The following is a 55,525-nucleotide window of genomic DNA, read 5'->3' on the forward strand; positions in this document are numbered from 1 at the left end:
GCCCCGATACTGGATGTATCGGGGCGATCCCGACAACGCGGCGAGCGTGCGTGCCAGGCGTCGCCGGGCAGACGGGACTTTCGAAACACGCCCTAGTCCGGTCGGTCTTAGTCGAGCGGTCCGCCGGCGACGTACAGCACCTGGCCGGAGACGAAGCCGGCGGCCTCGTTCGTGAAGAAGGCGATCGCGTTGGCGATGTCGTCGGGCTCGCCGACGCGCGCGACCGGGATCTGGGTGGCGGCCGCGGCCTTGAACTCCTCGAAGCCCATGCCGACGCGGGCGGCGGTCGCGGCGGTCATGTCGGTGGCGATGAAGCCGGGGGCGACGGCGTTGGCGGTGATGCCGAACTTGCCGAGCTCGATGGCGAGGGTCTTGGTGAAGCCCTGCAGACCGGCCTTGGCGGCGGAGTAGTTGGCCTGGCCGCGGTTGCCGAGCGCCGAGGAGGAGGACAGGTTGACGACCCGGCCGAAGCCGGCGTCGACCATGTGCTTCTGGACGGCCTTGGTCATCAGGAACGAGCCACGCAGATGCACGTTGAGGACGGTGTCCCAGTCGCCGGTGCTCATCTTGAACAGCAGGTTGTCCCGGAGCACGCCCGCGTTGTTGACGAGGATCGTCGGCGCGCCGAGCTCCGCGACGACACGGGCGATCGCGGCCTCGACCTGGGCCTCGTCGGAGACGTCGGCGCCGACGGCGAGGGCCTTGCCGCCCGCCGCGGTGATCTTCTCGACGGTGTCCTTGCAAGCGGCCTCGTCCAGGTCGACGACGGCTACCGCGCGGCCCTCGGCGGCCAGTCGCACGGCGGTGGCGGCTCCGATGCCGCGCGCCGCGCCCGTGACCACGGCGACCCGCTGCTCATTGGTGGACATTGCTGGTTCTCCTCGCCCTTGAGAATGCCTGACCTGAGAATGCCTGACCCGAAGACAGTCCGACCCGAAGACAGTCCGGTCTGAGGAAGTCCGGCCTGAGGAAGTCCGCTGCGCCCGAGTGGTGAGCAACCGCTTAGTACCTTCGGCAGACGTGACGCTAGAAGCCCTGGCACGCGGTGTCAACGCCACACGACGCCGGTGTGATCCATTACCTCACCAGCAGCTGGAGCAACCGCTCGGTCTCGGCCGCCGGATCGGTGGTCAGCCCGGTGTGCACGGGGCCCGGCTGGACGACCGTCGAGCGGGGCGCGATGAGCCAGCGGAAGCGCCGTCCGGCGTCGTCGTGCGCCGCCTGCCCGGCCGCCGCGCCGCCCGTGCACACGCCCTCGACCGCCCGCAGGGCGGCCCGCACCCCGGCCACGTCCGCCTCCGGGTCCAGCGCGAGGAGCTTCGCCTCGTCGAGATGGGTGCGGGCGCCGACGTAGCCCTGGCCGCGGCAGTACACGAGCACGCCCGCGTTGATGCACTCGCCGCGTTCGACGCGCGGGACGACGCGCAGCAGGGCGTACTCGAAGACGTCCCGGTCGCCGCCCTGGCCCGGCCGGATGATGTGGCGGTCGTCGCTCACTGGATCCCCTTGATGCGGTCGTGGATGACGGCCGCGCGCGCGAGGAGCGGGGCCGCGTAGGCGCGGCGGAGCGCGTCCGGCGTGTCGAAGCCGGGCTCGTCCGCCAGCCAGACGTCGGGGATCTCGGCGGTGACCTCGGCGAGCAGGTCGGTGGTGACCAGCGGCGCGAGCTCGGCCGCCGCGGCCGCGACGTCCGGTGCGAAGGGGGCGAGCGCGTGGTCGCCTGCGTCGTAGGGGCGGGCCGCGGAGGCCTCGGCGGTGGGCCAGTTGTGCTGCCAGATCATGGTGGCCCCGTGGTCGATGAGCCACAGGTCGCCGCGGTGCACCAAAAGGTTGGGGTTGCGCCAGGAGCGGTCGACGTTGTTCACCAGCGCGTCGAACCAGACGATCCGGCCGGCCTCCTCGGGGCTCACGGGGAAGGCGAGCGGGTCGAAGCCGAGGGCTCCGGAGAGGAAGTCCATGCCGAGGTTGGTTCCGCCGCTGGACTTCAGCAACCCCTGCACCTGCTGGTCGGGTTCGCCGAGCCCCAGCAGGACGTCCAGCTCCACGGTCACCAGCCGGGGCACCCGCAGGCCCAGTCTGCGGGCCAGCTCGCCGCAGACGACCTCGGCGACCAGCGTCTTGCGGCCCTGTCCGGCGCCGGTGAACTTCAGGACGTAGATCCCGCGGTCGTCGGCCTCGACGAGCCCCGGCAGCGAACCGCCCTCACGCAGGGGCGTGATGTAGCGGGTCGCAACGACTTTCTTCATCATTTTCCCAGGCTATGCGAGCAACCGGCCTGATGATCAACGGCCACTGTCAGGCGGACTCACCGTGGGAAGCCGGCACCGCGATCAGCCCTCGGGAGACTCCGAGGAGTGTAATCGAGCGTGATCGCCGGCACGGTACTGCTGTCAGTGGGCGCCGGCGAACGCGCCGTGCGCCCAGTCGGCGAAGCTGGTCCAGGCTATTTCCGGGTGGGCCGCATGCAGCGCGGGGATGTCGACGCGGTAACCAGGTCCGTTGAGGAAGGTCCACATGGCGCGCATGTCCGGACTGCCGATGGCCTCCAGCGGTACGTACTCGTGCCGGACGTCGCGTCCCACGGCGGCGCTCAGCGCGGCCGCCATCTGCGCGGGGGTGGGTGCGTCGCCGGCCAGCTCGATGCGCTGCCCGACGTAACGGTCGGGGTGGAGCAGCACCTCGGCCGCGAACGCGCCATGGTCCGGGCGGGCGAGCTGCTGCAACGGCCGGTCGGACGGGAGCGGCAGGTCGAGCACCCCGCCGCGGATGCGCTCCGCGCCGCCGAGCGCGTTGTCGAAGAAGTACGTCGGTCCCAGGACCGTATAGGGCACATCGCCCGCAGCCAGCTCGGCTTCGATGCGGGCCTTGCTGTCGAAATGCGGTACGCCAGTTTCCTGGACGGCTCCGGCCACCGAGCTGAACACGATGTGCGGTACGCGCGTCTCGCGGGCGGCGGCCAGGATCGCCTTCCCCTGGTCCACCTCGGCGTCCACGCCGGACTCGAAGGGAGTGGTGAAGGCGAACAACCCCGCCACCCCGTCCATCGCCGCGGCCAGGGATCCGCGATCGCTCAGGGATCCGGCCACGACCTCCACGCCCCGATCCGCCAGGGTGAGCGCCGCTTTCCGCTCGGGATCACGGACCATCGCCCGGACCGTGGCCCCGCGGCCCAGCAGCGCTTCGGTCACGGCCGCGCCTTGTCCGCCCATTGCGGCAAGCACGAGGATCGGTTTGTCAGCCATCGAAGAACTCTTTCTCTCGGTCGAGAACGCCTCAGCAAGCTCGCGGACAGAACGCCTAGTCCGTCACATCAAGGCGGACGACCGCGCCGATCTCGACGAGCTGGTCGGGAAGCGCCAGGTCGGACACACCCATGACGGTGCTGGTCGGCCGGTGGTCACCGCAGTACGCGGCGTGCAGGCGGGCGACGGTGTCGAAGTTCTCGCGAAGATTCCTGACGAGGACGGTGGTCTCCACGATCTGGCCGCGGGTGGCGCCGAATTCCCCCAGCACCCGATCGAGGTTGCCGAAGGTGGTCTTCACCTGGAGCTCGAAGTCGCCCGCACCGACGAAAGCGCCGGTGCTGTCGTGCGACAACTGTCCGGAGATGTAGAGCGTGTCGCCGGCCTGCACGGCCTGGCTGAACCCGAAAAGGGATTCCCACGGCATTCCGAAGTTGAATCTCTTCGACTGAACGGTCACGGTTCTCTCCCTGCGGTCGCCCGAGCCGTCCGTGCTCGGGCGGGAACCAACAACGACAACGGCTAGGACAAGTGTCGCGCCCAGGGTGTGACAGCGCCTTCCGACCGGGCGGGGACGGCGGCGGCCATCGGTTCGCCCTGCGACCGACAGCTCGGCGACAGCTCTGGCTTACGCCGTGCTCATGTCGAACGGGTCAAGATCTCGACACTGTCCGGACTTGGCGAGGGCGCTGAACAAGCGACGTCCACGGCTCGTACCTCTTGACAGATCCACGCACCCCCTTTGGAAGGGAACCCCCCAGCATGACCAGCGCATCGATCAAGTCCGCGTCGGGGCCTGCCCGCCGTACCGTCGTGACAGCCGCCGGAGCCGCGGGGCTCTCCGTCGCGCTGACCGCGTGCGGCGGCTCCGACGACGACTCGTCGAGCTCGTCCTCGTCGGCCGGCACGTCGGGTTCCAGCGGTTCCACCGGCAGCACCGAGGCCGCGAGCACCGGCGGGACGGGCGGCGGGGACAACGCCGCGGCGGGCGCCGCCCTGACCACGACCGCCGACATACCCGAGGGCGGCGGCAAGGTCTTCGAATCCGAGAAGGTGGTCGTCACCCAGCCGACGGCGGGCACGTACAAGGCGTTCTCCGCGGTGTGCACGCACGCGGGCTGTGCGGTGAAGAGCATCGCCGACGGCGTGATCAACTGCCCGTGCCACAACAGCAACTTCTCGATCACGGACGGCAGCGTGAAGAGCGGTCCCGCGCAGAAGGCGCTGCCGGAGGTGGCGATCACCGTCAGCGGGGACTCGATCACTCTGGCCTGACGGCCGCCGGCCGCAGACAGTCCAGCACCTCGTCCGTGGTCGCGACCGTAGCGACCAATGCGAGGGTGTGACGGATCATCGCGGGGGTGTAGTCGGCAGGCACCCCCGCGATGGCGTCCGACGGCACGACGACCGTGTAACCGCGGTTGACGGCGTCGAAGACGGTGTTCGGGATCGCGACGTTGGCCGAGACCCCGCTCACCACCAGGGTGCGGCAGCCCAGGTTGCGCAGCAGGGCGTCGACCTCGGTGCCCTGGACGGGCGACAGCCCGTGCAGCCGCCGTACGACGAGGTCCTGCTCGGCGGCCTCGATGGGGGGCGCGAGACGGGTCGCGGCGGTACCGCTGAGCTGCTGGACGGGGAAGCGTTCGGCAGCACGGAACAGACGGGCGTTGCGGCTCGCGCCCCGGCCGTCGGGGCGGCGTTCGGCGATGGCGTGCACGACCTGGACACCGCGTCCGTGCGCGGCGTCGACCAGCCGGCCCACGTTGGCGAGGGCACCCGACTCCCGGGCGACGGCGGCGAGTTGGGGCAGTGCGGCGCCGGGGCCGACGACACCGCGCTGACACTCCACCGTGAGCAGCACGGTGGAGTCGGGGTCGAGGAGGTCCCGGAGCTCTTCGGACGACGGCACGACTCCCCCTGGTGTCGGGACACTTGCTTTTCTGACACAGTGTCAGAAAAGTCGTACTGGTAAGCAGTATCAGGGGAAGCAGTACACGGGAAGCAGTGACAAGAGAAAATCAATGAGGGGGCCGGATGACCGTGACACAGCGCAGGGGCCGGAAGATCATGATGACGTCGGGCGAACTGGACGCGTTCCTCGCCGACCAGCGCACCTGTCGGGTCGCGACGGTGTCCGCCGACGGCGCCCCGCACGTCAGCGCCCTGTGGTTCCTCTGGGACGGCACCGCGCTCTGGCTCTACTCGGTCGTGCGCAGCAAGCGCTGGGCGGACCTGCGCCGCGATCCTCGGATCGCGATCGTGGTCGACACGGGCGAGGAGTACGACGCGCTGCGCGGCGTCGAGCTGTCCGGCACCGTGGAGTTCGTGGGCGAGGCCCCGCGCGTCGGCGAACTGTGCGCCGAACTCGACGCCGTGGAGACGCTGTTCGCCCGCAAGAACTTCGGCCTGGACGCGATGCCGCACGACGGCCGGCACGCGTGGGTGCGACTGACCCCGGCCAAGATCGTGTCCTGGGACTTCAGCAAACTGGGCGGCGCCTAGCCGCCCGTCCGGGGGCGGCTCGGGCTCAGGTCAGCGACCGGCCCGCCGCCTGGAGCGCCCCGACCGCGGCCCGGATCGACGGGCGGCGGTCGGCGTCCGCCCGCCAGACCACGTACACATGCCGGCGCACGCGCTGGCGCAGCGGGACCAGCACGACTCCCTCGGGCACCGGGTGACGTCCGAGCAGGGGCGCGATGCAGACGCCCAACCCGGAGGCCACCAGCCCGAGTTGGGTGTGCGTCTCGCCCGCCCGGTGGCCGATGATCGGCTCGATTCCCCGCGAGCGCAGCGTGAACATCAGCCACTCGTGGCAGAACTCGCCCTCGCCCCAGGTGATCCACTCGTCCTCGGCGAACTCCCCGAGGTCCACCTCGTCCCGGCCCGCGAGGGGATGCGCGGCCGGCATGGCGACATCGGCGGGATCGTCGAGCACGGACGCCCTGACCAGGCCGTCCGGCAGCGGCATCGGCTTGTTGTACCAGTCCAGGCCGACGGCGAGGTCGAGGTCGCCCCGCACGACGTCGGCGATGCCGCGCTCAGGTTCCCTCTCGCACGAGCGCAGCCGCAGCGCGGGGTGCGCCTTGCGCAGCGCGGCCAGGGCGACGGGAAACAGCCCCCGCGCCGCCGTCGGGAACGCGGACAGCCGCAACTCCCCCGCCACCTGCCCGCGTTGGGCCTCCAGATCGACCTGGGCGAGCTCGACCTGGGACAGGATCCGGGAGGCGTGGTCGGCGAGCAGCCGGCCCGCGTCCGTCAGCCGTACGCCCCGCCCCTGCTTGGCGAGCAGTTGCTGCCCGACCTCCCGCTCCAGCTTGGCCAGTTGCTGCGAGACGGCCGAGGTGGTGATGTGCAGGCCCAGCGCGGCGGCGCTGACCGATCCGTGCCGGGCGAGGGCGTCGAGGGTGCGCAGGCGCTCCAGGTTCAACATGTAAGCGATGCTACGAGATGCCCGTCGAGAATCGTCGTCTGCGCTACACGTACCCGCGCCCGGGCGACGCCCGCACCGCGGCGGCGACCGCGTCCGCCAGCACCGCGATCTCCTCCTGCGTCAACGTCGACACGGTGATCCGGATCCCGGGCGGAGCCTGGATCCGGAACCGCGCCCCCGGTGCGACCGCCCACCCCGCGTGCAGCAGGGCGGCGACCGCCCCCGTCTCGTCCGGCACGGGGACCCACACGTTCATCCCGCTGCGCCCGTACGCCTCCACGCCTCGTCCGGCGAGCGCCGCGATCAGCCCGTCCCGCCGGCTGCCGTACGCCGCCGCCACCGCCCGTGTGTCCACCGCGCCGTCGGCCCACAGCCGCAGGACGGCCCGCTGGGTGATCCGGCTGACCCAGCCGGGCCCGAGCCGCTGCCGGCCGCGGACCCGCTCCAGGGTGACGTCGTCCCCGGCGAGGACGGCGAACCGCAGGTCGGGCCCGTAGGCCTTGGCGGCCGAGCGCACGAAGGCCCAGTGCCGGGTGACGCCGGCGAGGGGGTGCAGGGGGAGGTCGACGATCCGGTGACCGTGGTCGTCCTCGACGAGCAGCGTCCGCGGATGTTCCCGCAGGACGGCGCGCAGCGCACGCGCGCGTGCGGCGGTCAGCGCGGCGCCGGTCGGGTTCTGCGCCCGGTCGGTGACGACGAGGGCGCTCGCCCCGGCCGCCAGGGCACGGCGTACGTCCTCGGGCAGCGGTCCGTCGTCGTCGAGGCGGACCGGGACCGGGCGCAGCCCGAGGGCGGGCACGAGGTCGAGCAGAGAGCCCCAGCCGGGATCCTCGACGGCCACGGTGTCCCCCGGCCGCAGATGGGCGGCGAGGACGCGTTCGATCGCGTCCAGCGAGCCGGAGGCGACGGCCACCGGCCCGGCAGGCACGCCGTCCGCGTCCAGGTCGGCCCGGGCCAGGCGGGCCAGCTCGGGTTCGACCGGGGCGTGCCCGTACAGGACCGGCTCCCGGTCGCCCTGCGCGGCGGCCCATGCGAACGCCGGCCCCAACGGGGGCAGCAGGGCCGTGTCCGGGTTGCCGGCGGCCGCGTCCCGCACCCCCGCGGGCACCTCGACGCGGATGAACTCGCGCCCGGTCGTGGCGGGCTTCGACCGCACCCGGCTGCCCCGGCGGCCGTCGGTCTCGATCACCCCGCGCTCGCGCAGGGTGCGATAGGCGGCCGCGACGGTGTTCGGGTTCACCCCCAGCGTTCCGGCCAACTCCCGCATGGGCGGTAGCAGTTGGCCGGGCCGCAGCTCACCGGCGCTCACCGCCGCCTCCACGCTCGCGGAAATGTCTGCTGCGCGCCGACCCTCGATCGGATACTCTCCTAGCACAAAGACCATTATGCACTAGAGCAATGGAGAACGCCATGCAGGGGACCCAGGAGCCGACGACACGGGCCGCCGCCTACACCCCGACCGACCGCACGATCCCCACCCGGGCCCCGCAGCGGGCGTCCTACGACAAGGACCTGGTGCACGCGATTCTCGACGAGGGCTGCATCTGCCACCTCGGCTTCGTCCGCGACGGCGCGCCCGTCGTGCTGCCGACGCTGTACGCGCGGGTCGGGGAGACGCTCTATCTGCACGGCTCGACGGGCTCGCGCCCGCTGCGCATGACGGGACAGGCGGACCCGGGGCTCCCGGTGTGCGTGACGGTGACGCATGTCGACGGTCTGGTGCTGGCCCGCTCCGCCTTCCACCACTCGATCAACTACCGCTCGGTCGTGGCGCACGGCATCGCCTACGACGTGACCGACCCGCAGGAGAAGCGCAGCGCGCTCGACGCCCTCGTCGACAGCGCCGTCCCGGGCCGGTCCGCCGACTCGCGCCCCGCCAACAAGAAGGAACTGGCGGCGACCGCCGTGATCCGCCTCGACCTGAACGAGGTCTCGGCCAAGAGCCGCACCGGCGGGGTGAACGACGAGCCGGCGGACCTCGCCCTCCCGCACTGGGCCGGCGTCCTCCCGCTGCGCAAGGGCTACGGCGTCCCGCTGCCGGAGGCCGACCTCGCCCCCGGCACCGCGCTCCCCGACTACCTCTCGGCGACGGCCTGAGGGCCCGCCTCAGGCGGCCGTTCCGCGCGCCGACGGCTCTCTTTCGGGGTGGCCGGCGGCCACCGGCTCCGGCGAGCCCTTGGCGGGAGCGGACGACTGCGCGATGAACGCGCCGAGCAACACCACCGCCCCGCCGACGAGTTGCGGCGCCGAGAGACGCTCGCCGAGCAGCACCCACGCCAGGACGGTCGCGACGACCGCCTCCAGACACGCCACCACCCCGGCGACCTGCGGGGAGAGCCGGCGCACGGACACCACGCCGGTGACGTAGGCGACGACCGTCGCGATCAGCACGATCCAGGCCAGCAGCAGCCAGGCGGGCACCTCGGCGCCGTTCATGCCGGCGGTGTGCGCGAGCACGGACCACTCCATGCCCCACGGACGGGCGACGACGGTCAGCACGAGGGCGCCCACGAGGAGGCCGTAGGCGATCACGCCCAGCGGGTCGGGGGCGTCGTCGCCCAGGCCGCTGCCCTGGTCGGACAGGACGAAGTAGCCGACCTGGCAGCAGGCCGCCGCGAGCGCGAGCAGCAGCCCGAAGGCGTCGAAGCCCAGCCCCGACCAGATCTCCACGACACAGGCCAGTCCGCCCACCGCGAGGGCCACACCGAGCGCGGCGGCACGCGTCACGGGCCGGCCCTGCACGAACCGCACCCAGCCCAGCACCAGAGCGGGCGCGAGGTACTCCACGAGCAGCGCGACGCCGACGGGGATCCGGGAGATGGAGGCGAAGTAGAACGCCTGCACTCCGGCCACGCCGAGCAGCCCGAACCCGGCGAGCAGCGCGGGGCGGGTGCGCAGCAGCGCGCGATGACGCCAGGCGAGCGGCAGCATCACCAGGGCCGCGCCGGTCACCCGCAGCCACACCCCGTGCAGCGGGTCCAGGCCCGCCTCGATCAGCGGCTTGGCCGCGACCCCGGATCCGCCGAAGGCGACGGCCGATCCGACCGCCAGACCGAGCCCGATGCCCTTTCCACGGTCGCCCTGACTGCTCACAGACGTATGCACCGGCACATGATGACAGGCGATGACATGAGCGTCACCCTCGTTGACACCTGTCTCACCGGCCGGACGGCACGGGAGCGGACGGCACGGGACCGGAGCGGGCCTGTCGGGATCGGACGGGACCGGACCGGACGGGACCGGGCAGAGCGGGGCGGGTCAGCGGTCGAGGCCCCCGCCCTCGATCGGACCGCCGTCGCTCAGACCGTCCTGACCCAGTCCGTCCTGACCCAGACCGTCCTCGCCCAGTCCGTCCGCGATGAGAGCGTCCGCGATGAGACCGTCTTCGATCCGGGCGCGCAGTTCGTACACGTCGACGCCGGCCCGGGTGAGCACCTCGACGGCCCGCGCCTGCGGGTCCTCGACGATCGCCAGGAGCAGATCGACGCCACGGGCGGGCGCGCCGTCGCGCAGAAGGGCCCGCACGCACGCGTGCTCGAGCGCGATCGCGGCCAGCGGCGAGAAGCCCTCGACGACGGTCACGACGGGCAGGGCGCCGGAGTCCTCGACTCCGCTCTGCCAGCGCAGGCCGTAGCCGATGCTGCGCTGGACCAGGTAGCCGAGCAGCCGGGCGAGCTGGGGACCGCCGGTGAAGGCGGCGCGGACCTGGGGGTCCTGTTCCAGGAGCGAGTGCAGCAGGTGGGCGGTGTCGATCTGGCGGTCCCCGTCTCTGACCGCCCGGCGGCGGGCGGCGGCGAGCGCCGCCGCGGGCTCGGCACCGAGCCTGGGATCGTCGTCCATGCCGTGCGCCGCCTGGTCGCGCGGCGACTGCCGGGGAATACGGGGTTGCACATCCCCTACCCCATCAGTCCCGACCGGATCCGGTCATCCCCGGCAGGAAGCATCTTGGCGTCCCACGCAATGCGGACCCTGGGCTCCGCAATCTCCTCCTCACGGATGAGATCAGACCGTTTCCCGTGCAAAGGCGCGCGCCGCGTTGCACTGCGCCCCTCGTGCAACCGTCGAGCCCCGCCCGCACGTCCCCCACGGACATGGAGAGCGCGTGCTGGCTGGTGACCCTGCCGGCGATCGACGGCCGACAGTACGTCTACCGGGTCTACGCCCCCGCGGACGCGCTGCCCGCCGACCTCTTCTGGCAGGCCTGGCACTCTCACGACGAGGGGCCGTTCCCGCGCGCGTGGGACGTATTCGACGCGGCGGTGATCCGCCGGCTGGCCTGACGCCCCGACCGACGACTCGGCCCACGACTTGGCTGACGGTTCATCAGTATTGAATGTTCGCGGCCTTGGGGCTACTTTCCGCGACGACGCAGCCGAGTCGCCCGACATGAAGAGCCCGACACGAAGAGGTGGTCGCATGGCCGAGATCAGCGCCGAGGCACGCATCCAGGCACCGGCCGAGCAGGTGTGGGCCCAGCTCACCGACTGGCCGAAGTACGGGGAGTGGAACGCGACCCACACCAACTTCCCCAAGGGCGGCCCCGAGACCCTCGAACTGGGCGCGACCTTCCAGGAGAACATGAAGCTCATGGGCTTCCCCGCGGAGGTCGAGTGGACCGTCGCGGAACTGGAGCCGGCCCGGGTGCTCGCGATCCGCGGGAAGGGTCCGATGGCGGTGTCCGTGGCCACCCGCTACACCCTGACCCCCGACGGCGACGGCACGACGGTCCGCATCGACGGCGAGTTCACGGGCGCGGCCGTGTCGCTGATGGCGGGCAAGCTCAAGGACTCGGGGACGGCGGCCCTGAACGAGTCGCTGCGCAAGCTGGGCGCACTGGTGGTCTGAGACAGGACTCCGAGGCAGGACAGAGCTACGCGCGCGTGAACGCGAAGGCGCCCCGCGGACGATCCACGGGGCGCCTTCCTCCTCAGTCCTGGGGAGTCCGTCGTCAGTCCTCGTCGGCGAGGATCAGGTACAGCTTCTTGCGGGCGTCGTTGATGACCGCGAGCGCCTTCTCGCGCTGCTCCTTGCTGCCGGTCTTCCAGACCTGCCCGAAGGCCTCCATCAGACCGACGCCGGCCTGGCGGATCTCGGTGAGAGCCTCCCAGTCGACCCCGCGCGTGGCCTCTTCCCAGGGGGCCTCGGGCCCCTCCTCGGCCGCCGTGCGGCCCTCGCCGGTGAGCGAGAACAGCTTCTTGCCGCCGTCGCTCTCACTGCTGATCAGGCCCTCGTCCTCCAGGAGCTGGAGGGTCGGGTACACCGAGCCCGGGCTGGGCTTCCACGCCCCGCCGCTGCGTTCGGCGATCTCCTGGATCATCTCGTAGCCGTGCATCGGCCGGTCCTTGAGCAGGGCCAGGATCGAGGCCCGTACGTCACCTCGCCGCGCCCTCCCCCTGGGCCCGCCGCGCCCTCGCCCGCCCCAGGGGCCGGGACCGAAGCCGGGTCCCCCGAAGCCGGGACCGAAGCCCGGGCCACCGGGACCGCCCGGGCCGAAGGGCCCGAAGGCCGCACGCCGTCCGTCGAAGCCGCCGCGGCCGCGCCGGGGGCCGTCCTGTCCATGTCCACGCTCGAATCCGTGGGTACGCATCGCAAACCACTCCTTCATTCCATCGTTGATCTGTCGCGATGCGTCAACGATATATCGGAACAGGTCGCTTGGCAAGGCCCTCGCGTTCTAGGGTGCGGACATGACATCGCGCACCGCCTCAGCCGCCACCTCAGACGCCTACCTCTCCGAACTGTTCTCGCTGGACGGCCGGGTCGCCGTGGTGACCGGCGGCAGTTCCGGCATCGGCCGGGCCATCGCCGGGGCGCTGGCGCGGGCCGGCGCGAGCACGGTGATCGTGGCCCGCAAGGAGGCCGAGCTGGCCGCCACGGTCGAGGAGCTGACGGTGGACGGCTGCCGGGCGGGCCGGGTGAGCGCCGACCTGAGCACCCGGGACGGGGTGCGCGCGGCGGCCGAGCAGGCGGTCGAGGTGTTCGGCGAGCCGGACATCCTCGTCAACTGCGCCGGGATCAACCTGCGGCCCCCGATGGACGAGCTCGACGAGGACGTCTGGGACGCCACGATGGCGCTCAACCTGGACGCGCCCTACCTGCTGGGCCGGCGGTTCGGGCCCGGCATGGCCGAACGGGGCTTCGGGCGGATCATCCACATCACCTCGCAGCAGGCACACCGCGCGTTCGTGCGGAGCGGCGCCTACGGGGTCTCCAAGGGGGCGCTGGAGTCGCTGGCCCGCTCGCAGGCGGAGGCGTGGTCGCCGTACGGGGTCACCTGCAACACGCTGGTGCCCGGCTTCGTCATGACGCCGCTCAACGCGCGGTTGTCGTCCGACCCCGAGAAGGTGGCGGCGCTGGCCGCGCGCACGATGGTCGGGCGCAACGGCCTGGCCGAGGACTTCGCCGGCGCGGCCGTGTTCCTGGCGAGCCGCGCCTCCGGCTATGTCACCGGCCAGGCCCTGTTCGTCGACGGCGGGTTCTCCGTCCACTGAGCCGAGCCCGCGAGGACGGTGGCGCGGTCGCCGCGCGCTACGCCGCCTGCGGGGCGAACTGGACGATGTCGTCCACGCCGGGCTGGACCACGCCGTAGGTGCCCTCGGGGACCTTGTTCCAGGCGCCGGGCAGATCGCCCAGGGGCTCGGAGACGATGAGGCGGGTGTCGTCGGAGACCTCGCGCAGGAACTCCATGTCGGGGTGGAGCGCCCGGAGCGTCTCCACGCGGGTGCTGTAGAACAGCGAGCGGGACTCTCCCTGGCTGGAGTAGCGGAACGCCCACAGCCGTCGTCCGTCGGTCACCGCGATGGTCATCTGGAGCGGGAACTCCACGCCGTGCTCGTGGCCGACGCGTTCCACCAGGCCCGCCATCCGCGCGACGGCGCCCGGCGGGTCCTCCTCCAGGCCCAGGGTGAGCGCCAGGAAGAACATCATCTCGGAGTCCGTCGACCCCTCGATGTCGGGGAAGAGCACCGGGTCGACGGCGAGCGCGAGGTCCCGGTGGATCAGATGGAAGTCGGCGATCGCACCGTTGTGCATCCACATCCAGCGACCGTGCCGGAACGGGTGGGAGTTCGTCTGCTGCACCGCCGTGCCCGTCGAGGCCCGGATGTGGGCGAAGAACATCGGCGAGCGGACATGACCGGCGATCTCCCGCAGATTGCGGTTGCTCCAGGCCGGGCCGATCTCCCGGACGACCGCGGGGCTCCCGTCGTCGGCGTCGTCCGCGTACCAGCCGATGCCGAAGCCGTCGCCGTTCGTCGTCTCGACGCCCATCCGGGAGTGCAGGCTCTGGTCGATCAGCGAGTGGGCCGGTCGGTAGAGAATCGTTTCGAGCAGGACTGGAGTGCCCGAGTAGGCAAGCCATCGGCACATCGTCTATCGCCTTCCTGAAGACACCGGGCGGGGCGGGCGGGGCGGGCGGGCCGGACGGGCCGGGCCGGTCATCGCGCGGACCTGTCCGGCTTCACCACGCACAGCGCCCAGATGACGAACGCGGAGAACGCGATCATCACGACGGACCAGACCGGGTAGTACGGCAGGGAGAGGAAGTTGGCGACGATGATCAGCCCGGCGACGGCCACGCCCGAGACCCGCGCCCACATCGCCCCCTGGAACAGCCCCAGGCTGATGAGCACGGCGACCACGCCCAGGGCGAGGTGGACCCAGCCCCAGCCGGTGACGTCGAACGCGAAGACGTAGTTGCGGGTCGTGACGAAGATGTCGTCCTCGGCGATCCCCATCACGCCGCGGAAGATGCCGAGCACGCCGGCGAGCATGAGCGTGACGGCGGCGAAGATCATCAGGCCCTGGGCCCACTGCTGTTTGGCCGTGTGCCGCCCGGCCGACGGCGTGGTGTGTGACGCGGTCATCCCGTTGCCTCGATTCGGTGTCGTCGTTCGACGCGTGCGCGGACGTGCGGGGCTCAGCGGCCGGAGCCGGAGCCGCTCAGCACCAGCTGCTTCGCCTTGGTGAACTCCTCGTCCGTGATGTCGCCGCGGGCGCGGATCTCGGAGAGCCGGGCGAGTTCGTCGACGCTGCTGGAGCCGCCGTCGCCGCCCTTGGCGGTCTCGCGGACGTAGCTGTCGAAGGCCTTCTGCTGGTCACGCGCCTGCTTGATCTCCCGGCGCCCCATCCCCTTGCCCCGCGCGATGACGTAAACGAACACGCCCAGGAACGGCAGGACGATGCAGAACACCAGCCAGCCCGCCTTGGCCCAGCCGCTGAGGTCGTCGTCCCGGAAGATGTCGACGATGCAGCGGAACAGCAGGACGAACCACATGATCCACAGGAAGAACACCAGCATGGTCCAGAAGGCGCTCAGCAGCGGATAGTCGTACGCGAGGTACGTGTCCCCATTCATCTGTCTCCTCCGTCCCGGGCCTGCGCCCGAAAACCCGAAGTGCCTGCCGCTCCCACCCTGCACAGGGCGAGCGCCGGGCGTCCTCACCCCGGACGGGTGAGACCGCCCCGGGCAGAGGCCGGCGTCACTCCGGCAGTTGGCGCATCTCCAGGACCCGCAGGCCCAGGGACTGACAGCGGGCCAGCAGCCCGTACAGGTGCGCCTCGTCGACGACGTATCCGAACAGCACGGTCTGCCCGGACATGACCACATGCTCCAGTTCCGGGAATGCCCTGGTCAGCGCCTCCGACAGATGTCCGTCGACGCGGATCTCGTAGCGCATGTGCTGCTCCCCCGGGATGGCCTGGGACGGCGGACCGCGCTCTGTCCCCCGATCCTCCGCCCACGACGGGCGCCCGTCCTCACCCCACACAGGTGATGTCCGCCCGCACCCCAAAGAGGCGCGGGCCGGGCGAAGTCGGCAGCGCCCCGAAGGGGCGCGGGGAACTGCGCAACCAGCCACGATGGCGCTGCAGCGCAAAGACGGCGCTCCGCGGCCCATCTCGGCGCTTCCAGCGAAGCGCTCAGTGCGTCACGAGGAGCTTGAACACGATGATCAGCAGGCCGAGCACCAGGTTCACCGAGGCCGTCAGGGCAACCAGGCGCCATGAGGCCCCGGCGCGCCGGGCCGCGGCCGCGGACCAGCCCACCTGGCCCGCGACGGCGACCGTCAGCGCGAACCAGAGCGTGCCCTCCAGATCGAGGCCGAGCAGCGGGCTGACGGCCACGGCGAGTGCCGGGGGCACCGCCGCGTTGACGATCGGCCACTCCTCCCGGCACACCCGCAGCACGACCGGACGGCCCAGGCCCTGCTGCGCCAGCCGTGCCCCGAACAGCTGGGCGTGCACATGCCCGACCCAGAACACGACGCCGGTCAGCAACAGCAGCAGCATCAGCTCCAGGCGCGGGAACGACTCCAGCGAGCCGACGCCGACGACCACCGAGGCGGCCAGCATGGACCCGTAGACGCCGCCGGTGTAGTCGGTCGCGGCCCGGCGCTCGGCGACCTGCGCCGGGACCGCCGAACCGGGTCCCGTCCCCGCCATCGTGGCCTCCCTCGACGAGTCGGATGAGTCGAACGAACCGGAAGCGCCGGTGGCGCCGGTGGCGACAGAAGCGCCTCCGGCGCCGGGCGGCTCAGCGGTGCGATCCCGTCGCGTCGGCCGGCGCGCCGGTGCCGGGCCGCCTCGGGCGTTCGGCCTTCCGGGACGGCAGCTGCGAGGTGACCAGGAAACTGGCCAGCGTGATCCCGCCGGCGGCGAGGATCGCCGCCTTCAGACCGTCGAGCTGCGCCGAGGCGTACGAGTCCACGAGGACGTCGACCTCGGAGGGCGGCAGACCGGCGTCCTCGGCCGCCGTGCGCACCTGTTCGGTCGGGACGAAGCTGATCCCGGCCTCGAGCGCGACGCCGGTCTGCCGGCGGGTCTCCTCCGACAGCCGGGGATCGTCCGCCACCTGGGTGGTGAAGGCCTGGGCCAGCGCGCCGACGAGCAGCGATCCGATGAGCGCGGTGCCCAGCGCGGAGCCCAGGTTCTGGGCCGTGAACTGCAGCCCGCCGACCTCGCTGCGCTCGTCCTCGCCGACGCTGGACTGGACGACGTTGCCCAACTGCGAGGCGAGCAGGCCCATGCCCACCCCGAGCAGGGCCATCGCGCCGGCGAACTGCGCGTCGTCGATGTCGGGGTCGATCGTGGCCAGCAACCAGACGACGGCCCCGACCAGGGTCGCCAGGGCGAGCCGTACGATCCGGCGCGGCCCGGCGACCCGGCCCAGCCGGGCGGCGCCCATGGAGGCGGCCAGCATGGTGACCGACACCGGGAGCAGCCGCAGGCCCGTCTCGAAGGCGTCGAAGCCCTGCACGACCTGGAGGTACAGCGGGATGGTGAAGAACAGCCCCAACAGGATGAGGTTCTGGCTGAGCAGGCACATCAGGCCGGATCGCAGCGCGGGCCGGTGCAGCAGCGCCAGATGCACCAGGGGTTCGGCGCGCCGGGCCTCGCGGCGCCGCTCCCAGTGCACGAAGACGGCCAGCACGGCCACTCCGGCGCCGATGACGAACAGCGTGGGCGAGAACCCGAAGACGGTGAAGGGCGGGTTGCGGGGCTGCACCCAGCCCCAGGTCCCGCTCTGCAGCACCCCGAGCACGCCGAGCGCCAGGCCGGCCGCCGAGAGCGCGGCGCCCACGCCGTCGAGGTGGTGGCGCGGACCGGTCCGCGGGGACTCCGGGATCACCCGGCGGAAGCACAGCACGATCAGCACCACCACAACCTCGCCCGCGAACACGAGCCGCCAGGTCAGATACGTCGTGACCCAGCCGCCCAGCAGCGGGCCGACCGCGATCCCCGCGCCGGCCAGGCCTCCGATGACCCCGTAGGCGACGGCCCGGTCCCGCCCCCGGTAGGACTCCGCGACCAGCGCCGCCATGGCCGGCAGGACCATCGCGGCGCCCAGTCCCTCGATGACCGACCAGCCGAGCGCGAGGACCCACAGGGTGGGAGCGGCGGCGGTGAGGGCCGATCCCGTGGCGTAGACGACGAGGCCGAGCAGGAACAGCCGGCGGCGTCCGAAGATGTCCCCGAACCGACCGCCGATGATCATAAAGGCGGCCATGACCAGGGCGTACAGCGTGATGACCGCCTGAATGGCGGTCACCTCGGTATCGAAGTCCTCGACCAGTTGACTGATCGAGACATTCATGACGGACGTGTCCAGCACCATCAGGAACTGGGCGGTGCCCAGGACGCTCAATGCGCGCCAGCGATTCACATCGTCCACCTCGCCGAGTCGGCCCGGGACGCCAGAGGGGGTGGCGTCCGGCAGAGACCGGACGCCACCCCCATCGCAGCTCAAAGGCCCGTCCGGTACCTCACCCGCCACGGGCGAGATTGCTACCGCGCGGCCGTGTCCACGGACCGGCGGAGCTGTGGACAGGTCATGGCAACCTCAGCTCGCGTGCCCGGCGCACCGCGCCGGGAGTCGGCCACAATCAGGCCTGGGGAGAATCTGGGGAGTTTCGACTGGCAGGCTGATCGCCCTGCCTCCCAAGCAGTCCGTCGATGACGGTGCGCCCTTTACTGCCCGCCTCCGGCATGAAGTGGGCATAGTAACCAAGCGTGACGGTTGGCGAAGAATGCCCGAGCCATCGCGCCAGAGTCACCACGGACTCCCCTGACTCCAACATGATCGAGGCGTAGGTGTGTCGCAGCACGTGAAACCCATCCCTCGGTACCGCCTGCCACTGCCAACGTTTCGCCCCTTTTGGGTGCGGTGAAATGACGTCGGCCTTGGCCAGCGCAGGCTTCCACGTGTTGGTGTGAACGACTGGACTCGGCGGCGGACGTGAAGCACGCCTCTCGCGTAGTCGATGTCGTCCGGGCTCAATCCGAACATCTCGCCCTGACGGAGCCCGCAGCCCAGACCGACTACGACGGCGATGCGGCTTCGTGGGTTGATGAGGTCACGATTGCAGCGCCGTCTCCAACCGCCAAGCCTCACGGCGATCCTGCGGTGTCTTGGGCCACCGAACGGACTTCGCGTGCACGGGGTTCCTGGCGAGCCGCTTGTCATCAACGGCCTCCTCCAGAATGGAGGACAGTTCGGACAGGATGCCCTCTCCGTTCGTTGTTGTCCTGGGTCTTCGGAATACCCACCCTGCCAGGCACCCAGTGGTGTTCGATGTAGTCGGCCAGCGCGATGGATCCGTCGCACGGGTCCACGAAGTCGCTGCGTTCCTCGTCCGTGGCCGTTCGACGAAGCCACGCCTTGGCATCCTCCAGGGTGTCGAAGGAACGGTCCCGGACACCCGGTATGCCAGCGACCTTGTATCGCTTTCCTTTGCCGTAACGTGTGGTTCTTTCCCTTTACCCGAAAGGGTCGGGCTTGGGCCTCATTCCGCAGAAATGGCTCGCGCTTTCGAGGGTTGAACAAGGGCGGCCTCGCCTACCTTGCTGCCACTGATCTGGAAGCAATCCTCACCCTCGTATCTACGTCTCTGAGCCTACCCACGCCACCCCAAGTACCTCGGCCAGCACACGCGACCCCGCCGACGAACCGAAATGACGCGGCTCGCACAAGGCTGGAAGAACTGCGACAACGGCACCCCAAGCGCCTTTGAGTCAGCCATTCGGTGGGCCGCTGGACTGCGTCGGAGATCGGCTGCGCAACGCCGGACGGGGCTCCCTTGGTCTTGCCACGGGCGCGCCGGACTCAGCTACTTGAGCAGGGGATTTGTCACGCCGACGCGAGCACCCACTTCCGATGAGATGGCGGGATGGAGACAGCGTTGCAGCCTCGGTCGAGATACACCCGGTAGAACGTCATAGCCCCGACCGCGGCGTCCTCAACCGCGCATGACGGGGAGTCGGGGGCAGACACGCGCTGAGTCTCACCGGCTCTTGCCCGGTGCCGTTGGTACGACTGCGGTGCAGGACGGCAACGTTCCAGCGTGTCAGCCTGTGGAGTGTCCCAGAGTTCGGCGTCGTAGGAGATGCGCGGGTGCAATCGCCGGGAAGCGAGGAGGGCTCGATCACTGCGGCTGCTTAACCTCGATCTTGCATGACGGTCCGTCGGTTCTTCCGTCGGGCCGTTTCGCTGTTGTGGGTTGGCTGTGGGAATGCTGGTGGCCCGGCTGCCGCGTCGGGAGGGCGCCGGGTTCCACTGCTCCGGTCGGAGTTGCGCAGTTCGGAGGCACTCGAAGGTGCTGGTCAGCCTGGGTTCGGCAGGTCTTGGATCCGGTCGGCTGCTGCGCTGATCACGTCGGTCCAGGGCCAGTGCGCCGCAAGGCGGAGGTAGCGGCGGCGGCCGGTGGTAATGACTTGTGCGGCAGCTGAGAACATGCGGAAGCAAAGCTTTTTCGGTTCCAGGTCCAGGGCGAGCTGGACGATCTTCGGCCAGACCTGGTTCTGGCCGAAGCCATGCAGGGGAAGGTTGCGCAGGCCGGCGGCGCGGGCGTCCCGGATTCGGTCCTCGCAGCGGGCGCGCAGGCGGTGGCGCAGTTCGAGCCCGGCGATCGCCGCGCCGGGAGCGTTGGTGGCAAAGCAGGTCAGTCGCATGCCGTCGGTGAAGCGGAGTTGGGCTCCGCGCTGCGGGGCTCCTCGACCCGACCAGCCCGCCACTCGGCGTTCACTCCGGCCATTCTTCCTCTCAGAGGGCGGTTCGTAAGGTGATGTCCGATTCCGGCTCACGGGGGAGCAAGACCGGTGGTGGTGCGGCACGGTCCGCGCGCCACGGGGCACCTCGTACGTGACCCACTGATCCGTTCCTCGCCCTTCGCCGTCAATGGGCGCGGCGACGGATGACCGCTAGAAAGCATTGATCGCCCGAGCCCTGCGGAGAGTCCGCTCGCCAGCGGTCAGGGATTGGCAGAATGTGTGCCGTGTGGCCCCGGGCCGGTGCTGGTGGCAGCTGTCCCGAACTCCTGACCTGTGGCCGGTCATTGACGGTAGTGCGGTCGGCAGGGCGTCCAGGTCATTTGCGCAGATCGATCCTGGACGCCCTGTCTGCGTGCCCAGACGTACCGTCAGCGTCTGGGATGCCTCGGCTAGGCGGTCACGCAGCCGTCCCGGGTGCAGGCAGCGAGGGCCTTCGACACGTAGGTGGTGCCGCCGTCGTCGGACGCCCAGTAGGTGATCCGGACGTTCGTCGCGCCGCCTTCCACGGTGGAGAGGTCGATGGTCTGCGGTCCGAACGCCCGGTCGCCGCCGGAGGCGCAGTACTTGCTCGACGTGGCCCGGTGGCTCGACCCGTCGGCACCGGTGGCGACCAGTTCGACGTAACGGCAGCCGCTGGCGACGTGGTTGTTGCCCTCGAAGGTGACGGAGCGGTTCACCCAGGTCAGCGCCCCTGTGGCCACGCTGCTGCCGTACAACAGACGGAACTCGGTGACCGGGTCACGCAAGGAGTTCTCGCAGCTGTCCCTGGTGCATTGGACGACGCCCTTTGTCGCATAGGTGGAGCCGCCGTCCTCCGACACCCAGTAGGTGATCCGGACGTTGGTTGCGCCGCCCTCGACGCTGGAGAGGTCGATGGTCTGCGGTCCGAACGCCCGGTCGCCGCCGGAGGCGCAGTACTTGCTCGACGTGGCCCGGTGGCTCGACCCGTCGGCACCGGTGGCGACCAGTTCGACGTAACGGCAGCCGCTGGCGACGTGGTTGTTGCCCTCGAAGGTGACGGAGCGGTTCACCCAGGTCAGCGCCCCTGTGGCCACGCTGCTGCCGTACGACAGACGGAACTCGGTGACCGGGTCACGCAAGGAGTTGACGCAGCGGTCGCCGCTGTCCAGGGCCCGGGTGCACTGGACCACACCCTTCGTGGCGTAGGTGGTGCCGCCGTTGTCAGACACCCAGTACGTGATCTGCATGCTGGTCGCGCCGCCGGTCACGTCGGAGAAGTCGAGAGTCCCCTCGAAAGCGCGTGTACCGTCGTTAGCCTCCATGCCCACGCACAGCGGGCTCGACGTGCCCCTCCTCGTGGTTCCGTCGGCCGCCGAGGCGATCAGTTCGACGTATCGGCAGCCGCTGGCGACGAAGTTCCTGCCGCTGTAGATCACTGAGCGGTTGAGCCAGCGTACGTCCCCGGTGGCCACGCTCTTGCCGTAGGACAGGCTGAACTCGGGGAGCGCCTGCGTCGTGCCGTCCCAGTTGTCCGGGATCTGCGGCTTGAGGTCGGGGGACACCTGGTCGAAGACGCCCCAGTAGTACTGGCTCCATTCGGTGTCCGGTGTGCCGTTGTTCACATGGGTGAAGGCCTCCGCGCCGACCCAGCCCTGGAACTTCCCGGAGTCGTCGATGATTTGGAGCATCGGCCGCGGATGCGAGTTGTTCTCGTAGCAGTCGGCGCCTTGCGCGAGGAGCATGCACCAGTACTCCTCGGTGTTGCGCCGGCCGCCGCCGATCTCCGCGATATAGCGGGCGCGATCCTTGTCGGGGTTGGCGTCCGCTTTGGGGTTCTCGTCGCCCCTGCCGCAGCTAGTGCCGTGCTGGACGAATCCCAGGCACTCGGCGCCGTCGCATTTCTGCCAGGGGTTGGTCGGGTTGTCGCCCTGGGCCCCGCTGAACGTCCAGTTACCGCCCGACCACTCACGACCGAGCTGCTTGTCGTTGACCCTGACGAACGTGCCCCGGTATCTCGTGTTCCGGTATTCCCCTCCGGTGAGGAGTTCGTTCATGCTCACCCGCGAGCTCGAGTCGAGCGAGCTGGTGCTGCCGTACCCGACGCCGAAGGTGGCGTCGTAGTCGGAGAAGTCTTCGGACTGGGGGGCCTGCGCGTCCGGCTCGGCGTCGGTGCCCGTGTTGGTGTAGTACGTCGGGCTGGTGATGCGGGCCACGCCACTCGTCGACCCGAGCGCGGCCTCGAGGTTCCAGTGCTCGACGAGCGGCTTGTCGAGTGCGTGGCCGACCAGGTCCGTCTCCCAGGTCACCTTGAGCTTCCCGGCCTCGTAGCTGAACACGCCCCGGTATCCGCCCGTCGGATCGCCGTCGAAGCCGGCGACCGTCCTGACGTAGCAGTGGGGGACGGGGCCGTCACAGTTCGCCTTCACGGTGTTCACCCGCTTGGGCTTGCCGCTCTCCGTCCAGTACCAGTAGTTCGTCTCGACCGTGCCGTTCGTGTTGAAGACGTAGTAGCCGAGCCGGACCCAGTTGCCCGGATCCGTGTTGTCCTTGAGGCCTCCCACGGAGACGACCCAGTTCGGCTTGCCGCCGGGCAGTTGCGGGGGAGCCGCCTGCGCGGTGCCCGCCGTCACCAGCATCGAGGCGAGCACGGCGAGGACGCCGAGTATCGTGGCGACGCCTCTGCGTACACGATGTCTGCAGGGATGGTTCTCCATGATCTCCCGTTCTCTGCCCTCCCCGGCACGATCACCAGGGGTGGCATGTTCCGATCACCTTGAAGATCGAATCCTAGTGACAGCCACCAAAACCCGCGCAGATTTTCGTCTAGGGGGACGTCGCAAACAGGGACCTGAGAGGGGCGGTTCGTAAGGGGATGTCCGTTTCCGGCCGAGGTGGGAGCAAGGCCGCTGGTGGAGGTTCTGTCGGCTCTTGCTTCCTGGCGAAGTTGCCGGTGTCGGCCTCGGTGAGGATCCCGAGTTTGACCAGGCGTTTCAGCTTGGCGCGGGTGCCTTCGACGTCCTTCGGCAGCAGCTCGTGGCCGAGGGCTTCACATGCGTCCTTGGCCCGTAGCGGCCCGGTCGCGTGGGTTGAAGGCGGCATGGATGCGGGGGTAGTCCGGGTGCTCGGGCAGGCCCGGCGTGGTGGCCGGAAGCCGGTCGACAAGGCCGGTGACGGTCCTTGCGGGTGATCGCGAGGTGCCCCAGATGGGTCTCAGCCTCCCGCAACCCTGCATGCAGGTCGTCGATCTGTGCGCGAAGGTCGTCGGCCAGGACCGGGCGGCCACAGAGCCCTGACCTGGACTTACGCGCTCACCCTGGATGAACTGGACGCCCGTGGACGGTCTCTACGACATGTGCCATGTGGGACCGCACACGCAGGCGACTCCCCATAGGCGTCGCCCTTCCAACTGCCCTCCCTCCCGCGCACACGAAGCCACGGGACAGGAAAGATCCGGACCATACGCGGACCAACCGAGCCGCAAATCCCCACTCCCACACCATCACTGCAGTTCAGGGGCTTGCAAGCGCTGTACCACCAGCAGACCAAGAACCTGTCGGGTGGGTCCCTGTCCAAACTGCAGTAGTCACTCAGCGTGGCTACAGCAGCCCCTCAGGTGGACCCGTTTCCGAAGTCCCCCGGGCGGTGCCCAGGACGATCAGAGCCCGCCAGCGGGTCACGGTGTCCACCCCTCCATGGCAGCGGAGATGTCCGGTCGCCGCCTCACCCACCACGGGCGAGCCGCGGCGGCCGGACCCACTCGGTCACAGGTCATGGGTGAGACATCACAGCAGCTTCAGCTCGCGGGCCCGGCGCACGGCGTCGCCCCGGCGGTTGACCCCGAGCTTGCGGTAGGCGCTCTTGAGATGGGTCTTGACCGTGTTGACGGAGACGTAGAGATCGGCGGCGATCTCCTCCGTCGACATCATCAGGGCCAGCCTGCGCAGCACGTCGCGTTCGCGTCCGCTGAGCTCCTCCACGACGGGCGCGGGCGGGCCGTCGGACGGCGGTGCGCCGGGGGTCGGCCGGTCCGCGGCCGGTCCCCGCGGTGCGGCGGCGCCGAGGAAGGGGCGGATCCACGGTCCGGCCTCGATGAAGGGGCGGCGCAGCCCGTCGCGCCGGGCCTCGCGCAGTGCCCGGGCGACGAGCCGGCAGGAGGCGGCCGTGTCCCCCGCCTCGTGCGCCGCCTGTGCCCGCAGCAGCGTGGCCCGGACGGTCACGGCAGGCCCGCAGCGGCCCTCGGCGCGCACGGCGTCGAGCAGGTCGATCGCCGCCCCGGGCCGGCCCGCGGCAAGCTCGGCCCGCGCCGCGCCCACCGCCCAGGCGGGCTGCTCGTCGGACAGCTCCCGCAGCACCTCGACGGCCGTCTGCGGTCGTCCTTCGGCCAGATGCGCGGCGGACACGACGAGCGCCGTCTGTTCCTCCGCCCAGGGAGAGACCACGGCGGCCGGAACGGCCCGTTCCGCCGCCGCGAGCGCGGCCCGGGTGTCGCCGTGGGCCAGTCGCAGCCGGGCGGTGGCGATGGCCCGGCCCGCCTCCAGGACCGGGTCCCGCCAGGCGGGGTGCGACTCCACGGCCTCGTCGGCCTCGTCCAGGAGGGTCTGGGCCCGCCCGAGGTCGTTGCGGTCGACGGCGACGGCGGCCAGGACCAGCCGTCCCATGCCGGAGGCGGACGGCTGGGTCAGTCCGTACCGTTCCGTCTCGGTCAGCGCGGCCCGCGCCTTGCGTTCCGCCCTGCCGGGCCAGCCGTTGAGGTAGTCGATCAGCGCCAGCCGGCCCAGCGAGTCCTCGCGGGCGAGCGCCGTCGAGGCCCCTTCCGGCGCGCCGGTCACCCTCGTCAGCGCGGCGGAGGCGTCCTCGAACCGTCCGGCCCACAGCCGCGCCGAGCCCAGATGGGCCAGCAGGAGGGCGATGAGTTCGGGATGCCGGTCCAGCAGGTGGGCGGGGACCTGGTCGCGCAGCGACTCGGCCGTCGCCGCGGCCGTCTCGGCCCGGCCCGGCGCCCCGGTGAGCCGGGCGGCCAGCGCTTCGAGCAGGGCGCAGCTCAACCGGGCCGCGACCAGGCCGGACGCCTCGCCGTCGGGGCTCCACTCGGCCGCCCGGGTCCGTCCCGCCGTCAGGCCCGGTTCGGCCGTCAGGCCCTGTTCCGCGTGCCGCAGATGGGCCAGCCCGTGGTCGAGGTCGCGCCGGGACAGCTCGCGGGCGGCACGGACCAGATCGGTGGCCGGGCCCGTGGCCTCCGGTCCCATCCGGGAGAACAGCTCGGCGAGTTCGTCGGAGCGCAGGCCGGTGAAGAGCCGGCCGATGGCGAGGTCGTCGACCAGGGCGCCCGCGGTGAACTCCCAGTCGCCCGCGGCCGCGCCATGGCCCAGCGTCTCGGCAAGGGATCCCGAGCCGCGCAGCCAGTGCGCAGCCCGCTGGTGCAGTGCGGGCTCCAGGCCCGGCGAACGCACCCGCAGATGGGCCCGGAGGATCTCCCCGAACAGCGGGTGCAGACGGTACCGGTCCTGCCCGAGGTGTTCGACGAACGCGTTCTCGCGGCACAGTCCGACGAGGATGGGCTCGGCGTCGGCCCGCCCGGTCAGCGCGTTCACCAGCTCGGGACAGAACCGGTCGAGGACGCTGACCCGCAGCAGCAGGTCCTGCGTCTCGGGGGGCTGCCGCCGGAGCACCTCGGCCAGCAGGAAGTCGGCGACCGTGCTGCGGTCGGCCTCGAACTCCTTGAGATACCTCTCCGGGTCCGGGTTCTCCCGCGCGGCGAGGGCGCACAGCCGCAGGCCGGCGGCCCAGCCCCGGGTGCGTTCCACCAGCCCCTCGGTCGCGTGCGCCGGCAGCCGCAGTCCGTGCAGCTCCAGCAGCTCGGTCGCCTCCTTGGGGGTGAAGGCGAGCTCCGCGCCCCGGATCTCCGTCAGTTCGCCGGCCGCCCGGTAGCGGTGCAGCGGCAACAGCGGCTCGGTGCGGGTGACGAGGATCAGGCGCAGGCCGTCGCCCGCGTGGTGCACGACGAACTCCAGCTGCTCGGCGATCTCCGGGTCGGTCACCCGGTCGTACTCGTCCAGCACCACGATCACCGGCCGGTCGCGGGCGCTCAGCTCGGCGGCGAGCCGGGCCGGCAGCGTGGGCGGTACCCGGGACGCGTCCGCCGGGCAGCCGATCTCGTCGGACAGGGAGACGCCGGCGGAGCGCAGGGCCTGGAGCAGATACGCCCAGAGCATGCCCGGCCCCTGGCCCGCCGCGTCGGTGGTCAGCCAGGCGACGGGCCGCTCGCGCGCGGCGGCCCAGTCGGCGACGAGCAGCGTCTTCCCGGCGCCCGCGGCTCCGTTGACCATGGTCAGCGGAGTCCGCAGCGCCTGGTCGAGGTGCCTCACCAGACGCTCGCGGCGCAGGAACGTCACCGGCCGGGCCGGCACGACGAACCGCGTACGCAGAAACGGATCCCCTTGTGGGTCCCCTGGACCAGCCATGGCGCTCACCGCCCTGGTCGTCAGATCATGCGCGGCGCACGTCTCCAGGATCCCAGCGATCCGCTCCGGGCGCGCTGCGAGCGCGCCGCGAGGACGCTGCCAGCCCTCAGCGGCCTGCAAAGCAGGCCAGGACTCCCGGATTGGCCTTGGCCGCCGGCTCCGCCCGCCCTCTAGCGTCACGGGCATGCAGATTCGTATCGTCGACGCCTTCACCGACCGTCCCTTCGCCGGCAATCCGGCCGGGGTCCTGCTCCTGGACGCCTTCCCGGACGACGACCGGCTCCAGAACGTGGCCCTGGAGGTCAACCACGCCGAGACGGCCTTCGCCCATCCGCTCCCGCCGGGCGGCGAGGCGGACTGGGCGCTGCGCTGGTTCACGCCGGTCGCCGAGGTCGACATGTGCGGCCACGCCACGCTCGCCACGGCCCACGTCCTGCACACGACCGGCGCCCACCCGGGCCCGGTGCGCTTCGCGACCCGCAGCGGTGTCCTGGTCGCCACGCCCGCCGCCGACGGCTCGATCACCCTGGACTTCCCGACGGCCCCGCTGACAAAGGTCGAGATCCCGGCCGGCGTGGCCGAGGCGCTGGGCGCAGAGCCGCTCGCCTGCTTCGACACCGGTCCCCAGGTCGGGGACCTGCTGGTGGAGCTCGCCGACGAGAACGCCGTCCACGCCCTGCGGCCGGACCACAAGGCCCTGGCCGCCTACTCCAGCCGCGGCGTCATCGCCACCGCCCGCGCCGACGACCCGGACCTGGGCCACGACTTCGTCTCCCGCTGCTTCTTCCCGAACTTCGGCATCGACGAGGACCCGGTGACCGGCAGCGCCCACACCGCCCTGGCCCCCTACTGGTCCGAGCGGCTCGGCCGCACCGCGCTGACCGGCCTGCAGGCCTCTCCCCGCGGCGGCCGCGTCCGCACCGAACTGCGCGGCGACCGCACCCTGCTGAGCGGCCACGCGGTCACCGTCATCGAGGGCGAACTGCTCGCGTAGGAGGAAGCGGTACGGGGTGGCTACGGAAGGGGCAGCCACCCCACCTTCCCCGCCAGCAGCGCGTATCCGACGAAGGCCCCGATGTCGAGCAGGGAGTGCGCCACCACCAGCGGGCCCACCCGGCCCCAGCGCCGGTAGAGGTAGACGAACACCACGCCCATCACCATGTTGCCGATGAAGCCGCCGATGCCCTGGTACAGGTGGTACGAGCCGCGCAGCACGGAACTGGCGGCGAGCGCGGCGCCCGGCGACCAGCCCAACTGGCCCAGCCTGCGCAGCAGATAGCCGACGACGATGACCTCTTCGAGGATCGCGTTCTGCATCGCGGACATGATCAGCACCGGGAACTTCCACCACACCTCCGGCAGCGCCTCGGGCACCACCGTGAGGTTGAAGCCGAGGCCGCGCGCCGCCAGGTAGAAGGCGATGCCCGTGCTGCCGATCACCGCCGCGATCGCCGCCCCGCGGCCGAGGTCCGGCCAGGGGCGGGTGCGGTCGAAGCCGAGGGTCCGCAGCGTCTTCCCCTCGCGCAGCAGGAAGTGCGCGACGAGGGCGACGGGGACGAGCGCCGTGGCGATGCCGAAGAGCTGCCAAGCCAGATCGAGCCATGGACGGCCCGGCGCGGCCGAGGCGTTGAGGGTCGCCGCCTGATCCTTCAAACCTCCTGGTTTGGTCACCGATCCGACAAAACTGATCAGGGAGGACACACCGCTCGCACCGAGCGAAATCCCCAGCACGAGCAGCGTCTCGTCCCTCAGGATCCGCCGAGAGGGCCGATCCCGCGGACCCGAATCAGCCACCGACCCCGCCTCCACCTGCACACTTGCCTCCAGTTGCATAAAACCGCCGCATACCCACCCCGGTCTCGCTAGGGTCTCGAAAGAAGTTACGAAGATCGTGCGTGACAGACCGTCGGGGGGACGGGCGCCGTACGGGGCGTACCTCCCCTTCGCAGGCCGCACGGCGGAAATCCGCCATGGGAGTCGACCGGGAGGGGCACCACCGTCATGGGACGTCACAGCTTGCCCGATGAACGCCGGGCGGGCGGCAGCGACCCCCGTCCTCGCAGACGCCGTCGCACGGTCGCCCTCACGACCGCCCTGATCCTCACGGTCGGCGGGGGCGCCACCGCGGCCGTGCAGAGCGGTCTGCTCTCCTTCGGCTCGTCCTGCCGCGACCACCCGGTGCGGCTGACCGTGGCCGCGTCCCCCGATCTGGCCCCGGCGCTCACGGTCGCGGCGAAGCAGGCCCAGGACACCGGCCTGACCTCCGACGGACAGTGCCTCGCGATCACCGTCACGGCCCACGAGTCCGCCAAGTTCGCCGAGACCCTGGCGGCGGGCAAGGACGCGGGGGCGCAGGTGTGGGTGGCGGACTCCGACCTGTGGGTGCAGCGGATCACCGCCGACCGCAAGGCGACCCAGGTGACCTCGGTGGGCAACGTGGCCTCCACCCCCGTCGCGGTGGCGATGGTCCCGACGGCGGCGAAGGCGCTGGGCTGGCCGAAGAAAACGTACGCGTGGCCGGAGCTGGCCGCCGCCACCCTCCAGGGCAGCCCGCTGCGGCTGGGCGCAGCCGACCCGGCGCGCAGCGCGACCGGTCTGCTCGCCCTGACCCAGGTCGGCGCCGCCACGGCCGGCTCGCAGGCCGGCGCCACCCGGACCGCGGCCCTGATGAAGACGCTGTCCCAGCGCACCTCGGACACCGACGCCCAGGTCCTGGACACCCTGCCGCGCGACACCTCGGGCGCCGAGCAGGACAACCCGAAGCGCAACCAGGCGGTCGTGATCACCGAGCAGGCCTCGTTCACGCACAACGCCTCCGCTGACGCGGGCACCGGCCTCGACCTGTTCTACCCGAAGGACGGCTCGCCCCGGCTCGACTACCCGTTCACGCTGGTCGACAAGACCCGGCTGACCACCGACGAGAGCCGGGCCGCGATCCGGTTCATGAGCTATCTGCGCCGCCCCGAGCAGCAGAAGATCCTCCAGAGCCACGGCTTCCGCACGTCCGACTACGACGTCCCGCAGACGGTCGTGACGGCGGCCGGCGGCAGCAGCCCGCAGCCGTTCTCCGAGCCGGCCGTCCGGCCCGCCGCCGACACGGCGGTCGAGGAGACCCTGGGCGCGTGGACGATCACGGTGCAGAGCGCCCGCCTCACCACGGTCGTCGACACGTCCTCGTCGATGTCGGAGCCGGTCCCCGGCACGGGACGCTCACGGATGGACGTCACCAAGGCCTCGCTGCTCCAGGCCCTCGCCACGTTCACACCGCAGGACGAGATCGGGCTCTGGGAGTTCTCCACCAAGCTGGACGGGGACAAGGACTACCGCGTCCTGGTGCCCACCGAGCCGCTGGGCGCGGCCGCGAGCGACGGCGGTACGCAGCGCGACCGGCTGTCGTCCGCCTTCGGCGGCCTCGCCCCGGTCCCGAACGGCGCGACCGGCCTGTACGACACCACTCTCGCCGCGTACCGGCAGGCCACCTCCTCCTACGTCCAGGGCAAGTTCAACGCGCTGGTCGTCCTCACCGACGGCGTCAACCAGGACCCGGGCAGCATCTCGCGGACCACCCTCCTCGCCGAACTCCAGAAACTCGCGAGCCCCCGGCGTCCCGTCCCGCTCATCATGATCGCGGTCGGCCCGGACGCGGACCGCACGGAGGCCGACCAGATAGCCAAGGCCACAGGCGGCTCAGCCCAATCGGTCACCGACCCCTCCCAAATCCACACAGTAATCCTCAAAGCCATAGTCGCAGCAGCAACCCAAACCCCTTGAACCCCAGCCCCGTGGAGCCCCCAAGGGCCGCAAGGAACCGCCCCCCCCAGGGGCGCGAGGAACTGCGCGCCCAACCCCCACCGAGCCGCACCCAACACCCAACCCCACACCCACCCAAGGGGCGCAAGGAACTGCGCGACCAGCCCCCACCCACGGGCAGCCGACACTCAACCGACCGCCCCCAGGGGCGCGAGGAACCGCGCGCCCAACCCCCACCGGGCCGCACCCAACACCCAACCGCACACCCCCAAGGGGCGCGAGGAACTGCGCGACCAGCCCCCACCGACGGGCAGCCGACACTCAACCGACCGCCCCAAGGGGCGCGGGGAACTGCGCAACCACGCAAACACCCCTCACCGCATCGCAACCCGCTCAGGCAACCCCACCGGCCACGCATGCACCGGCTCCCCCAGATGCATCAGCTCCGCATACCTCCGCGTCGTAGCCGCCAACGCCGCATCCCGCGACAGCCCCGCCTCCACCGCCCGGTGAAACGTGGCGACCTGCCAGGTCGCCCCGTTGGCCCGCCGCCGGCACCGCTCCTCGATGACCCCGAGATACAGATCGCGATCGGCGGGCTCCACCCCCCACCCGTCGAGCCCCGCCTCGGCCAGCGGCAACAACTCGTCGCGGACGAGACTCACCGCGTCCACCTCGACCACACCCCCGAGCCGCCCCCGGCGCGGCCACTGCAGCCGCGCATCGATCCCGTACCGGCACGCCGCGTCGAAATTCGCGGCGGCCGCCTCGAACGGCAGCCGGGACCACACCGGCCGGGCCTCCGCGGCCAGCGACCGGACGACGCCGTAGTAGAACGCCGCGTTGGCGATCACGTCGGTCACGGTCGGCCCGGCCGGCAGCACGCGGTTCTCCACGCGCAGATGGGGAACGCCGTCGGCGATGCCGTAGACGGGCCGGTTCCAGCGGTAGACCGTGCCGTTGTGCAGGACCAGCTCGGCAAGCGAGGGCACCCCGCCCGCGTCCAGCACCTCCAGCGGCTCCTCCGCGTCGCAGATCGGCAGCAGCGGCGGGAAGAAGCGCAGGTTCTCCTCGAACAGCTCGTACGCCGAACTGATCCAGCGCTCCCCGAACCAGGTCCGCGGCCGCACGCCCTGCGCCTGGAGCTCCGGCGGCCGGGTGTCGGTGGCCTGCTGGAACAGCGGGGGCCGCGACTCCCGCCACAGCTCATGTCCGAACAGGAAGGGCGAGTTGGCGCCGACGGCGATCTGCGCGGCGGTGACGGCCTGCGCCGCGTTCCACACCCCGGCGAACCGGTCGGGCGTCACCTGCAGATGCAGCTGCACGGAGGTGCAGGCCGCCTCGGGCACGATCGACTTCGAGGTGCACGACAGTCGCTCCACCCCGTCGATCTCCAGGACGAAGTCCTCTCCGCGGGCGGCCACGATCTGGTCGTTCAGCAGGGTGTAGCGGTCGACGTCGGAAAGGTTGGACGTCACCAGGTCGTCCCGGTCGAGAGTCGGCAGAATACCGATCATCACGATTCCGGCATCGACCTCTCCCGCCTTTCGATGGGCATATGCCAGTGACGTACGGAGTTCCTCCGCGAGCCGATCGAAAACCCGACCGCCCAATCGGTGTGGGGCTATGTTGACTTCCAGGTTGAACATGGCGAGTTCTGTTTGGAAATCCCGGCTCGCGATTCTTTCCAGAACTTGACCGTTCAGCATTTTCGGCAGACCGTCCGCGCCCGCGAGATTCAGCTCGATCTCGAGCCCCATGAGGTTCTTGGGGCGGTCGAAGCGCTTCTGGGCCAAGAGCCGCTCGAGCCCCGTCAGACACCGCCGGAGCTTGTCCCGGTAGTGCTGACGATCGGACAGGTCGAACGCGCCTGCCACGACCTTCTCCCCCATCGAAGCGTCCCTCCTCGCATGGGCGGACCGGCGATCTCGGCCGCCGGACGTCCGGGTCAGGTCCGGGTCAGGGGGAATGATGCCCAGCCCGGCCGATCGATAACGTCCCCCGTCGGGCACGGCACCCGCTACGCTGACCGAAAGCCGTCGGAGGCTACCGGTGGCACATTCACCGGGCATGCGGCCGGGCGCCTTTTCCGGAACTCGGCAACTCGTGAAAAACTCCGACGAGAATGGGCCGACCGCTACGCGCGCATAACCCGAGGTCACCGCTGCGCGGCCCACGCTGAATCGGGATGATTCACACGTATCGCCGACCGGATGAACCCTTGCCGAGTGTCCCGCGATCGACTAGACGAAACACAGTCTGAACACGTGTCGTATAAACTCCGCGAACAAGGCAGAGAAGGTTGGCGCCCACCGTCGAAGGAGCCTGTCGTCGAGATGACGGCAGGCCGCTCGCGCACCCCGGGCATCCTCAGACCGGCCGCTACCTCTCCGACCCCCGAGAGTTGGCTGACAGCGCCGTCCGCCCACGCCCTCGCGCCACCGTGCCTGTCGAATGAGAGGCGACCCACCATGCCTTTGCTGGTCCCCCCGGCTCCCGCGCCCGCACTTCGCTCCGTCCTCACGGCACTCGGTTCCCCCACCGCGGTCCGCGAGGCTCGTACGCCGTCCCTGCGCACCGCCCAGGGAGACGCCACCCCCGAACTCCCGCTGCCCCTGCACGTCCTGGACGGAATCACCCCGGAAGGCGCGGCCCAGACCCGGCTGGCCGGCTGGCGCTTCCTGATCCGCTGCGGCGACCGCGCCGTGGCCGCAGCCGAGACCCGGCTCACCCCGGACGGCTGGGCGTTCTCGCACTTCTTCGAAGGCCCCTACATCGCCTCCACCGAACGCGCCCTGCGCCAGGCCGAGTCGGCCGCCCAGCCGTACCAGGCGCGCCTGCTGTCGGTGCCCGGCCTGTACATGCTCACGCTCTGGCTGCACGGCGACAGCGCCTCGGACGGCGCCACGGGCCATCCCGCCCCGACCGACCTGCTGGTGCCGCTGGCCCCGGCGCCGCCCGGCATCGCCGCCCATCGCGCCCACCGCGTCGCCGAGTTGCTCCCGGTGCTGACCCTGCGGACGACGCCCGCGCCCCCGCCGCTGCTCGGCTCGCCCGCCTGATCCGCCCGACCCCGTACCCCGACCCCGTACCCCGTCACCGCGGCCCCGGCGACGGGGTACGGTGCCGTCCACCGACGGGATTTCCTCCCGCGTCCGGCCCGGACTAGCCTGATCCGACCACCAGGAACCACCCGAAGTGACAGTGCGGTTGAGCTGAACCGCCCGCCCGGGTGACGCGTCATGAACCTGTGAGAGGCGGTGCCGCGAAATGCCTGCGGATCGACCTCCGTGGGGCAACACTGGTTCCGAACGACTTATCACAACGGGGGGCGGCCATGAACGACGTTTCACGCCGCGGGACAGACACCACGACCACCTCACACGACACGCAAGAGCGGAAGTTCCCATCCATGTGCCAACACCAGCCACCGTGCCCGACAGCGACCTCGGCCGACCGGGAGTCCGCCCGCCTCACGGCGCACCACCCGGAGCAGGGCTGGAGCCTGCTGTGCAACGGCGTCCTGCTCTTCGAGGACACCGGTGAGCTCCTGCCGGACGGCCGGGTCATCGCCCCGCACCGGGTCGTGAGCGCCGCCTGAGCAGCACCCGGACGGCGCGGGACCGCCGTCCGGAGACATGAGGGGCCGGCCGCAGCCATCGCACTGCGAACCGGCCCCGACGCGTGTCCGGGGCCGCTCACTCCCCGTAGTCCCGCGGTTTCTGCGCGATGCGGGCCCGCGACGTCTTCCCAGGACAGCGCGTCTTCCGGAAGACTTCTGGAAGTTTCGGCGCGGCGTCCGGAACGCGGCGACGGAGGTGCGGAAGTGACAGCGGAGGATGCGGCGCCTGTGTCGCGGGGCAAGGTCACGATCACGGAGATCGCCCGCCAGGCCGGCGTCTCGGTGCCGACCGTGTCCCGGGTGGTCAACGGCCGCTCCGACGTCTCCCCCCGGACCCGGGCCCGGGTCGAGGACCTGCTGCGACTGCACGGCTACCGCAAGCGCCCCGCCGCCTCCCCCGCCCGCGCCTCCCTGCTCGACCTGGTCTTCAACGACCTGGACAGCCCCTGGGCGGTGGAGATCATCCGAGGCGTCGAGGAGGTCGCCCACGCGGCCGGCGTCGGCACGGTGGTGTCGGCGATCCACGGCCGCTCCGGCGACGCCCGCGAGTGGATGCGCAATCTGCGCTCCCGCGCCTCCGACGGCGTCATCCTGGTCACCTCGGCCCTGGAACCCACCCTGCACGAGCAGTTGCGCATCCTGGGCGTCCCGCTTGTCGTCGTCGACCCCATGGGCTCCCCCGCCGCCGACACCCCGACCATCGGCGCCGCCAACTGGGCGGGCGGCCTCGCGGCCACCGAGCACCTGCTGGCGCTCGGCCACCGCAGGATCGGCCTGATCGCCGGCCCGCCCCGCCTGCTGTGCTCCCGCGCCCGCTTCGACGGCTACCGGGCCGCCCTGGAGGCGGCCGGCCTCGGCCTCGACGAAACCCTCGTCGTCCCCGGCGACTTCCGCCCCGAGTCGGGCTTCACCGGCTGCACCGCCCTCCTCGACCTGCCGGAACCCCCGACCGCGGTGTTCGCCGCCAGCGACCAGATGGCGCTCGGCGCGATCGAGGCGCTGCGCCGCCGGGGCCTGCGGACGCCGGAGGACATGAGCGTGGTCGGTTTCGACGACCTTCCGGAAGTCCGCTGGTCGGCCCCGCCGCTGACCACCGTCCGCCAGCCGCTGGCCGACATGGGCAAACTCGCCGTCCGCACGGTCCTGAGCCTGGCCCGCGGCGAGCGCCCCGACTCGCCGCGGGTCGAACTGGGCACGGAGCTGGTGATCCGCGCCAGCACAGCACCACCCCGCGACTCGGGTCGGCTCTAACTCAACGCATCCCGAATGGCCCGGTACGCGGGCTTCGGCACGAGCTGCTCGTCCCAGGGCAGCGCGGCGCCCTGGCCCGGGAAGAAGGCCGGAATCCACGAGTACTTGTCGGTGTAGTCCCAGAGCGTGATGCCCACGCACCGCCGCACCGCGAGGCACGCCTCGGTCAAGTCCCGGTACCAGTCGGCCTGTTGGTCCAGCTTCTCATCGGTCGCGGGCAGCAGCATCCGTACGTCGACCTCGGTCAGCGCGGTGTCCAGGCCGAGCCGGGCGAAGCGGCGGAGGTTGTCCTCCAGGGTCGTCGGATAGCCGTACTGCAGGGCGAGATGGGCCTGCAGTCCGATGCCGTCGAGCGGGACGCCCTGCGCCTTCAGTTCCTTGGCGAGGGCGTGGTAGGCGTCGCTCTTCGGACCGACGGCCTCGATGTTGTAGTCGTTGAGGTACAACTTGGCCTTCGGGTCGGCCTGGTGGGCCCAGCGCAGGGCGTCGGCGATGTAGCCGGGGCCGAGCGTCTTGTAGAAGATCGTCTCGCGGTAGGTGCCGTCCTCGTTGAACGCCTCGTTGACGACGTCCCAGGCATAGACCTTGCCCCGGTAGTGGCGCACCTCGGTCTGGATGTGGTTCTTCAGAACGGCGCGCAGTTCGTCCGCCGTCCACTGTCTGCCGGTCAGCCACCCGGGCAGCTGGCTGTGCCAGACGAGCGTGTGGGCGCGGACCTTCTGGTGACCGGCCCGTGCCAGGTTCACGATCTCGTCGCCGGCCGTCCAGTCGAAGACGCCCTGCTGCGGCTCGGTGGCGTACCACTTCATGCCGTTGCCGGGGGTGATCATGTCGAACTCGTCGCCGAGGATGCTGGTGTAGGCGGTGTCGGTGAGTTCGGGGTTGTCCGTGGCGCTGCCGAAGTAGCGGCCGTGGCGCTGCGCGAGGTCCGCGAGGGTCGTCCGCGGCTTTCCGTGCGACGGTTCCTCGTGCGCCTGCGCGGCCGGTCCGCCGACGACCCCGGCGACGAGGACGGCGACGAGGGCCCCGGCGAGTCCGAGCCGGGTGCGGGAGCTGACGGGCATGGTGCGACTCCTCACGTTCAGTGGGTTAGAGCCGTACGGGTCCGCGGGCGCGCGTCATCCCTTGGTGGCGCCGGCGGCGAGACCTCCGACGAGTTGGCGCTCGGCGACGGAGTAGAAGGCCAGGGCGGGAACCATGGCGAGGACCAGGTAGGCGAACACGCGCGCGTACTCCGCGGAGTACTGCCCCTGGAACTGCTGGACGCCGATCGGGATCGTCCACCAGGTGGGCTCGTTGAAGACCAGCAGCGGCAGGAAGAAGTTGTTCCAGCTGCCGACCACGGCGAGCACGGAGACCGTGCCGAGCGCGGGCCTGGCCATGGGCAGCAGGATCCGCCAGAAGAAGCCGAGGGGACCGCAGCCGTCGAGCGTGGCCGCCTCCTCCAGCTCGGCCGGGATCTCCCGGAAGAAGCCGCGCAGGATGACGATGGTCACCGGCAGCCCGAACGCGGCCTGCGGCAGGATCACGCCGAACGGGTTGTCCAGCAGGTTCATGGAACGCAGCAGCAGGAACAGCGGCAGCGCCGCCACCGCGAAGGGGAACATCAGCCCCATCGTGAACAGGGTGAACAGCACCTCCCGCCCGCGGAACGCGAACCGGGCGAAGGAGAACGCGGCGAGCGCGGACACCGCGACGACCACCACCGTCGTGCCGACGGCGATGAGGGTGCTGCTGCCGACCAGCCGCCAGAACGAACCGGAGCCGAGGATGTCGGTGTAGTTGGAGGTGACCCAGGGGTCGGGCAGCCCGATGGGGTTGCGGGAGAGCTGGTCGGTGGACTTGAAGCCGGACAGCACGGCATAGCCGAGCGGTACGGCCATCACCGCGCCGACCACGGCGAGGACGAGGTGCAGCGACAGGGTCCGGCCGGTCCTGCGGGCAGTCTCGCGGGCGGTCTCGCGGGCGGCCATCCGGCCGGTCTCACGGCTTTTCACGCGCCGCCTCCTCGCATGGTCGTGGTGGCGCCCTGAAGGTCGCGGCGGAGCACGAACCGCTGGTAGGCGAGGGCGAAGACGAGGCTGATGCCGAACATGGCCACGCTGATCGCGCTGGCGTAGCCGACCTGGTAGCGCTTGAAGCCGTACTGGAACATGGTCACGGCCATCGTCTCGGAGTGGTGGTCGGGCCCGCCCGCGGTGACGACCCACACCAGGTCGAAGAGCTGGATCGAGCCGATGACCGACAGGAACACGCTGATCCGCAGGGTCGGCGCGAGCAGCGGCAGGGTGATGTGGCGGAACCGCTGCCAGGGGCCGGCGCCGTCGATCAGCGCCGCCTCGGTCAACTCGGCCGGGATGGACTGCAGTCCGGCCAGGTAGAGCATCATGTGGAAGCCGAAGTACTTCCACGTCATGACCAGGAACAGGGTGGCCATGACGGTGGAGGGATCGGCGAACCACTCCCCGCCCACCCCGTCCAGGCCGACCGCGCCCAGAACCCGGTCGGCGAGACCGTCGTCCGGGGCGAAGATCATGCTGAACAACACGCCGGTGATCGCCTCGGAGAGGATGTACGGCGCGAAGAACAGCATCCGGTACACCGCCCGGCCGCGGATGCGCTGGTTGAGGGCGACCGCGAGGGCGAGCGCGAACGGCAGTTGCAGGACCAGCGAGAGCCCGACCAGGACCAGGCAGCGCCACAGGTCGCCGAGGAACACCGGGTCCTGGAAGAGCCGGGTGAAGTTGTCGCCGCCGATGTAGTCCTCGGGCATGCCGAAGCCGCCCCAGCGGAAGAACGCGGCGTACAGCGCGAACAGCATCGGCAGCAGCACGAGCGTGCCGAACAGCACCAGCGCGGGCGCCTGGAAGCCGACGGCGGTGAGCCAGTGCAGCGCCCGGCGCCCCGCCCGCCCCCGGCTGCGGTCCACGGCCGGGGGCGGCAGGTCGACGTCCGGGCCGCTGCGCTTGTCCGGGAGGAAGGTGGAGGTCATCGCCGGCTACTGCTCTTCCTTCGCGACCTTGGTGATCGACTCGGTGACCTGCCGGGGCGACTTGGACCCGGCGATGAGGGCGGCAACGCTGTCGTTGACCTCCTGGCCGAGCGCGGGCGCGTACGCCTGGTCGAGGTAGAGCTGGAACCCGGTGGCGGCCTTCAGCTGGGCCTGCACGGCCTTGATGTTGGGGTCGGTGACGGCGTCCTCGGCGGCCGGGACGACGGGCAGCACTCCGGTCTTCTTCACGAGCTCGGTGTCCGTGACGGTCGAGGCGAAGAACTTCAGGAAGTCGACGGCCGCCTGCGGGGCACCCTTGCGCAGGGCGTGTCCGCCGCCGCCGCCGAACACCTCGGTGATCGCGCCCTTGCCGCCCTCGACCGCCGGGAACGGGAAGAAGCCGAGGTCAGCACCGAGCCCCTTGCCGGCGTCGGCCTGCACCGCGGGCGCCCACTGGCCCATGAGCTCCATCGCCGCCTTGCCGTTGCCGACGGCGGCGGCCTGACCGGTCGGGCTGGAGTAGGCGGCGCCTAGGAAGCCCTTCTGGAACGGCTGGAGGTCGACCAGGTCCTGGAGGTGCTGCCCGGCCTGCACGAACCCGTCCCCGGTGAAGTCCTTGTCGTCCCCCGCCTTCGCCAGCGCGTCGATGCCGGCGGTGCGCATCGCGAGATACGCCCAGTAGTACATGCCGGGCCACTTCTCCTTGCCGGCCAGGGCGAGCGGGGTGACTCCGGCGGCCTTCAGCTTGCGCACGGCGTCGAGGAAGCCGCTCCACGTGGTGGGCGGGGCGCTGATCCCGGCCTGCGTGAAGAGGGCCTTGTTGTACCAGAACCCGATCATGCCGATGTCGAAGGGGACGCCGTACACCTTCTCGTCGAGCAGATAGGGCTCCCGGGCGACCGGCAGCAGCCCCTCCCCCCACTCCTTCGTCTTCTCCGTCAGGTCCTCGACCAGTCCTGCGTCGACCTGCTGCTGCAGGACACCGCCGCCCCAGGTGTGGAAGATGTCGGGGAGCTTCCCGGAGGCGGTCAGCGCCGTCATCTTCGACTTGTAGGCGTCGTTCTCCAGCTGGACGATCTTGATCTTCACCTTGGGGTTCTGGGCCTCGAACTGCTTGGCCAGTCCGGCCCAGACGTCCTTGGCCGGCTGGGTGGTGGAGATGTTCCACCACTCGATCGTGGTCGTCCCCGACGACCCTCCGTCCGAGTCCCCGCCGCATGCGCTCAGTGCCGTCATGCTCAGACCGGCCGCGGCGGAGGCCGCCAGGAAGCCGCGGCGGGAGAGTGCCGGGTCGCCCATCATGCGCTCCTTGGTTGATCGAAAGTTTCGGTCAGGATCCAGAAAGCTTCGCTGCTGCCGCACCCTAGAGACACCCTCCGACGGGTGGCAACCCCTTGAACACAGGGAATCCAGGGGCCAGTTCCAGAAAGCTGCCCGGCCGAGACCTCGAACGTAAGCGAAACATTCGGATCAACCGCCGAACGTTACGGAGCAGGCGAAAGGCGAGAACCGCCGACCGGAACAGCCCCCGGAATACATGACACTGAGTGTCCGGCCCGTGACCAGTCTTAACGCAAACTTGACGCCCTCCAGACGGTCTTCCGTAGGCCCAGGCGTCACTCTCCGCTTACGCTGTTCCCGCCGTCGGCCGTCCCCCGGATGGCCGAATCCGCACGCTGTGCCGCACACGGCACAGGCATGGGCGCCACCGCCGCCGCACATGCCGTACAAGCCGCAGCTGCCGCACAAGCCGCACACGCAGAGATGCCGTACATCAGGAGCGCTCCGATGGCCACCACCGAGCACCCTCCCCCCAGTCGCCTGCGCGCCTGGATGCTGGAGGGCCTGTCCGACATGGGCAAGGGCCATGGCCGACGGACGCCCGCCGCGCGGCCGAAGCCGCAGCCCGAGCACCCCGAGCACAAGGGGCAGCGCTGGTACCGGGTGATGTGCCTGACCGGCGTCGACTACTTCTCCACCCTCGGCTACCAGCCCGGCATCGCCGCCCTCGCGGCCGGCCTGCTCTCCCCCATCGCGACCATCGTGCTCGTCATCGTCACCCTGGCCGGTGCGCTGCCGGTCTACCGGCGGGTGGCCGAGGAGAGCCACCGCGGCGAGGGCTCGATCGCGATGCTGGAGCGGCTGCTGTCGTTCTGGAAGGGCAAGCTGTTCGTCCTGACGCTGCTGGGTTTCGCGGCCACGGACTTCCTGATCACGATCACGCTGTCCGCGGCGGACGCCTCGACGCACCTGGTGGAGAACCCGCATCTGGCGGACGCCCTGCACGACAAGCAGATGATCATCACCCTGGTGCTGGTCGCGCTGCTCGGCGCGGTGTTCCTCAAGGGCTTCCTGGAGGCGATCGGCGTCGCGGTCGCCCTGGTGGTCGCCTACCTCGGCCTGAACGTGGTCGTGGTGGCGGTCGGCCTGTGGCACGTGCTCACCGAGGGTCATGTGGTCACGGACTGGTCGAGCGCCCTGACCGCCGAGCACGGCAACGTCTTCGCCATGATCGGCGTCTCCCTGCTGGTCTTCCCCAAGCTGGCGCTGGGCCTGTCCGGCTTCGAGACCGGCGTCGCCGTCATGCCCCACGTCCAAGGCGACCCCGGCGACACCGAGGAGCACCCCAAGGGCCGCATCCGCGACACCAAGAAGCTCCTGACGACCGCCGCCCTGATCATGAGCGTCTTCCTGATCGCCACCAGCTTCATCACCACCGTGCTGATCCCGGAGAAGGAATTCGAGTCCGGCGGCCAGGCCAACGGCCGCGCGCTGGCGTTCCTGGCCCACGAGTACCTCGGCAACGCCTTCGGCACGGTCTACGACGTCTCGACGATCGCCATCCTCTGGTTCGCGGGAGCCTCCGCCATGGCCGGACTGCTCAACCTCATGCCCCGCTACCTCCCCCGCTACGGCATGGCCCCGCACTGGGCCCGCGCCGTCCGCCCGATGGTCATCGTCTTCACCCTCATCGCGTTCCTGGTCACGTGGATCTTCGACGCCGACGTCGACGCCCAGGGCGGCGCATACGCCACCGGCGTGCTGGTGCTCATCAGCTCGGCGGCGATCGCCGTGACCATCGCCGCCCGCAAGGCCGGCCAGCGCAACTGGACCATCGGCTTCGCCGTCATCTCGGCCGTGTTCCTCTACGTCACCGTCGTGAACGTCATCGAGCGGCCGGACGGCGTGAAGATCGGCGCCTGCTTCATCGCCGGCATCATCCTGGTCTCGCTGCTGTCCCGGCTGGCCCGCGCCTTCGAGCTCCGCGTGACCAGCGTGACCATGGACGACATGGCGGAACGTTTCATACGTGACATGTCCAGCCGCAAGATCCGGTTCATCGCGAACGAGCCCGACCAGCGCGACAAGGCCGAGTACCGCGACAAGATCGAGCAGATCCGCCAGGACAACGACATCCCCGGCGGCGACTTCGTCTTCGTCGAGGTCACCGTCGTGGACCCGTCCGAGTTCGAGTCGGGCCTGACGGTGCGCGGCGAGGTCCTCCACAACCGCTACCGCGTCCTGACCCTGGAGTCCTCCTCCATCTCCAACGCCCTGGCCGCGCTGCTCCTGCACACCCGCGACTCGACCGGCTGCATCCCGCACATCTACTTCGAGTGGACCGAGGGCAACCCCTTCGCCAACTTCCTGCGCTTCTTCCTCTTCGGCCAAGGCGAGGTCGCCCCGGTCACCCGCGAGGTCCTGCGCGAGGCCGAACCGGACCGCGCCCGCCGCCCCCGCGTCCACACCGGCTGACCCCCGGCCACCCGACGTCCTTCGAACGCGGGTGCCCCGCGCGAAGGCGCCGAGTCACCGGAGCGCCTCAGCGCTGCTCCCGGCTCCCCCCGAAGAGTCCCCGCCGCGGCGGCCGCGCCACGATCCGCCCGAAACTCTTGCGCCCGGCGATCTCCACCCGCAGCACCACCGGAGCGTCCGCCGGACCGGAAGGACGGCTCTTGATCTTGACGTAGTCGAGGACCAGCGAGTCGGTGTCCACGACGACCCCCGGCCGGGTCACCAGCCGCAGCGTGCCGCCCTGCATGTCCAGGTCGATACGGAGGGTGCCGTGCCCGATCACCGCCCGGGTGAAGTCGAGCGTCACATCCCCCGGGCCGACTCGATCACCAGGTGTCGCGGCACCACCCACCCGTCACCGCGTTCGGCCGAACCGCCCTGCTGCTCGATCCGGACGACGTCCTTGACCTCGATCGCCGCCCCCGCCGCCCCCTCCGCCGGCAGATCGACCGTGAGCACGGCCAGCTCCCCCGTCGTCCGGGCCGTCAGAGCCGCCTCCATCCGCTCGTCGAGCTCGTCCGCGGTCAGCCGCCCGTCCCCCGCGGCCACGCTCAACGCCTCCACGACCCGGTCCCGGTCCGCATGCGAGGCCCGCACCTCAGCTGACATGTCCTTCACCCCGTCCACCCCTGCACGAACTGACGTCATATCGCGTCATACCCAACACGCGGCCCCGCGTCCACCGCCGCCCCCTCCGGCCCTATCGTGACCCGCATGCAGAGCTACACAATCGGCCAGGCGGCACGGCTGCTCGGCGTGAGCCCCGACACCGCGCGCCGCTGGGCGGACGCGGGCCGCGTGTCGACCCATCGCGACGACGCCGGACGACGCCTCATCGACGGCAAGGACCTCGCCGCCTTCTCCGTGGAACTCGCCCGCACGGACAGCACGGAGGGCGACACCCCGTACACCTCGGTCCGCAACGCCTTCCCCGGCATCGTCACCGCGATCAAACTCGGCGACGTGGCCGCACAGGTCGAGATCCAGGCCGGCCCGCACCGCCTGGTCTCCCTGCTGACCCGGGAAGCCGTCGAGGAACTGGGCCTGGAAGTCGGCATGGAGGCCACGGCCCGAGTGAAGTCGACAAACGTACACATCGACCGAGTCTGACCAACGAGACGAAGACAGCAGGAGCGGCACAGAACCAGGCATACCCGGCATACCCGCCACAAGGCGCCCAGAGCCCTACCGTTGACGCTCATGACCCTGAGCATCCGCAACCAACTCCCCGGCACCGTGACCGCCGTCCACCCCGGTGAGGTCATGGCCACCGTCAAGATCCATCTGGACGGCGGCCAGAACCTCACGGCCGCGATCACCCTGGAGGCCGTCCGCCAGCTCGCCCTCACCGAGGGCATCGCCGTCCGCGCATTGGTGAAGTCGACGGAGGTGTCCCTGGCCACCGCCGCGGTCGACGGCCTGTCGATCCGCAACCAGCTCCCCGGTACGATCACCGGCCTCACCGTCGGCGGCGTCATGGCCTCGGTCAAGATCACCGTGGCGGGCGGCGAACTCACCGCCGCGATCACCAAGGAGGCGGCCACCGACCTCGGCCTCTTCGTGGGCTCCGACGTCGTCGCGCTGATCAAGTCGACCGAGGTGTCCCTGGCGACGGCGTAACACGCGCAGGGGCCCCGCCCGCCCACGACGGACAGGGCCCCTCGAACCTCAGTCCTCGTACGCGTCCAGCGGCGGGCACGAGCACACCAGGTTCCGGTCGCCGAAGGCCTGGTCGATGCGGCGCACCGGCGGCCAGTACTTGTCGGCGACGGACACCCCGGCCGGGAAAACGGCCTCCTCACGCGTGTACGCGTGCTCCCACTCGCCGCCGAGCACGGCCGCGGTGTGCGGGGCGTGGTGCAGCGGGTTGTCCTCGGCCGGCCACGCGCCCTCCCCGACCTTCTCGATCTCCGCGCGGATGGCGATCATCGCCTCGCAGAACCGGTCCAGCTCGATGAGGTCCTCGGACTCGGTCGGCTCGATCATCAGCGTCCCGGCCACCGGGAAGGACATCGTCGGCGCGTGGAACCCGTAGTCGATGAGCCGCTTGGCGACGTCGTCGACGCTCACACCGGTCGCCTTCGTCAGCGGCCGCAGGTCGATGATGCACTCGTGCGCGACCAGCCCGCCGGGGCCGTTGTAGAGCACCGGGTAGTGCGGCTCCAGCCGCTTGGCGATGTAGTTGGCGCTCAGCACCGCCACCTGGGTGGCCCGCTTGAGTCCCTCGCCGCCCATGAGCCGCACATAGGCCCAGGAGATCGGCAGTATCCCGGCCGAACCCCAGGGCGCCGCCGAGATCGGCCCCACACCGGTCTCCGGCCCGGCCGCGGGCTGCAGCGGGTGGTTCGGCAGATACGGCGCCAGGTGCGACCGCACGGCCACCGGACCGACACCGGGGCCGCCGCCGCCGTGCGGGATGCAGAAGGTCTTGTGCAGGTTCAGGTGCGAGACGTCCCCGCCGAAGTGGCCGGGCTTGGCGAGCCCGACGAGCGCGTTGAGGTTGGCGCCGTCGACGTACACCTGCCCACCGGCCTCGTGCACCTGGGCGCAGATGTCGGCGACGTGCTCCTCGAACACCCCGTGCGTGGACGGGTACGTGATCATCAGCACCGACAGCTCGTCCCGGTGCCGCTCGATCTTCGCCCGCAGGTCGTCGACGTCGATCTCGCCGTCCTCGGCGGTCTTCACGACCACGACCTTCATCCCCGCCATCACCGCGCTGGCCGCATTGGTGCCGTGCGCGGAGGACGGGATGAGGCAGACAGTCCGCTGCTCGTCCCCGTTGGCCCGGTGGTAGCCGCGGACGGCGAGCAGCCCGGCCAGCTCCCCCTGCGACCCGGCGTTCGGCTGCAGGGACACCTCGTCGTACCCGGTGACCTCGGCGAGCCGCTCCTCCAGTTCGCGGATGAGCGTGAGGTAGCCCTGCGCCTGCTCGGCCGGCGCGAAGGGGTGCAACTGCCCGAACTCGGGCCAGGTGACCGGCTCCATCTCGGTGGTCGCGTTGAGCTTCATGGTGCAGGAGCCCAGCGGGATCATGCCCCGGTCGAGCGCGTAGTCCCGGTCGGCGAGTCTGCGCAGGTAGCGCAGCATCGCGGTCTCGGAGCGGTGCTGGTGGAAGACCGGGTGCGCCAGGATCTCGTCGGACCGCAGCAGTCCGGCGGGCAGCGTCTCCTCGGTGGACGCGTCGAGCGCCTCGATGTCGCCGTCCACCCCGAAGGCCGCCCAGACCGCGGCGACCTGCGCCCGCGCGGTGGTCTCGTCGCAGGAGATCGACACCTGATCGGCGTCGACGAGGTGCAGGTTCACCCCGCGCTCCCGAGCGGCGGCGACGACCGCGGCGGCCTTCGCGGGCACCCGCACGGTCAGTGTGTCGAAGTACGCCCCGTGCACGACCTCGACCCCGCCGGCCGCCAGCCCGGCGGCCAGGATCGACGCGTACCGGTGCGTGCGTCGGGCGATCGCCCGCAGCCCGTCGGGCCCGTGGTAGACCGCGTACATCCCCGCCATCACGGCCAGCAGCACCTGCGCCGTGCAGATGTTGCTCGTCGCCTTCTCCCGCCGGATGTGCTGCTCACGCGTCTGCAGCGCCAGCCGGTAGGCCTTGTTCCCGTCCGCGTCCACGGACACGCCCACCAGCCGCCCGGGCAGGCTGCGCGCGAACTTCTCGTGGACCGCCATGTAGCCGGCGTGCGGCCCGCCGAACCCCATCGGCACGCCGAACCGCTGCGTGGTGCCGACCGCGATGTCCGCCCCCAGCTCACCGGGCGACTTCAGCAGCGTCAGCGCGAGCAGATCCGCGGCGACGGTGACGAGCGCGCCGAGCCCGTGCGCCTGCTCGACGATCGCCCCGAGGTCGCGTACCGCACCTGAGGCGCCGGGGTACTGCACGAGCACGCCGTTGATCTCACGCTCGGCGATCGCCGCCGGAATGCCCTCGCTCAGGTCGGCGACGACGACCTCCACGCCCGTCGGCTCGGCCCGGGTCTCGATCACGGCGATGGTCTGCGGCAGCACGTCCGCGTCGATGAGGAAGAGGCCCTTCTTGTTCTTCCCCATGCGCCGGGACAGCGCCATCGCCTCGGCGGCGGCCGTACCCTCGTCGAGCAGCGACGCACCCGAGGTCGGCAGCCCGGTCAGGTCGGCGACCATGGTCTGGAAGTTCAGCAGCGCCTCGAGCCGCCCCTGGGAGATCTCCGGCTGGTACGGGGTGTACGCCGTGTACCAGGCCGGGTTCTCCATGACGTTGCGCAGGATCACGGGCGGCGTGAACGTCCCGTAGTAGCCCAGCCCGATCATCGAGTCGAGGACCTGGTTGCGGTCGGCCAGCGAACGCAGCTCGGCCAGCACCTCGGCCTCGGTGCGCGCGCCCGGCAGGTCCAGCGCGTCGGCGTTCTGGATCACGGCCGGGACCGCGGCGGCGGTGAGCTCGTCGAGCGAGCCGTAGCCGACCTGCGCGAGCATCTTGGCCCGCGCCTCGTGATCGGGCCCGATGTGACGCTGCTCGAAGGGGATTCCCTGTTCGAGCTCGGAGAGCGGAATGCGGTGGGCTGTCATTACGGAGGCCTCCTGGTCTGCCACGACCTTCGAGGGTCACCACGACGTGCGGGTACCCGGACGACCTCCCCCTCTGTCATCTCGACCTGAGAGCTTCACCGGACGCCCGAGGGCGCCCGGCTTTCACCGTCGGTGAGAGCGGGAGCCGTCGACGCCGTCGGCACCCGCCCTGCTTTCCAGAGTGACCTCGTCCGTGCGGTACGTGAGCCTGAGAGATTCCGGGGAGGAGTTGCTCCTTCGGCGCCTCCGATGATGTCCGGAGGACTCTCCCGCATGGGGTCAGCAGCCGTTGTCAGACTACCAGCGAGGTCAACGGGACCCCCTTCGAGTGGCCGCCCGCCTCGATGTGCTCTTTTGTAGTGCTTACGGATGGGTTGCGACCAAATGGAGGGCCCGTGCAGACCGACATCGATCCGCGCCACCTGATCGGCCGCAAGGCGTTCGACCGCAACGGCACCAAGATCGGCACCGTCGACGAGGTCTACCTCGACGACGCGACCGGCGTCCCCGAATGGGCGGCCATACGGACCGGCCTGTTCTCCCGCGACGCCTTCGTCCCCCTGGAGCCCAGCGAGCTGGTCGAGGGCACCCTGCGCATCCCCTTCGAACGGGCCCTGATCAAGGACGCCCCCGACTTCGGCGTGGGCCGCCACCTCTCCCCGGAGCAGGAACTCCAGCTCTACCACCACTACGGCCTCGACGTGGGCGCCCCTCCCCCGCTCCCCGACCACGACTTCGGCCGCCTCGCGGGCACGGACGAGAGCTGAGCCCTCAGGCACACGCCCGTATCAGCGCCCCGAGTATCCCGGCAGGGTCGTACAGCGGCCGGGCCCCATCCGTGACCACTCTTCGCGTACCGGCGTCGACCGGATCGGTCCGCGCCCAGCGCGGAGCGCCGACGCCCACCTCGACCTCCAGACCGGAGGCGGTGACATACCGCCATTCGGTGACCGGCCCCCACTCCTGGACCCGAATCACCTCCCCCAGCGACAGCTCACGCCTCCACACCTCGTCGTCGACATAGCGATCCAACGCCGTCGACAGCAGCACGAGGTCGACGTCCGAGTCGGGACGCGCGGCCCCACGCGCGCAGGATCCGACCAGGAGCAGCCCGACCACGTCACTGCGGTTCGCACACCACCGGGTGACCCGATCCACCACCTGCCGCATCTCGGCCTCACGTGCCGGCGACACCCCGGCCTGGTCCGCGAACCGACCTCCGTGCAGTTTCATGCAGCTCCCCATCCGCCATCGGCGCCGCCTCCGCGGACACCGCCACCGCTCCGGCTCACCCCATACTTCGAACCGCTTCACTCTGTGTAACTGATCGACCTCACCAAGAGTTCCCGGAGTCGACCGCAGGTCTTCGCCGCACCAGCGGCAGCGGATCCGCCGGCTCCAGCCCCGGGTCGTCGGTACGGAACGTCCGCACCCGTCCCGGCTCCGACTGCGGGGTCTCGAACCGCACGGTGACACGGCCGAGCCCACTGCCCTGCACCCATCCGTGCCCGAGCTCGGCATGCCGCACATCGTGTCCGGGACGCCAGTGATGCTCGGCCTCCACCGGCTCCGCACGGACGGGCTCGTCCGCGAGTTCCTCCTCGGGCCCCTCCGACCGCTCCTCCGCGGCCTGCGCGAACAGGTCCTCCTGGGTGAAGTCCGCCAGACCGCTGACGCCCACCCCGAGGAGCCGCACCCCGCCCGTCGTGTCCACGGAGTCCAGCAACCGGGCCGCCGCCTCCCGGATCACCGTCGGATCGTCGGTGGGACCCCGCAGCGTCTCGGACCGGGTGAGCGTCGAGAAGTCGTACCGTCGCACCTTCAGCACGATCGTCCGCCCCGACAGACCGGCCCCGCGCAGCCTGCGCACACACCGGTCCGCGAGCCGCTGCACCTCCAGCTCGACCCGGACCCGGTCGTGGATGTCCACGTCGTAGGTGTCCTCGACCGACACCGACTTGGTCTCCCGCTCGGCCACCACGGGCCGGTCGTCACGCGCCAGCGCCATCGCGTACAGGGCGTGCCCATGAGCCTTGCCCAGCAGCCGCACCAGCTCGTCCTCACCGGCCTCGGCGATCTCGTCGACCGTGGTGATCCCGGCCCGCCTCAGATGGTCCCCCGTCGCCGGACCGACCCCCGGCAGAATCCGCGCGGACATGGGCCCGAGCAACGTCCGCTCGGTGCCCGGCTCGATCAGCACCAGGCCGTCGGGCTTCGCCTGCTCCGAGGCGATCTTCGCGAGCATCTTGCAGGAGGCCAGCCCCACCGAGCCGGTGAGACCCGTGACGGCCCGTATGTCCGCGCGCAGTCTGCCGCCGGCCAGCTCCGCCGACTCGCTGTCCCAGGCCGCTTCCCCGGCCTCCAGGTCCACGAAGGCCTCGTCCAGGCTCAGCGGCTCCACCAACGGCGAAAGCGCTCCCAGCAGCGCCATGACCTGCTCGCTGATCGACCGGTAGAACGCGAAGCGCGGAACGAGATAGGCGGCGTTGGGAGCCAGTCGGCGCGCCTGGGCCATGGGCATCGCCGAGTGCACCCCGAAGACGCGCGCCTCGTAGGAAGCGGTCGCCACCACTCCGCGAGGCCCCAGACCACCCACGACCACGGCTTTCCCGCGCAGACTCGGCTTGGACGCCTGCTCCGCCTGCGCGAAGAAGGCATCCATGTCGAGATGCAGGATGGTGGGCGCGTTTCTCACATGTCCGATGCTGCACCACACCACTGACAACGGCGTCGTACCGCCGCCCCGAGCCCCGCGAGGAGCCTCAGACCGCCCGGTTGCGCCGACGCGCCAGCTCGTCCGCCGGGTTGTGCCCGACGAGCGTCTCACCGGTGTCGACGCGCTCCCCGTGCAGCTGGGAAAGCGCGTTCTCCACGTCCCGCCAGACCACGCCCACAGCGATCCCGAAAACGCCCTGACCGCCCTGGAGCAGCGCGTGGACCTCGTCGGGCGAGGTGCACTCGTAGACCGTCGCGCCGTCGCTCATCAACGTCATGCGCTCCAGGTCGCTGAACCCGCGCTCCCGCAGATGCTGCACGGCGGAGCGGATGTTCTGCAGCGACACCCCGGTGTCGAGGAACCGCTTGACGATCTTCAGGACGACAACGTCCCGGAAGCTGTACAGACGCTGCGTGCCGGACCCGTGTGCGGGCCGCACGCTCGGCTCGACGAGCCCGGTGCGCGCCCAGTAGTCCAGTTGCCGGTAGGTGATGCCCGCGGCCGCACAGGCCGTCGGACCGCGATAGCCGATCTGCTCGCACGCCATGGACGTCGCCCCTCCGCTGCTCGGCACGGCCGCCGGCCGTTGCGGAGCCTGGTCGGCAGCGCCGCTCTGCTGGGGATACCCCCTGCTCGAACTCAGCTGAGAGCTGGGGGGAGGGTACGGACCGCTCCCCCCGACACCGAGTCCGGGGGCACCCCCAGCCGTACCGTCGCCGCTGCTTCTCACGCCGACCTCCGTCCTTGACCTGCCTTCTCGACGGTAGGCAGTCACCAGGGGTGCGTCAACGATCGCCACACTCGGCACGCCGAGTGATAATCACCCTAGGAGTGGTTTCCCGCACCCCACCGCGGGGAAAGGCTAGCCGAATGCGCTGAGAAGTAGCCGTAGGACGCTCTCAGTCGCCGCTGGCATTTGCCGGAAACGAGACGGGCGTCCCCGTACAGGACGCCCACATGTCGCGTATGTGCCGGCTACTGGTTGCTGGTGCCGAAGTCCTCGGGCGAGATCTGGTCGAGGAACTCGCGGAACTTCTCCACTTCGTCCTCCTGCTCGTCCGGAATGGCGATCCCCGCGTCGTCGAGCACCGTGTCGCTGCCGTAGATCGGCGTTCCGGTGCGCAGCGCCAGCGCTATGGCGTCGGACGGGCGCGCGCTCACCTCGACCCCGCTGGCGAAGACCAGCTCCGCGTAGAAGACGCCCTCCCGCAGATCCGTGATGCGCACCTCGGTGAGCTCCTGGCCGACGGCTTCGAGTACGTCCTTGAACAGGTCGTGGGTCAGCGGTCGCGCGGGAGCCATGCCCTGCTGGGCGAAGGCGATCGCCGTCGCCTCCCCCGGTCCGATCCAGATGGGAAGGTAACGGTCGCCTCCCACTTCACGCAGCAGCACGATCGGTTGGTTGGAGGGCATCTCGACCCGGACACCTACGACATCGAGCTCGTTCACACAGCAACCCTAGGCCGTGCCCGGGACGTTTGGGTAGTCGGGCCGGGAACGGGTGACCGATCCGCCCAGGGCGAAACCGCCCGCTCAGGGCAGCCGCACCCCGAGCGCGGTCTGCACGAGCGCGGCATGCAGCCGGACCGTGAGCCCCGCCAGCTCCTTCGTACGGGCCTCCGCGAGCACCCTGGTCTGCGGGTTGCGATGACGCTTCAGCGGGGCGACCACCTGGTCCACGAGTCCGGCCTCACGGTCGGCCGCGGCCTTCATCACCCGCAGATGCCGGGGCTCGATCCCGAACCGCCCCAGCTCGGCGACGAGCGCGGCCACCGTGGCGGCCTCGGCGTCGTAGACGCCGTCCGCCAAGGGCACGACGAGCCCGTACGCCTCCCACTCCTCGAGCTCCGGCTCACCGATCCCCGCGGCCGCCAGCAGCTCGGCCCGCCCGATCCGGGCGACCGTGGGTGCCTCCGACGGCTCCAGAAACGCCTCACCGTCACGCTGCCGGCCCACGGTCGGCAGCGGCGCGGCCTCGCCCCGCTCCATGGCGTCCAGGTGCTCGCGGATGACCTTGAGCGGCAGATAGTGGTCCCGCTGCATCCTCAGTACGTGGCCGAGGCGCTCGACGTCCTCCGCGCTGAACTTGCGATACCCCGACGGGGTCCGCTGCGGATCGATGAGCCCCTCCGACTCCAGGAAACGGATCTTGGAGATGGTGACTTCGGGGAATTCGTCACGCAGCGCGTTCAACACGGTGCCGATGCTCATCGGACCACCGTCCGCGGCGGCGGTGCCCGGTCCGGCACCGCCCCTCGGTGTTTGAAGCATGGACCTTCCCTGGGTTCCCCCCGGATGGACTCCGGGGGAGGGTCAGTAGCCCCGCTGGCTCGCGTAGAAGACCAGCCGGTACTTGCCGATCTGCACCTCGTCACCGTTCGACAGAGCGACCTCGTCGATCCGCTCCCGGTTGACGTACGTGCCGTTCAGACTGCCGACGTCCGCCACCCTGAACGTGCCGTCCGGGTTGCGCCGGAACTCCACGTGCCGGCGCGAGACCGTCACGTCGTCGAGGAAGATGTCGCTCTGCGGGTGACGGCCGGCCGTCGTCAGGTCGCCGTCCAGCAGGAAGCGGCTGCCCGAGTTCGGGCCGCGGCGCACGACCAGCAGCGCGGAGCCCAACGGCAACGCGTCGACCGCGGCCTGCGCCTCGGGAGAGAGCGCGGGCAACTGCGTCTGGCCGGTGGCCTCGGCGTCGTAGGCCTCGAGACCGGAGATGGAGATGGTGGAGGTCGTCTCCGACGGACGCTCGGGCGTCAGCCCGGGGCGCAGCGGAGCTCCGCAGTTGGAGCAGAAGCGGCTGTTCTCCGCGTTGCGGTTACCGCACCTCGTACACACCAGGGCCGACATAGGGGAAAACCCTCCACCCGTACTTGAGGTTGACGGTTGGCCGAAACCTATGCCGCCGGACTGCGCAGGGTCAACCGACGCCGCACCCTGACCTCCGGAAATGTCACCGCCCGGACCACCCACCTGGTCCCTGAACAGCGGCCGCTGACCCTCTGCGTCGGGCTGTGCGCGATGACGAGCGGTCGCGTTGTCGCTGCCCTCTCGCGCGCTCTTGCCGAACAACTTCGCAAACAACTTCACGGGCGATTCCCCTTGACCGAAACAGACCCGCCCGTGGGGCAGGACGAACCCTGACTGATTACACCGGCCGACCCGGACACCTTCACAACGTCCGTGCCCACCTGACAGTTTCCACCACGCACCACCCGATCGGTGCGTCGACCCCCCGCAACCTCATGCCCCTGCCGGACGCCCCGCATGCACCCCCGGTTCACTGGGCCGACGACCGAGCGTAGTCAGGCTGCTTCGCCGCTCGCAAGGCGTCCACGACGATCTTGCTCGACCGCTCGACGGTCACGGTGGCCTGCTCCTTCTCAAGAGTCTGCACCACGCCTCCAGGGATGTTCAGCGCCGGCTCGAGGTCCTGCGGATTGCCGATGACCTTGAAACGAAACGGCGTGTTGATCTTGTTCCCGTCGACGCTCACACCGTCGTCGGAATCCGTCAGGAAGGTGCCGGCGACGACCCGCACACCGTTCACCTGGATCGCTTCGGCCCCGGCCGCGCGCAGTTCCTGGATCGCGTCGAGCAACATGTCCGCCTCGACCGTTCCCTTCGTGTCCTCGATGGTCATCGTGATACCGGGCCCCTGAGCAGCCACCGTGCCCGCCAGAATGCCGAGTTGTCTCTCCTTCTCGACCGTCTGCTTGCGGGCCTCCTCGGCCTGGTCGGAGCTGTTCTCCAGCTCCTGCTGCTGCTTTTCGAGACCTTGCTTCTCGTCTTCAAGACGCTGACTGCGGTCATCGAGTTCATCAAGGATGCGCACAAGATCTTCCTGACGCGCCCCACGCAGGGCGTTTCCGCTGTCGCTGTTGGACGCGACCTGGACGGCCAGACCGAAGCCGAGGCCGAACAGCAGCAGGGCGACGATGAGTTGCGCCCGCGAGACCCGCGGCGGCCAGAGCCCCTGCACCAGCCGCTGCCGACCAGTCAGCACGGGAGCGGCCGGCGGCTCGGCCTTCTCGCTCACGGACGACGTCACCGGGACCTCGTCGGGCAATTCCTTGCGCAGCCTGTTCTCGGGCGCCTCGTCCTGGTCGCTCATCCGCCTCACGCCCTGAAGACGTGCCGACGGATCGCCGCGGCGTTGGAGAAGATCCGGATGCCGAGGACGACCACGACGCCGGTGGACAACTGCGATCCCACGCCCAACTCGTCGCCCAGGAACACGATCAAGGCGGCGACGACCACGTTCGACAGGAACGAGACCACGAACACCTTGTCGTCGAAGATGCCGTCCAGCATGGCCCGCAGCCCGCCGAACACGGCGTCGAGCGCCGCCACCACGGCGATCGGCAGATAAGGCACGACTGCTGCCGGTACCTCAGGCTGAACCAACAGGCCGGCCACGACTCCCACGACGAGGCCCAGTACGGCGATCACGATGTGCCCTTCTCACTTCTCGGCTGAGCTGTACGTACGATCACACTCGGTGCGGCGGGCAGCCGGACGTCGTCCACCACGGAAATGGCCGTCCGAATGCCGTAGTTCTCCTGCAAGGCGTTCAGATACAGCCCGTCCGCGCTGTTCTGGAACCTGGTGCTCAGGTTTTTCCCGTCCCCCACAGCAAGCACCGTGTACGGCGGCACCAGCGGCTTGTTGTCGACCAGTATCGCGGCACCCGCGGCCCTGATCGCCGACAGCGCCGTCAGCCGCTGCCCGTTGATGGAGACGGCCTCGGCGCCCGACGCCCACAACCCGTTGACCACACGCTGCATGTCGCGGTCCCGCACCCGCCCGGTGTCGGAGAAACCGGAGGTCTCACGCGGATCGCCGTCACCGCCCGTGGTCGCTTCCTCGGCGTCGTCCACGACCAGCTTCACTCCCGGCCCGTGCACCTCGACGGCGCCCGACAAAACGCCCACCAGGTCCGCCCCGTCACCGCCGCCGCTCTGCTTGAGCGCCTCCTGCTGCCGCGCGCTCACGTCGTCGCGGAGCTTGTCGACCGAGCTCTCGAGCTTGTCGGCGGCCTCCGTCTCACGATCGATGCGGTCGATCAGCTCCTCGCGCTCCTTGGCGACGACCGGAGCCGCGACCCGCGCCTGAGCCGCCCCGACGGTGACCACGAGGGCCGCGAGCACCAATCCCGCCGCGAGACCGAGCTTCGCCCGCACCGTCCTGGGCAGACCGCCGGAGCCTTCGGCCCGCTTACGGGCGGCGGCCTCCGCGTAGCCGTCGTCGAGGCTGTGGTCCATGACGTTGGTGAGCAGCGACATGGAGGCGTCCGGGCGCGACACGCGCGCGGGTGTGCTCCGAACGGGGGGCTGCTGCGGCATGCCGCACATCGTCGCACGTCGCGCCGCATACCTCCGAATGGCCCCACCGGCGTGCCGGACAGGCCCCCTTGGGGACACCTGTCCGGCACGCGCGCGTGGGCGTACGCGTGCGCGTGGCTCAGCGCCCGGCGCTGTCCACGACCGCCGCCCACTCGTCGAGCAGGGCCTGCGCGGACGCGTCGTCCGGCCCCTCGGCCCACAGATGGGTGACGGCCTCGGCCGGGTCGGGCAGCACCATCACCCAACGCCCGTCCGTCTCCACCACCCGCACACCGTCGGTGGTGTCCACAAAGCGATCTCCGGCCGCTTCGACGACCCGCCGCATCACGAGCCCCTTCACGGCCCACGGAGTCGCCAGATCCCGCTTCAGGACGTGCGCCCGCGGAATCCGCGCGTCGATCTGGCTGAGGGTGAGCTGCGTCCGAGCCACCAGCCCGATCAGCCGCACGAAGGCCGCCGTACCGTCGAAGACACTGCTGAACTCCGGGACGATGAACCCTCCCTTGCCGTCGCCGCCGAAGATCGTCGTCTCGTCCTGCCCGACCCGGGTGAGGGCGTCGGGCGAGGTCGTCGTCCACTCGACCTGCGTCCCGTGATACGCCGCGACCTGCTCGGCGATCCGGGTCGTGGTCACCGGAAGGGCGACCCGTCCGCTGCGCCGCTCGGCGGCCACCAGGTCGAGGAGCACCAGCAGCGCCCGGTCGTCCTCGATGATCCGGCCCTTCTCGTCGACGAGGGAGAGCCGCTCACCCACCGGGTCGAACCGCACACCGAACGCGGCCCGCGACGAAGCCACGATCTCCCCGAGCCGCACGAGCCCGGACCGGCGCTGATCGCCCGTCTCCGTGGGCCGGGCCTCGT

54 protein-coding genes, 2 pseudogenes and 1 riboswitch (1 of these 57 cut by a window edge) are annotated in these 55,525 nt (G+C 70.6%); of the genes and pseudogenes, 15 read left to right on the forward strand and 41 right to left on the reverse strand.

Going from position 1 to position 55,525, the window contains the following annotated elements; all coding sequences use genetic code 11:
* Positions 1-107 precede the first annotated feature (107 nt).
* The 5 genes from fabG to ACWCPF_RS39495 all read right to left on the reverse strand — a co-directional run bounded on the left by fabG (position 108) and on the right by ACWCPF_RS39495 (position 3,702).
* On the reverse strand, positions 108-869 hold the full coding sequence (gene fabG, locus ACWCPF_RS39475; RefSeq protein WP_451049970.1) for a 3-oxoacyl-ACP reductase FabG: 762 nt from the start codon (positions 867-869) through the stop codon (positions 108-110).
* 208 nt (positions 870-1,077) lie between these two features.
* On the reverse strand, positions 1,078-1,497 hold the full coding sequence (locus tag ACWCPF_RS39480) for a DUF3037 domain-containing protein (RefSeq protein WP_451049971.1): 420 nt from the start codon (positions 1,495-1,497) through the stop codon (positions 1,078-1,080).
* On the reverse strand, positions 1,494-2,249 hold the full coding sequence (locus ACWCPF_RS39485) for a HipA family kinase (RefSeq protein ID WP_451049972.1): 756 nt from the start codon (positions 2,247-2,249) through the stop codon (positions 1,494-1,496). The genes ACWCPF_RS39480 and ACWCPF_RS39485 overlap by 4 nt, the downstream gene beginning before the upstream one ends.
* A gap of 141 nt (positions 2,250-2,390) precedes the next feature.
* Complete coding sequence (locus ACWCPF_RS39490; RefSeq protein ID WP_451049973.1) at positions 2,391-3,242, reverse strand: NmrA/HSCARG family protein; 852 nt, start codon at positions 3,240-3,242, stop codon at positions 2,391-2,393.
* Between the two features lie 55 nt (positions 3,243-3,297).
* Complete coding sequence (locus ACWCPF_RS39495) at positions 3,298-3,702, reverse strand: RidA family protein (protein ID WP_451049974.1); 405 nt, start codon at positions 3,700-3,702, stop codon at positions 3,298-3,300.
* Between the two features lie 302 nt (positions 3,703-4,004).
* On the opposite strand from ACWCPF_RS39495, the gene ACWCPF_RS39500 reads away from it, so the two are divergent.
* The gene (locus ACWCPF_RS39500; RefSeq protein ID WP_451049975.1) at positions 4,005-4,517 is read left to right on the forward strand and encodes a Rieske (2Fe-2S) protein; all 513 of its coding nucleotides are present in this window, start codon (positions 4,005-4,007) and stop codon (positions 4,515-4,517) included.
* On the opposite strand, the gene ACWCPF_RS39505 is transcribed toward ACWCPF_RS39500, so the two are convergent.
* On the reverse strand, positions 4,504-5,151 hold the full coding sequence (locus ACWCPF_RS39505) for a cysteine hydrolase (RefSeq protein WP_451049976.1): 648 nt from the start codon (positions 5,149-5,151) through the stop codon (positions 4,504-4,506). The two genes, ACWCPF_RS39500 and ACWCPF_RS39505, sit on opposite strands and share 14 nt — an antisense overlap.
* Positions 5,152-5,276: 125 nt before the next feature.
* Between ACWCPF_RS39505 and ACWCPF_RS39510 the strand changes: the two genes are divergently transcribed.
* Positions 5,277-5,744, forward strand: a complete 468-nt coding sequence (locus ACWCPF_RS39510) for a pyridoxamine 5'-phosphate oxidase family protein (RefSeq protein WP_451049977.1) — start codon at positions 5,277-5,279, stop codon at positions 5,742-5,744.
* A 25-nt stretch (positions 5,745-5,769) separates the two neighbouring features.
* On the opposite strand, the gene ACWCPF_RS39515 is transcribed toward ACWCPF_RS39510, so the two are convergent.
* Positions 5,770-6,672 (reverse strand): LysR family transcriptional regulator, encoded by a 903-nt coding sequence (locus tag ACWCPF_RS39515; RefSeq protein WP_451049978.1) that lies wholly within the window; start codon positions 6,670-6,672, stop codon positions 5,770-5,772.
* A 43-nt stretch (positions 6,673-6,715) separates the two neighbouring features.
* Positions 6,716-8,047, reverse strand: a complete 1,332-nt coding sequence (locus tag ACWCPF_RS39520) for an aminotransferase class I/II-fold pyridoxal phosphate-dependent enzyme (protein ID WP_451049979.1) — start codon at positions 8,045-8,047, stop codon at positions 6,716-6,718.
* A gap of 35 nt (positions 8,048-8,082) precedes the next feature.
* Between ACWCPF_RS39520 and ACWCPF_RS39525 the strand changes: the two genes are divergently transcribed.
* The gene (locus ACWCPF_RS39525) at positions 8,083-8,769 is read left to right on the forward strand and encodes a pyridoxamine 5'-phosphate oxidase family protein (protein ID WP_451049980.1); all 687 of its coding nucleotides are present in this window, start codon (positions 8,083-8,085) and stop codon (positions 8,767-8,769) included.
* Positions 8,770-8,778: 9 nt separating this feature from the next.
* On the opposite strand, the gene ACWCPF_RS39530 is transcribed toward ACWCPF_RS39525, so the two are convergent.
* Together ACWCPF_RS39530 and ACWCPF_RS39535 are read right to left on the reverse strand one after the other, a co-directional pair.
* On the reverse strand, positions 8,779-9,783 hold the full coding sequence (locus ACWCPF_RS39530; protein WP_451049981.1) for an EamA family transporter: 1,005 nt from the start codon (positions 9,781-9,783) through the stop codon (positions 8,779-8,781).
* 147 nt (positions 9,784-9,930) lie between these two features.
* The gene (locus ACWCPF_RS39535) at positions 9,931-10,563 is read right to left on the reverse strand and encodes a Clp protease N-terminal domain-containing protein (protein ID WP_451049982.1); all 633 of its coding nucleotides are present in this window, start codon (positions 10,561-10,563) and stop codon (positions 9,931-9,933) included.
* Positions 10,564-10,763: 200 nt separating this feature from the next.
* Here ACWCPF_RS39535 and ACWCPF_RS39540 point away from each other — a divergent pair, with 200 nt between their 5' ends.
* Together ACWCPF_RS39540 and ACWCPF_RS39545 are read left to right on the forward strand one after the other, a co-directional pair.
* Positions 10,764-10,952: a hypothetical protein gene (locus ACWCPF_RS39540; protein WP_451049983.1), complete on the forward strand. Its 189-nt coding sequence runs from the start codon at positions 10,764-10,766 to the stop codon at positions 10,950-10,952.
* A gap of 136 nt (positions 10,953-11,088) precedes the next feature.
* Entirely contained in the window at positions 11,089-11,517 is a 429-nt protein-coding gene (locus ACWCPF_RS39545; protein ID WP_451049984.1) for a type II toxin-antitoxin system Rv0910 family toxin, read from the forward strand.
* Between the two features lie 103 nt (positions 11,518-11,620).
* Here ACWCPF_RS39545 and ACWCPF_RS39550 read toward each other — a convergent pair whose 3' ends face one another.
* A complete protein-coding gene (locus ACWCPF_RS39550; protein WP_451049985.1) occupies positions 11,621-12,259 on the reverse strand; it encodes a PadR family transcriptional regulator in 639 nt (212 codons plus the stop codon).
* Positions 12,260-12,359: 100 nt separating this feature from the next.
* Here ACWCPF_RS39550 and ACWCPF_RS39555 point away from each other — a divergent pair, with 100 nt between their 5' ends.
* On the forward strand, positions 12,360-13,163 hold the full coding sequence (locus ACWCPF_RS39555) for an SDR family NAD(P)-dependent oxidoreductase (RefSeq protein ID WP_451049986.1): 804 nt from the start codon (positions 12,360-12,362) through the stop codon (positions 13,161-13,163).
* A 37-nt stretch (positions 13,164-13,200) separates the two neighbouring features.
* Here ACWCPF_RS39555 and ACWCPF_RS39560 read toward each other — a convergent pair whose 3' ends face one another.
* From ACWCPF_RS39560 to ACWCPF_RS39610, 11 genes and pseudogenes are all read right to left on the reverse strand, one after another.
* The gene (locus ACWCPF_RS39560) at positions 13,201-14,040 is read right to left on the reverse strand and encodes a class II glutamine amidotransferase (RefSeq protein ID WP_451049987.1); all 840 of its coding nucleotides are present in this window, start codon (positions 14,038-14,040) and stop codon (positions 13,201-13,203) included.
* 68 nt (positions 14,041-14,108) lie between these two features.
* Positions 14,109-14,537, reverse strand: a complete 429-nt coding sequence (locus ACWCPF_RS39565; RefSeq protein WP_451049988.1) for a DUF7144 family membrane protein — start codon at positions 14,535-14,537, stop codon at positions 14,109-14,111.
* Positions 14,538-14,590: 53 nt separating this feature from the next.
* A complete protein-coding gene (locus ACWCPF_RS39570; RefSeq protein ID WP_451049989.1) occupies positions 14,591-15,028 on the reverse strand; it encodes an SHOCT domain-containing protein in 438 nt (145 codons plus the stop codon).
* 124 nt (positions 15,029-15,152) lie between these two features.
* On the reverse strand, positions 15,153-15,350 hold the full coding sequence (locus ACWCPF_RS39575; RefSeq protein ID WP_363174051.1) for a hypothetical protein: 198 nt from the start codon (positions 15,348-15,350) through the stop codon (positions 15,153-15,155).
* Between the two features lie 241 nt (positions 15,351-15,591).
* Complete coding sequence (locus ACWCPF_RS39580; protein WP_451049990.1) at positions 15,592-16,113, reverse strand: hypothetical protein; 522 nt, start codon at positions 16,111-16,113, stop codon at positions 15,592-15,594.
* Between the two features lie 91 nt (positions 16,114-16,204).
* Entirely contained in the window at positions 16,205-17,833 is a 1,629-nt protein-coding gene (locus ACWCPF_RS39585) for an MFS transporter (protein ID WP_451049991.1), read from the reverse strand.
* A gap of 220 nt (positions 17,834-18,053) precedes the next feature.
* Complete coding sequence (locus ACWCPF_RS39590) at positions 18,054-18,248, reverse strand: integrase (RefSeq protein WP_451050018.1); 195 nt, start codon at positions 18,246-18,248, stop codon at positions 18,054-18,056.
* Positions 18,249-19,770: 1,522 nt separating this feature from the next.
* Positions 19,771-20,154 (reverse strand): annotated as a pseudogene (locus ACWCPF_RS39595) (transposase); the annotation flags it as partial.
* Positions 20,155-20,606: 452 nt separating this feature from the next.
* Positions 20,607-22,892, reverse strand: a complete 2,286-nt coding sequence (locus tag ACWCPF_RS39600) for a hypothetical protein (RefSeq protein ID WP_451049992.1) — start codon at positions 22,890-22,892, stop codon at positions 20,607-20,609.
* A gap of 214 nt (positions 22,893-23,106) precedes the next feature.
* A pseudogene (locus tag ACWCPF_RS39605) lies at positions 23,107-23,423 on the reverse strand (hypothetical protein); the annotation flags it as partial.
* Positions 23,424-23,960: 537 nt separating this feature from the next.
* Positions 23,961-26,639 (reverse strand): LuxR C-terminal-related transcriptional regulator, encoded by a 2,679-nt coding sequence (locus tag ACWCPF_RS39610; protein WP_451049993.1) that lies wholly within the window; start codon positions 26,637-26,639, stop codon positions 23,961-23,963.
* A gap of 184 nt (positions 26,640-26,823) precedes the next feature.
* Here ACWCPF_RS39610 and ACWCPF_RS39615 point away from each other — a divergent pair, with 184 nt between their 5' ends.
* Positions 26,824-27,633 (forward strand): PhzF family phenazine biosynthesis protein, encoded by an 810-nt coding sequence (locus ACWCPF_RS39615; protein ID WP_451049994.1) that lies wholly within the window; start codon positions 26,824-26,826, stop codon positions 27,631-27,633.
* 20 nt (positions 27,634-27,653) lie between these two features.
* On the opposite strand, the gene ACWCPF_RS39620 is transcribed toward ACWCPF_RS39615, so the two are convergent.
* Positions 27,654-28,454 carry a CPBP family intramembrane glutamic endopeptidase gene (locus ACWCPF_RS39620; protein ID WP_451049995.1) on the reverse strand — a complete coding sequence of 267 codons (801 nt, stop codon included), beginning with the start codon at positions 28,452-28,454 and terminating at the stop codon, positions 27,654-27,656.
* A 186-nt stretch (positions 28,455-28,640) separates the two neighbouring features.
* Between ACWCPF_RS39620 and ACWCPF_RS39625 the strand changes: the two genes are divergently transcribed.
* A complete protein-coding gene (locus ACWCPF_RS39625; protein ID WP_451049996.1) occupies positions 28,641-30,410 on the forward strand; it encodes a substrate-binding and VWA domain-containing protein in 1,770 nt (589 codons plus the stop codon).
* A gap of 353 nt (positions 30,411-30,763) precedes the next feature.
* Here ACWCPF_RS39625 and ACWCPF_RS39630 read toward each other — a convergent pair whose 3' ends face one another.
* Entirely contained in the window at positions 30,764-32,281 is a 1,518-nt protein-coding gene (locus ACWCPF_RS39630) for a glutamate--cysteine ligase (RefSeq protein ID WP_451050019.1), read from the reverse strand.
* 579 nt (positions 32,282-32,860) lie between these two features.
* Here ACWCPF_RS39630 and ACWCPF_RS39635 point away from each other — a divergent pair.
* The 3 genes from ACWCPF_RS39635 (at position 32,861) to ACWCPF_RS39645 (ending at position 35,262) form a co-directional block, all read left to right on the forward strand.
* Positions 32,861-33,451: a hypothetical protein gene (locus ACWCPF_RS39635; protein ID WP_451049997.1), complete on the forward strand. Its 591-nt coding sequence runs from the start codon at positions 32,861-32,863 to the stop codon at positions 33,449-33,451.
* Between the two features lie 350 nt (positions 33,452-33,801).
* Complete coding sequence (locus ACWCPF_RS39640; RefSeq protein ID WP_451049998.1) at positions 33,802-33,990, forward strand: DUF5999 family protein; 189 nt, start codon at positions 33,802-33,804, stop codon at positions 33,988-33,990.
* A gap of 225 nt (positions 33,991-34,215) precedes the next feature.
* Positions 34,216-35,262 (forward strand): LacI family DNA-binding transcriptional regulator, encoded by a 1,047-nt coding sequence (locus ACWCPF_RS39645; RefSeq protein WP_451049999.1) that lies wholly within the window; start codon positions 34,216-34,218, stop codon positions 35,260-35,262.
* Here the strand turns inward: ACWCPF_RS39645 and ACWCPF_RS39650 are convergent.
* Genes ACWCPF_RS39650 through ACWCPF_RS39665 form a run of 4 tightly spaced genes read right to left on the reverse strand, consistent with a single transcriptional unit; the run spans position 35,259 to position 39,553 of the window.
* Positions 35,259-36,326: an endo-1,4-beta-xylanase gene (locus ACWCPF_RS39650; protein ID WP_451050000.1), complete on the reverse strand. Its 1,068-nt coding sequence runs from the start codon at positions 36,324-36,326 to the stop codon at positions 35,259-35,261. The two genes, ACWCPF_RS39645 and ACWCPF_RS39650, sit on opposite strands and share 4 nt — an antisense overlap.
* A gap of 54 nt (positions 36,327-36,380) precedes the next feature.
* Entirely contained in the window at positions 36,381-37,235 is an 855-nt protein-coding gene (locus ACWCPF_RS39655; RefSeq protein WP_451050020.1) for a carbohydrate ABC transporter permease, read from the reverse strand.
* Positions 37,236-37,255: 20 nt separating this feature from the next.
* Complete coding sequence (locus ACWCPF_RS39660; protein ID WP_451050001.1) at positions 37,256-38,254, reverse strand: carbohydrate ABC transporter permease; 999 nt, start codon at positions 38,252-38,254, stop codon at positions 37,256-37,258.
* Positions 38,255-38,260: 6 nt separating this feature from the next.
* Entirely contained in the window at positions 38,261-39,553 is a 1,293-nt protein-coding gene (locus ACWCPF_RS39665) for an extracellular solute-binding protein (protein ID WP_451050002.1), read from the reverse strand.
* A gap of 489 nt (positions 39,554-40,042) precedes the next feature.
* Here ACWCPF_RS39665 and ACWCPF_RS39670 point away from each other — a divergent pair, with 489 nt between their 5' ends.
* Entirely contained in the window at positions 40,043-42,010 is a 1,968-nt protein-coding gene (locus ACWCPF_RS39670) for an amino acid transporter (protein WP_451050003.1), read from the forward strand.
* A 67-nt stretch (positions 42,011-42,077) separates the two neighbouring features.
* Here the strand turns inward: ACWCPF_RS39670 and ACWCPF_RS39675 are convergent, their stop codons facing one another.
* On the reverse strand, positions 42,078-42,356 hold the full coding sequence (locus ACWCPF_RS39675; RefSeq protein ID WP_451050004.1) for a hypothetical protein: 279 nt from the start codon (positions 42,354-42,356) through the stop codon (positions 42,078-42,080).
* Complete coding sequence (locus tag ACWCPF_RS39680) at positions 42,353-42,658, reverse strand: DUF1707 SHOCT-like domain-containing protein (protein WP_451050005.1); 306 nt, start codon at positions 42,656-42,658, stop codon at positions 42,353-42,355. The genes ACWCPF_RS39675 and ACWCPF_RS39680 overlap by 4 nt, the downstream gene beginning before the upstream one ends.
* 105 nt (positions 42,659-42,763) lie before the next feature.
* On the opposite strand from ACWCPF_RS39680, the gene ACWCPF_RS39685 reads away from it, so the two are divergent.
* Both ACWCPF_RS39685 and ACWCPF_RS39690 read left to right on the forward strand, forming a co-directional pair.
* The gene (locus ACWCPF_RS39685; protein WP_451050006.1) at positions 42,764-43,159 is read left to right on the forward strand and encodes a TOBE domain-containing protein; all 396 of its coding nucleotides are present in this window, start codon (positions 42,764-42,766) and stop codon (positions 43,157-43,159) included.
* Positions 43,160-43,249: 90 nt separating this feature from the next.
* The gene (locus ACWCPF_RS39690; RefSeq protein WP_451050007.1) at positions 43,250-43,669 is read left to right on the forward strand and encodes a TOBE domain-containing protein; all 420 of its coding nucleotides are present in this window, start codon (positions 43,250-43,252) and stop codon (positions 43,667-43,669) included.
* Positions 43,670-43,717: 48 nt separating this feature from the next.
* Here ACWCPF_RS39690 and gcvP read toward each other — a convergent pair whose 3' ends face one another.
* A complete protein-coding gene (gcvP, locus tag ACWCPF_RS39695; RefSeq protein ID WP_451050008.1) occupies positions 43,718-46,603 on the reverse strand; it encodes an aminomethyl-transferring glycine dehydrogenase in 2,886 nt (961 codons plus the stop codon).
* Positions 46,604-46,789: 186 nt separating this feature from the next.
* Positions 46,790-46,885, reverse strand: a riboswitch (glycine riboswitch).
* A 113-nt stretch (positions 46,886-46,998) separates the two neighbouring features.
* Here gcvP and ACWCPF_RS39700 point away from each other — a divergent pair.
* Positions 46,999-47,370 carry a PRC-barrel domain-containing protein gene (locus tag ACWCPF_RS39700; RefSeq protein ID WP_451050009.1) on the forward strand — a complete coding sequence of 124 codons (372 nt, stop codon included), beginning with the start codon at positions 46,999-47,001 and terminating at the stop codon, positions 47,368-47,370.
* A 4-nt stretch (positions 47,371-47,374) separates the two neighbouring features.
* Here the strand turns inward: ACWCPF_RS39700 and ACWCPF_RS39705 are convergent, their stop codons facing one another.
* The 10 genes from ACWCPF_RS39705 to ACWCPF_RS39750 form a co-directional block, all read right to left on the reverse strand.
* Positions 47,375-47,836, reverse strand: coding sequence for a nucleotidyltransferase domain-containing protein (locus ACWCPF_RS39705; RefSeq protein ID WP_451050010.1), 462 nt, complete (start codon positions 47,834-47,836; stop codon positions 47,375-47,377).
* 100 nt (positions 47,837-47,936) lie between these two features.
* Complete coding sequence (locus tag ACWCPF_RS39710) at positions 47,937-49,298, reverse strand: DNA polymerase IV (protein WP_451050011.1); 1,362 nt, start codon at positions 49,296-49,298, stop codon at positions 47,937-47,939.
* Positions 49,299-49,365: 67 nt separating this feature from the next.
* Positions 49,366-50,049 carry a MerR family transcriptional regulator gene (locus ACWCPF_RS39715; protein WP_451050012.1) on the reverse strand — a complete coding sequence of 228 codons (684 nt, stop codon included), beginning with the start codon at positions 50,047-50,049 and terminating at the stop codon, positions 49,366-49,368.
* 245 nt (positions 50,050-50,294) lie between these two features.
* Positions 50,295-50,768: a bifunctional nuclease family protein gene (locus ACWCPF_RS39720; RefSeq protein ID WP_004934251.1), complete on the reverse strand. Its 474-nt coding sequence runs from the start codon at positions 50,766-50,768 to the stop codon at positions 50,295-50,297.
* 84 nt (positions 50,769-50,852) lie between these two features.
* Positions 50,853-51,590 carry a transcriptional regulator FtsR gene (gene ftsR / locus ACWCPF_RS39725; RefSeq protein WP_451050013.1) on the reverse strand — a complete coding sequence of 246 codons (738 nt, stop codon included), beginning with the start codon at positions 51,588-51,590 and terminating at the stop codon, positions 50,853-50,855.
* Positions 51,591-51,632: 42 nt separating this feature from the next.
* Positions 51,633-52,517, reverse strand: a complete 885-nt coding sequence (locus ACWCPF_RS39730; RefSeq protein WP_451050021.1) for an FHA domain-containing protein — start codon at positions 52,515-52,517, stop codon at positions 51,633-51,635.
* 82 nt (positions 52,518-52,599) lie between these two features.
* A complete protein-coding gene (locus ACWCPF_RS39735; protein ID WP_451050014.1) occupies positions 52,600-53,433 on the reverse strand; it encodes a DUF881 domain-containing protein in 834 nt (277 codons plus the stop codon).
* 5 nt (positions 53,434-53,438) lie between these two features.
* Complete coding sequence (locus ACWCPF_RS39740) at positions 53,439-53,771, reverse strand: small basic family protein (RefSeq protein WP_020133151.1); 333 nt, start codon at positions 53,769-53,771, stop codon at positions 53,439-53,441.
* Entirely contained in the window at positions 53,768-54,664 is an 897-nt protein-coding gene (locus tag ACWCPF_RS39745; protein WP_451050015.1) for a DUF881 domain-containing protein, read from the reverse strand. The genes ACWCPF_RS39740 and ACWCPF_RS39745 overlap by 4 nt, the downstream gene beginning before the upstream one ends.
* 118 nt (positions 54,665-54,782) lie before the next feature.
* Positions 54,783-55,525, reverse strand: the 3' portion of a protein-coding gene (locus ACWCPF_RS39750) for a sugar phosphate nucleotidyltransferase (protein WP_451050016.1). Its footprint extends 1,753 nt past the window's final position; the window shows 743 of its 2,496 coding nt (coding positions 1,754-2,496); its start codon lies beyond the right edge, outside the window — the gene reads right to left on this strand; the stop codon is at positions 54,783-54,785.

Source organism: Streptomyces sp. NPDC001858 (assembly GCF_053594615.1).

Excerpts from the sequence above, each read along its gene's own strand:
- gcvP (WP_451050008.1), bottom strand. The coding sequence starts at position 46,603 with ATGACAGCCCACCGCATTCCGCTCTCCGAGCTCGAACAGGGAATCCCC.
- ACWCPF_RS39670 (WP_451050003.1), top strand. The coding sequence starts at position 40,043 with ATGGCCACCACCGAGCACCCTCCCCCCAGTCGCCTGCGCGCCTGGATG.
- ACWCPF_RS39545 (WP_451049984.1), top strand. The coding sequence starts at position 11,089 with ATGGCCGAGATCAGCGCCGAGGCACGCATCCAGGCACCGGCCGAGCAG.
- ACWCPF_RS39745 (WP_451050015.1), bottom strand. The coding sequence starts at position 54,664 with ATGCCGCAGCAGCCCCCCGTTCGGAGCACACCCGCGCGCGTGTCGCGC.
- ACWCPF_RS39690 (WP_451050007.1), top strand. The coding sequence starts at position 43,250 with ATGACCCTGAGCATCCGCAACCAACTCCCCGGCACCGTGACCGCCGTC.
- ACWCPF_RS39660 (WP_451050001.1), bottom strand. The coding sequence starts at position 38,254 with ATGACCTCCACCTTCCTCCCGGACAAGCGCAGCGGCCCGGACGTCGAC.
- ACWCPF_RS39735 (WP_451050014.1), bottom strand. The coding sequence starts at position 53,433 with ATGAGCGACCAGGACGAGGCGCCCGAGAACAGGCTGCGCAAGGAATTG.
- ACWCPF_RS39600 (WP_451049992.1), bottom strand. The coding sequence starts at position 22,892 with ATGGAGAACCATCCCTGCAGACATCGTGTACGCAGAGGCGTCGCCACG.
- ACWCPF_RS39625 (WP_451049996.1), top strand. The coding sequence starts at position 28,641 with ATGGGACGTCACAGCTTGCCCGATGAACGCCGGGCGGGCGGCAGCGAC.
- ACWCPF_RS39575 (WP_363174051.1), bottom strand. The coding sequence starts at position 15,350 with ATGCGCTACGAGATCCGCGTCGACGGACATCTGTCGGAGGCGCTGACC.
- ACWCPF_RS39550 (WP_451049985.1), bottom strand. The coding sequence starts at position 12,259 with ATGCGTACCCACGGATTCGAGCGTGGACATGGACAGGACGGCCCCCGG.
- ACWCPF_RS39630 (WP_451050019.1), bottom strand. The coding sequence starts at position 32,281 with ATGGGGGAGAAGGTCGTGGCAGGCGCGTTCGACCTGTCCGATCGTCAG.
- ACWCPF_RS39580 (WP_451049990.1), bottom strand. The coding sequence starts at position 16,113 with ATGGCGGGGACGGGACCCGGTTCGGCGGTCCCGGCGCAGGTCGCCGAG.
- ACWCPF_RS39560 (WP_451049987.1), bottom strand. The coding sequence starts at position 14,040 with ATGTGCCGATGGCTTGCCTACTCGGGCACTCCAGTCCTGCTCGAAACG.
- ACWCPF_RS39500 (WP_451049975.1), top strand. The coding sequence starts at position 4,005 with ATGACCAGCGCATCGATCAAGTCCGCGTCGGGGCCTGCCCGCCGTACC.
- ACWCPF_RS39705 (WP_451050010.1), bottom strand. The coding sequence starts at position 47,836 with ATGAAACTGCACGGAGGTCGGTTCGCGGACCAGGCCGGGGTGTCGCCG.
- ACWCPF_RS39680 (WP_451050005.1), bottom strand. The coding sequence starts at position 42,658 with ATGTCAGCTGAGGTGCGGGCCTCGCATGCGGACCGGGACCGGGTCGTG.
- ftsR (WP_451050013.1), bottom strand. The coding sequence starts at position 51,590 with ATGCTTCAAACACCGAGGGGCGGTGCCGGACCGGGCACCGCCGCCGCG.
- ACWCPF_RS39490 (WP_451049973.1), bottom strand. The coding sequence starts at position 3,242 with ATGGCTGACAAACCGATCCTCGTGCTTGCCGCAATGGGCGGACAAGGC.
- ACWCPF_RS39570 (WP_451049989.1), bottom strand. The coding sequence starts at position 15,028 with ATGAATGGGGACACGTACCTCGCGTACGACTATCCGCTGCTGAGCGCC.
- ACWCPF_RS39565 (WP_451049988.1), bottom strand. The coding sequence starts at position 14,537 with ATGACCGCGTCACACACCACGCCGTCGGCCGGGCGGCACACGGCCAAA.
- ACWCPF_RS39665 (WP_451050002.1), bottom strand. The coding sequence starts at position 39,553 with ATGGGCGACCCGGCACTCTCCCGCCGCGGCTTCCTGGCGGCCTCCGCC.
- fabG (WP_451049970.1), bottom strand. The coding sequence starts at position 869 with ATGTCCACCAATGAGCAGCGGGTCGCCGTGGTCACGGGCGCGGCGCGC.
- ACWCPF_RS39555 (WP_451049986.1), top strand. The coding sequence starts at position 12,360 with ATGACATCGCGCACCGCCTCAGCCGCCACCTCAGACGCCTACCTCTCC.
- ACWCPF_RS39590 (WP_451050018.1), bottom strand. The coding sequence starts at position 18,248 with ATGTTGGAGTCAGGGGAGTCCGTGGTGACTCTGGCGCGATGGCTCGGG.
- ACWCPF_RS39610 (WP_451049993.1), bottom strand. The coding sequence starts at position 26,639 with ATGGCTGGTCCAGGGGACCCACAAGGGGATCCGTTTCTGCGTACGCGG.
- ACWCPF_RS39540 (WP_451049983.1), top strand. The coding sequence starts at position 10,764 with ATGGAGAGCGCGTGCTGGCTGGTGACCCTGCCGGCGATCGACGGCCGA.
- ACWCPF_RS39525 (WP_451049980.1), top strand. The coding sequence starts at position 8,083 with ATGCAGGGGACCCAGGAGCCGACGACACGGGCCGCCGCCTACACCCCG.
- ACWCPF_RS39685 (WP_451050006.1), top strand. The coding sequence starts at position 42,764 with ATGCAGAGCTACACAATCGGCCAGGCGGCACGGCTGCTCGGCGTGAGC.
- ACWCPF_RS39615 (WP_451049994.1), top strand. The coding sequence starts at position 26,824 with ATGCAGATTCGTATCGTCGACGCCTTCACCGACCGTCCCTTCGCCGGC.
- ACWCPF_RS39515 (WP_451049978.1), bottom strand. The coding sequence starts at position 6,672 with ATGTTGAACCTGGAGCGCCTGCGCACCCTCGACGCCCTCGCCCGGCAC.
- ACWCPF_RS39640 (WP_451049998.1), top strand. The coding sequence starts at position 33,802 with ATGTGCCAACACCAGCCACCGTGCCCGACAGCGACCTCGGCCGACCGG.
- ACWCPF_RS39510 (WP_451049977.1), top strand. The coding sequence starts at position 5,277 with ATGACCGTGACACAGCGCAGGGGCCGGAAGATCATGATGACGTCGGGC.
- ACWCPF_RS39485 (WP_451049972.1), bottom strand. The coding sequence starts at position 2,249 with ATGATGAAGAAAGTCGTTGCGACCCGCTACATCACGCCCCTGCGTGAG.
- ACWCPF_RS39635 (WP_451049997.1), top strand. The coding sequence starts at position 32,861 with ATGCCTTTGCTGGTCCCCCCGGCTCCCGCGCCCGCACTTCGCTCCGTC.
- ACWCPF_RS39655 (WP_451050020.1), bottom strand. The coding sequence starts at position 37,235 with ATGGCCGCCCGCGAGACCGCCCGCGAGACTGCCCGCAGGACCGGCCGG.
- ACWCPF_RS39650 (WP_451050000.1), bottom strand. The coding sequence starts at position 36,326 with ATGCCCGTCAGCTCCCGCACCCGGCTCGGACTCGCCGGGGCCCTCGTC.